The sequence below is a fragment of the Streptomyces sp. NPDC051104 genome, from assembly GCF_040682835.1.
In the GTDB taxonomy this organism is placed as follows: Bacteria; Actinomycetota; Actinomycetes; order Streptomycetales; family Streptomycetaceae; genus Streptomyces; species Streptomyces cynarae.
On the sequence record NZ_JBFBBS010000045.1, the window covers coordinates 1 to 44,924 of the forward strand.

Here is a 44,924-nt window from a genome sequence, read left to right on the forward strand (position 1 = left end):
TCGCTCTTGTAGGGCTGGCGGTCACTCACGAAGAACACTCCAGCACGACAGGGCTCCCCGATCAGCCCCGATACGCCTGAGCCACACGTTCCAGCGACGACAAACATGGCATCACGTCACATACCGCCCTCTGAGAGGTAGAAGCCTCTCCGGACGGTGGCACTGCCGTCCTTGTCAGTGCATCGCGGTGCGCGACGCCACCGGAGCATACGGAGGGCGGGGACTTCATTCCGCTGATCGAAGACCGCCCGCCCCGGTTGTCGACCTGTCTCACGCACCTCCTCCGGTACGGCGCTGTCCGTCCGCGACCGGCTCGGGGAGCTCTTGCGATGCTGCGCTCTTGCAGTGACCATCCCACCCGGCTGGGCCGGTGCCCAGTGACCGACCGCCGTTGTCGCTGGTGCGCTGCGCAAGCCCGCCGGCCTGTCGCCGCCGCCTCTGCAGCCCGCCCCACCCACGGCGTCCAGCCCTACCGGCCCGGCCGCCAGCGGCCGGGGTACCACGCGCACGCGCGGCTCGGAACCTCCGTGGCCCGAGCCCCGGTACCGGGCATGCGAGCCAGCCGGGAGCCGCCAACCGTGCCGCTGCACACTCCACCTGCGGCTGCTGGATCAGGCTGGCTTTGGGTGGCCGAAGAGGAGATCGTAGCCGGGTGGGAGCTGGAGCAGCATGCGATCGAGGAGGTCGTCCCCGGCGATCTCGGCGACCACACTGAGCACGGCACTGATGTCCCATGTTGCGGTCTGCTCGGTGGCTCCTTCGATCCAGGCTGCAGTCGCCCGGATGAACCGCTCCGGCGGGAGCGGCTCGTGGGCTTGCAGCGGGTTCAGCAGCACCCGGGCCGGCGTTTCCGGAAGCCGGTCAGCCAACTCGTCCCGCACCTGGCCGACCAGGTGGGCGCCCAGGAGTGCGAGCACGACGCGGGCGGACCGTTCGGCCTCCTGTGGTGAGGAGTATTCGCCGCGCTCCTGGACCGCGGCCAGAAAGGCGTCCCAGTCCATCGTCAATGTCCTCACCTCCCGATCGCTCCCGCCTGGAGGTTCGCCAAGCCGGTGACGCGGGGCACCAGCAGGGCGTGCCTCTGTTCATTGCGGACCGAACGTTCTTCTGCCGCAAGTGGTCTCGGCGCCAGGGCGTACAACGGTCCTGCCCTGAGCGTCGTCGCTGTGCGACTGCCGTCCCCGCGGCCTGCTGTTTGGCAGACCGCCCTGGTGATGTTGACGGCGGGCGATCTTCGGGCCACAGACTCATGTGCCGCCCCAGTCGCCGTCGGCAGCCGAATGCCTCGGATGCTGGGGCTGCGCATGAGTCGTGGTCGGCAGGCGGGTTGGGTAGTCGCAGCCGCCCGGCAGGCCGCCCAGGTCATAGTGACGGCGGCCGCCGGGCGATCTTCAGCCCCGTCCACCCTGAGCGACAGGCATCGTCCTCGCTGATGAAGGAGAGGGAGAGGATCACTATGGCCAGCAGCACGGAAACCGGCGAGGTCACCGGCACCAAGGACAAGGACTACAACCTCATCTGGTTCATCGAGGCATGCCTGAGCAGCGCCCTGCGCAAAGCAAACGGTCACGGTAGGTAGCCGCACGATGGCGGGGGCCGCTCGCGAGGTGAGCTGGTTTGACCTGTTCGGGTTCCCGGTGGTGCGGGGCTGGTGTGCCGTAACCGGCAATGGCCTACCGAGCTGCAGGATTCTCTTGCGAGCGGGCGGCCAGGCGAAGGCGGGTACGCCGTTGTCGTCGCTGAGCCCGCGGGGCCGCCCGCTTCATTGCACACGTTCTCCCAGCGGTGCGCCAGGTGCACGGCAGCGGCCGTCGTGGTGCCGGAATGCCGCCCATTTCAGGTCGTCGGGCCGCCGTCAGGCGGCGATCACACCGGCCGACAGGCCGGTGATTCTTCGGTTGCTGATGATTGCTGCACGAGTCTCGTCGTCGATGCTTCCGGTCGTCGCTCGCCGGTGCCCGCCTGGCTGATCTCGGCCGGCTGCCGCCCGCCCTTGGTCGACAGCCATCGCACCGGGATCGCTTATCTGTGCCGTTGGTACCGCCTGCGCACCGACGGCCCACGTGACCCAGGGCGAGTGAGGACGGGCTCGGCAGCACCGTTCGCGCTCGCCGGCGTCTTCCCGTCCGACAACGACACCTTCCCACCGCGCCCACAACACCTCCGGCGGCAGTACGTACGTGACCCGGCAGCCGATATAGCGCGAACGACGAGGACGAACGAAGTGCCGGGACCTGAGATCCTCACGGATCTCCCGCGACCGGTCGTGTCCCCACGGCGCGAGCACGCCCCTGCACGAGGGACACGTCAGTTCACCGGCCTTCAACTGGGCGTTGCACCCGAACAACGTCGGTGTCGACGACAAGCACTGGCTGCCTCCACCTCGTGCTCACCGTGTCGTCGTGCACGAGGCAGGATCAGACTGCCCACCGCGATCAGCAGTCGTGAGCGTCGCCAAGCCCCGGCTTGATGCTCATCCAGAGAGTCGTCCGACACCCCCGACCTCCGGGAGGAACTGGGCAGGGCAGTCGGTGGCGGCCTGGAGAGGGGGTGATACGCGCTCGCACCCGGTCGGCCATAGATGCGTGGAGAACGGGATAGGGGCCGTCTCGTTATGGGTCGGCCCACCCAAATCCGCATGGCGTCCGGTCCTGATCATCCGGCGATCGGCACGGCGTGGCCGGTGACCCGTACGCGAGCGTCGTCTGGGCCTACCTCGATGATCAGGTCGCTTGGCCGTCCCATGTCCTCGCCTTGACGGATGGCGATCACACCCGCTGGGGGCAACAGGCCGAGCGTACGCAAGTAGCCTCCGAACGCGGCTGCTGCTGCTCCGGTGGCTGGGTCTTCGACGACGCCGCCGACGGGGAACGGGTCACGCGCGTGGAAGCGGTCGTCGCGCTCCCGCCAGACCAGGTGCACCGTCGTCCAGCCGTAGACCTGCATGACACCAGCGAGGGCCTCGAAGTCGTAGTCGAGGTCGGTCAGTCGGTCACGGGAGCCGGCAGCGAGCACCAAGTGTTCGTTGCCGGCGAAGGCAACGTGCGGCGGAAGCGCCGGGTGGAGGTCGGCTCTTTCCCACCCCAGGGCTGACAGCGTGGCGTCCACCTCGGCGGCCTGTGCCGGACGGGACCAGGTGGGGACGCTGGTGAGTGTCGCCCGTACAGCACCATGCCCATCGGCCACGGTCTCTACCTTGATCTCGCCAGCAGGCGTTTCGAAGACCAGAGGACCGGGGCCTATGTGTTCGGCAAGCGCCACCGATGCGGCAACGGTGGCGTGCCCACAGAAGGCGACCTCGGCGAGGGGGCTGAAGTAGCGGAGCGTGAACCGACGGTGCTGCTCGTCGCGAGAGGTGACGAATGCTGTCTCGGAGTACCCGACCTCGGCGGCGATCGCCAGCATCTGCTGCTCGTCGAGTTGTGCGGCGTCGAGTACGACGCCGGCCGGATTTCCCCCGTCGGGGTGGGAGGTGAACGCGGCGTAGCGAAGGACATCGGTAACCGTTGAGCGAGTCATGCCCTTACACTCCCGCCCTTGCGGCATTAATGCAAACGATGATGATTAATGAAATCGATCGATGTTTGCGATGGCTTGCTAGGGTTCGGTCATGGATACCCGGCTGCTCCAGACCTTCACCGCACTCGCCAGGACAGGAAGCTTCACCGGGGCCGCTGCTGAGCTTCAGCTTGCGCAGTCCACGGTCACCGTGCAGATCAGAGCCCTTGAGAACACACTGCGCACCCGGCTCTTCGATCGACTGGCCAGAGGCGCGCTGCTCACCGAGGCCGGGCGACGGTTGCTTACCCTGGCCGAAGAAGTCCTGGAGGCCGAGTCACGGTTGTTCGCGGCGGCCGCCGAGGATGGTCCGGTCAACGGGACGGTAGTGGTGGGCGCGGGCGAGACATTGTGCTCTGCCCATCTGCCAGGCGTGATCGCCGCGCTGCGCCGCCTCCACCCCGATGTGGAAGTGCACCTTCAGGCGTGCAGCACCGCCGCCGCCGTTGAAGGACTGCGAGCAGGAAGACTGGACTGCGCTCTCCTGCTGGAGGAACAGGTGGACTACCCGGACGTCACGGCTGAGCGCATCACCAGCCAGCCCCTGGTCCTGCTTTGCGCCCCCGACCATCCTCTCGCCGGCCGCGAACAGCCGACGACCTGGGATGAACTGGCGCGGGAGAACTTCTTCCTCCACGAGGAAGGCTGTTCCTACAGCGACTGGCTCGCTGAACGTCTACAGGCGGTCGCTGGTGCCCAGCCCCGGCTGACGCGATTCGGCGGAATCGAAGCCACCCGCGCCTGTGTCACAGCCGGACTCGGCCTGACCGTCCTTCCCCATGCCAACGTAGCCGAATCACTACGCGATGGCCGCCTCACGGCAGTACCGGGCCCCTCACTCCCCAATGTCCCTGTCCACCTGGCACGCCACCGCCGCCGCCAGCCCTCCCGCGCAGCGCGCGCCGTCGCAGCCCAGGTTGTACGCCACTTCCATACGTAGCGGAGCGAGACGATCACCGTGCACAGCAACTCTCCGGCGGCTTCGACCACCCGACCAGGGCGACGGCAAGAGGCTGTGGAAGCTCGCCCCGCGCAGCGAGGCGATGTTGACTGGCCCGACGCGGGCGATCAGTGGGAGGTTGGAAGGTGGGGGATGCCCAGGCGGTTACTGCCGCTGCGGGCTTGCTGGCGAGGCCTTGGCCCCAGGCCGAGGTGGCGAAGCGGTAGAAGAGGTCGAGGACCTTCATGCTGTGCAGTTCCACGGGCTTTGATCGCGTAGAAGCCCCGTTGCAGGCGGGGCCGTGGCGTCGAACGGCCCAGTACCCGTATCCGCACCGCTGCCACTGGTCGTTCCAGCGGCGATGGAGTACCCCGGCCTCATCGAGCCGGGTGAGCGCGTCCGAGGGGTTGTGCAGGCAGGTTTCGGAGTCACGGTGGATCGCGAGGAGGGCAACTGATGGACTCGCGTCATGACGACACTGACGTCCCGCGTCCTGCACGAGCTTGAACCTGCTGAGCCAGGTCCCCAAGTCCGCCCAGCCCTGGGTGGCCACCCTGCTGCGAACGGTCTTCGAACAGCCCGACGCCGACGCCGTGACGGCTCAGATGCGGCACGTCCTGGACGCCTTGGAGGCGAAGGTCCCCAAAGCCGCCGCACACCTCACCGTCAGCACCGCGCACCGGGCCATCCGGGACACGGAGGGCAGCTCGGCGTGCGGCTGCTGGAGCGCACCACGCGCCAGGTCTCTCTGACCCCGCCGGAGAGGTCCTGCTCCGTGACGCACGGACCGCGCTCGACGCGGTCGCTGCGGCCACCCGGTGCGCCCGGCGGGGCGGTCAGCCCGAGCCCGTTCTGCGACTGGCACTGAAGGCCGACTACGACGGGGGACTGCTGCCACAGATTCTCGCCGAATACCAGCGTGAGGCGGCCGCGTTCCCGGTGGAACTCGTGCTGGGCGGACGGGGCGAGCAACTGCCGGCACTGCGCGACGGACGGGCGGACATCGCGCTACTGGCCACTCCCTTCGACGACGGGGATCGGGACATCGAACCGCTGCTGACCGAACCCCGCCTGATCGCCCTGGCAGCGGACGATCCGCTGGCACTCCGCCGGCACCTGCACCTGGCCGAGCTGGCCGGCAGAACGCTCCCCGACAAAACACCCGCCGACCGAGGCGGCTTTCACCGACCACCGCCCCGGCAGGCGTGTGCGACGGCGAGCGCCCTCAGAGCGAAGGCCACCGCTCACCGGCCGTCGCCGCCTTCGTCCGCACGGCCACCGCGGTCGCAGCGGCCACCGGCTCCATTACCGCCTCCGTGGTCGGCAGCGACCTGATCGTGGGCGGCGGCGCCACTGCCTGACCGCGGTCCCGGTCGCACGCTGGGCCCATGCCAAGGGCAGGCACGGGAACAGATGTCGCACGTGGGAGGTACATCAGGTCAGCGCCGCGAGCTCCGCGTTGGCACGTTCGGTGACCAGGGCGAGGACGCGGCCGGCGGCGGCGAGGTCCTCGGCGGGTATCCCGCCCCAGATGCGGGCCGAGATGGGGGCGGTCTCCGCGCCGGCGGCGGCGGTCAGCTCGCGCCCTGCGTCCGTGGGGTGAAGGTGCGTGCCGTCCGAGACGAGCAGCTGCTTGGCCAGCAGTTCGTCGAGCGTGGCGCGGATGTCGGCCGGATCGGCCTTGAGGGAGCCCCGGATCTGGGCGACGAGATCGTCCGGCGTCTGCGGGGCGTCGGCGGTGATGGCGGTGCGCAGGGCGATCTGTTGCTGGAACGTGATGCCGTGCCGGGCCAGGACGTGCTCCAGGACGCCGCGGGCGGCGTAGTGGGCCAGGCCGAGGGCGCGGGCGTCGGCGAGGGGTGCGGTGGTGGTCATGGTGTTGTCCCCTGAGTGTTCTCGTCGATCGGTACGGATGGAACGAGAGGTGCGTCGAGCAGGGTCGTCAGCTCGTCGGTGAACGCGCGCGCCCGCGGGGCGTCGAGGCCGCCGAGCGGCTCCAGCAACTGCTGAAGCAGTTCCTGGACCACCGTGATGGCCTGCCGCGTGACGGCCTGGCCCTGCTCGGTGAGGGAAAGCTGTACGGCGCGCGGGTCGCGCGGGTCGCGTGTGCGCTCGATCAGGCCGGCCGACTCCAGGGCGCGTGCCAGCTTCGAGACGTACAGCGCCTCCAGGCCGGTGTGGTCGGCGAGTCGGCGCTGACTGGGCCGCTCGCCGGCGCGTTGCATGCCGTGCAGCGACGCGACCAGCGAGTACTGCGCGTGGGTGAGGCCCAGCGGAGCCACCGCGCGATCGACCGCGACGCGCCACTTGTTGGCGAGCCGCCACACCAGGAAACCAGGCGTGGGACCCGGTGAACCCTTGCTCATGGCCAACACATTACATGGCTACTATAGCTATGGCTACTATTTTCGGGGCGGATGTGACGGCGTACCCGACTCAGCGCCGCGACGGACCGGCGGATCAACGCCTTCGGCGGGACCGCTGAACCGCCGATCCTCGCGCTGGATCCAGCCCTGAGCACCACTCAGCGCTACATGTCTGTTCGCCGTGGCTGTGCGAGAACGGGACCGTCAGTGTCCGCCTGGTCCATATCGGCGGCCGTCCCGGCTTCTTCCCCTCGGCAACAGCGGCTCCAGCAACGCCCATTGTTCGTCTGTCAGATCTCCACGCCCCGTGAACCAAGATCATCGCACTCGGCAGCTTCCGGCGTCCCACTGGCGGAACGTCCGTGTTCCGTAAGAGTTCGATGGTTCCGTGACGGCCAGGCGCCGAGTGGGATGGAGGGCATGAAACTGGGTCTCTTTCCGCCGGTGTTCAAGGGCAGACTGCACGATGCCCGCACGGCGACCTCCGTCGGCCGGTGGCTGGGGGTGGCGTTCGCCGTCTGCTTCGTCACCGGACTGGTCAGTCACTTCATGCAACACCCGCCGGCCTGGCTGGCCGACAGAGTCCCGAGCCGCCCGGCGTGGGGTTATCGGCTCACTCAGGGACTTCATGTCGCCTCCGGCATCGCGGCGATCCCGTTGCTGCTGGTGAAGCTGTGGACGGTGTATCCGCGGTTGTATGAATGGCCGCTGGTGCGGTCGGTCAAGCACGCCCTGGAGCGGCTGTCCGTCGGGGTGCTGGTGGCAGGCTCCGTCTTCGAGCTGGTGACCGGGCTGTTGAACACGGCCCAGTGGTACCCGTGGCCGTTCTCGTTCGTGCCCGTGCACTACGCGGTGGCCTGGCTGGTCATCGGGGCGCTGCTGCTGCACATCGCGGTCAAGGCGCCGGAGATCAAGGCGTACTGGGCCCGTCGGTCGCCCGGGACGCTTGCCCTGCCCGCGCAGGACGGCCCCGACCGGCGCTCGCTGTTGGCAGCGGTGGGCGCTGCTGTCGGGGCCGTCACACTGACCACCGTGGGCCAGTCCTTCACCCCGCTGAAGGACTTCCTTCTGTTCGCGCCCCGCCACCCGGACAAAGGCCCGCAGGCGCTGCCGGTCAACCGGACTGCCGACGCTGCGGGAGTCGGTGGGATCACTGCCGTGGAGTACCGCCTGGTGGTGGCCGGCCCGCAGTCGTACACCCTGACCCTGGACGAGTTGCGCGCCCTGCCACAGCACGAGGTTGAGCTGCCGATCGCATGTGTGGAGGGCTGGAGCAAGTCGGCGTGCTGGACCGGCGTACGGGTCAGGGATCTGCTGGAGCGTGCGGGGGCGCCGGAGCATGCGCGGGTGCGGGTGGTGTCGTTGCAGTTGAGGGGCAGTTACCGGGTGTCGGAGATGGGACCCGAGCACGCCCGCGATCCGCTGACCCTGCTGGCCCTGCGCCTGAACGGCGAGGAACTCGACCCGGACCACGGTTACCCGGCGCGGCTCATCGCCCCCAATCGGCCGGGCGTTCTGCAGACCAAGTGGGTCGGCCGACTGGAGGTGCCGGCATGAAGGCGCTGCGCGTGATGGCGGGTGCGGCGGGTGTGGCGCTCATGGGGGTCGGGGCGTTTCTGCTGGAGGACGTCCGCGACCTGGGGGATGTACTGGTGTGGCTGGGTTGGGCGGTCGTCCTGCACGATGTGGTGATCGCCCCGGTCGTGCTGCTGGTCGGGCTGCTGGTGGTGCGCGGCGGTGTGCGCGGTCCGGTCCGAGGAGCCCTACTGGTCGCGGGTGCGTTGACGACGGTGGCGTTGCCCGTGCTGCTACGGCCGGGCAAGACGGCCAACTCGTCGGTGCTGCCGTTGGACTATCCGCGCAACTGGCTGATCGCACTGGTGGCCGTGGCCACAGTGACGGCGCTCTGGCTGGCCGTGCGCGGGTTCGGGCGCGGCCGCCGACGCACTGATAGGTGACTTCCCTGGTCCGGTCGACGGACGAGCGGTCTTACGGGTGTCTTACGCGTAGCGGGCGAGCGCGACGGAGCACCGGGCGGCGGCCTAGCGTCACCGAATGCGAATCCTCCGCACTTGTCGCGTGACGGCCCTGGTGACCGCCGCTCCACTGTCGTTGGCCGCTGCCGGTCTGATGCATCCCCGGCATCTGACAGCGGCGACGGCAGGTCACTGGGTCGGACTCCACGTCGTCCTGCTGCCTGTCTTCCCTTTCCTCGTGCTCGGGTTGGTAGTCCCCTTGTGGGGCAGGCCGCGCCGTGATGCAGACGGGGCCTTGACGGTGGTCTCCTGGGCGGGATGTCTGTGTTTCGCCGCGTACTACTCGGGACTGGACGCGGTGGCCGGCATCTCCGCCGGCACTGCGGTGGACCACGGCGTCCACGGCGCCACCGGACGACTGTTCGCCACCGGGGACGATTTGGGCCGGACCGGTGTGTACGGGCTGGCCGTGGCCTCGCTCGCTGCGTGCGTGGTGCTCCGGCGGCGGCATGGTGTGCGGGTACTGCCGGGTTCCGTGGTCCTCTTCGCCGCCTGCTGCTCGTTCGTCGACAGCCACATCTTCTGGCCCAGGGGCGTGTTGACCATGCTCGCCTTCGCTGTGGCCTTCGCCCTCCTGACGGTGGCGGCGTCCCGGCCCGCCGAGGACGCGCGGGAGCCGGGAAGGCTTACGAACCCCTGACATCCTCGCACCGAGCGACCCGCCGCCAGGTGCGCCGCATTACGGTCGGTGACATGTTGATCCTGGTCACCGGCGGTGCGGGTTTCATCGGCTCGCACATCGTCACAGCCCTCATCGACGGGGGGCATGAGGTGCGCGTCCTCGACGCGCTGCTGCCCGCCGCCCACCGCACGGTCCCGCCGATCCCCGACGTGGTGGACTGGCGGCATGCCGACGTCCGTGACGGAGAGGCGGTGGCCGACGCCCTGCGGGGCGTCGACGCCGTCTGTCACCAGGCCGCGATGGTCGGTCTCGGCAAGGACTTCACCGACGCCCCGGACTACGTCGGCTGCAACGACCTCGGCACCGCCGTGCTCCTTGCCGGTATGGCCGAAGCCGACGTGCCCCGCATGGTGTTGGCCGGCTCCATGGTGGTGTACGGCGAGGGCCGGTACCAGTGCTCGCGGCACGGCGCCGTACGGCCCGGGCCGCGCCGGGTGGCGGACCTGGAAGCGGGAGGCTTCGAGCCCCCGTGTCCGCACTGCGGTGAGCCATTGGCCGCGGGCCTGGTGGGCGAGGACGCCCCGGCCGATCCACGCAACGTGTACGCGGCCACCAAGCTGGCGCAGGAGCACCTGGCCGCCGCGTGGGCGCGGGCGACCGGCGGGCGCGTCGCCGCCCTTCGCTACCACAACGTGTACGGCCCGGGCATGCCGCGGGACACTCCCTACGCGGGTGTCGCCTCCCTGTTCCGGTCAGCGCTCGCGCGCGGCGAGGCCCCGCGTGTCTTCGAGGACGGCGGGCAACGGCGGGACTTCGTCCATGTTCGGGACGTCGCCGGCGCCAACCTCGCGGCGCTGGACGGTGTGGACGGTCTGCCGGAGGGCGGCTTGCGGGCGTACAACGTCGGCAGTGGAGAGCCGCACACCGTGGGTGAGATGGCCGCAGCGCTGGCCGAGGCGCACGGCGGGCCGACACCGGTCGTCACGGGGGAGTACCGGCTCGGCGACGTCCGCCACATCACCGCCTCCTCGCAGCGGCTGCGCGACGAACTGGGCTGGAAGCCGCAGGTCGTCTTCGCGGAAGGCATGGCGGAATTCGCGGCGGCGCCCCTGCGGGCCGGGTGAGCTCGTCCGGTTCTCGGGTGACCGCGCCAGGAGGGCCTGGGCTTCTCCCGCCGGACCGTCCTGCTTCCTCGTCGTCCTCAGACCGCTGCGGGCAGGTGCACCTCGAACCGGCAGCCGCCCGGAACGTTGCGCACCGCCGCGCGTCCCCGGTGGGCCTCCACGATGCCGCGCACGATGGCCAGGCCGAGCCCCGCGCCGGCCGGCGGGGTGCGGGCGTCAGTGCCGCGCCAGCCGGTGTCGAAGACGCGGGGCAGGTCCTCCGGCGGGATGCCGCCGCAGCCGTCCGTCACCGACAGCACGACGCTGTCGGCCTCACGGCGGGCCGAGACGGCGACCGTGCCGTCGGCGGGCGTCCGGCGGATCGCGTTGACCAGCAGATTGGCAAGGACGCGGGACATCTCGCGGCCGTCGACTTCCACCGGCACGGGTTCCACCCCGTCGCCCACGAGCCGGACTCCGTGTTCCTTGGCCAGCGCGTCGACGCCGGCGATGGCGTCGCCGACGAGGTCGTAGACCGACATCCGGGCGGGGGACAGAGCGAGCACACCGGCCTGGATGCGGGAGAGTTCGAACAGGTCGCTGACCATGGCGCTCATACGGCCGACCTCCGCGCGGATGCGAGTGTGGTAGTCGCGGGGATCGTCGACCATGCCGTCCTCGAGGGCCTCGGTCATCGCCTGCAGACCGGCCAGCGGGGTGCGCAGGTCGTGGGAGATCCAGGCGACGAGTTCGCGCCGGGAGGCTTCCAGGGTCCGTTCCCGTTCCCGAGAGGCGGCGAGCTTGGCGCTGGTGGCAGCCAACTGGCGACCGAGGTGGGCGAGTTCTGCGGTGGGCGCCAGGGCGGGCGGGGTGAAACTGCCGTCGTCTCCGAGGGCGCGGGTGGCCTCCGCCAGCTCCCGACTGCCCTTCACGACGCTGCGGCCCAGGATGAGCGTCACGACGAGCGAGACGACCGCGGCCATGGCGCACACCATCGTCACCACCCACAGGTCGTGATCGGACAGGAACATCGCCCAGGACACCAGCATGGTTCCGGCGAGCATCGCCGCCACGGTGACGGCGGCGACCACGGCCAGGGAGACGGCGACGGACCGGTCGCGCAACGCCCGCAGGGCCGCCGCTCCCAGCAGTCCGGAGCCCCCCGCGCCGATCGCCGCGTACAGCGCGATGAGGAGCGTGTCACCGACCACGGCCGACCTCGGCTTCCTGTGACCGGGGAGGGTCGAAGCGGTAGCCGACGCCCCAGACCGTGCTGATGAGGCGGGGGTGGGCCGGGTCGTCCTCGATCTTCTCGCGCAGTCGCCGCACGTGCACGGTGACGGTGGACAGGTCGCCGAACTTCCAGCCCCAGACCCGCTGCATCAGCTGCTCCCGGCTCGTGGCCTGCCCGGGGTGCCGGATGAAGAACTCCAACAGGTCGAACTCGCGGATGGTCAGGGCCAGTTCGGATCCATTACGGGTGGCGCGCCGGGCCGTGGGGTCCAGGGCGAGTGGGCCGGCCCGCAGCCAAGGCTCCGCCGCCTCGGACCGGAGGGCCGTCGACGCACCGGCCCGGCGGAGCACGGACTCCACCCGCAACACCAGTTCCCGGGGGCTGAACGGTTTCGTCACGTAGTCGTCCGCGCCGACCTCCAGGCCGAGGATGCGGTCCTCCTCCTCACCTCGCGCGGTCAGCATGATCACCGGGAGGGGGCCGACCGTACGGATGCGGCGGCAGACCTCCAGGCCGTCCATGCCGGGCAGCATCAGGTCCAGCACCACCAGGTCGGGCTGGCGGGAGGCGGCCCGGGCCACGGCGGTCGGGCCGTCGGCGGCCACGTCGACGGCGAAGCCCGCCCGGTCCAGATATCCGGCGACGACCTCCGAGACGGTCGGGTCGTCGTCCACCACAAGTACGCGTTTCACCCGACCGAGTCTCGCACCGGGATTCCACCGCGGACCGACGCACCGAACGACGTCAGCGATCCGTAAGGAGACGACATCCCTTATGCGTGTTTTGCGTCCGTAGGGTGAGTGAGGTGATCGAGACATCCCCCTCTTCTGTGGACGTCGTGCTGCCCTGCCTCGACGAAGCCGAGGCCCTGCCGTGGGTGCTGGAGCGGATCCCGTCCGGCTGGCGCGCGATCGTCGTCGACAACGGCTCCACCGACGGTTCCCCGGACATCGCCCGCGATCTGGGTGCGTACGTGGTCAGCGAGCCGCGGCGCGGCTTCGGCGCCGCCTGCCACGCGGGCCTCACCGCCGCCACGGCCGACGTGGTCTGCTTCTGCGACTGCGACGCCTCCCTCGACCCCGGCCTGCTGCCGACCGTCGTCGGCCCTGTTCTCGACGGCGCAGCGGATCTGGTCCTGGGCCGTCGCCGCCCCACAGCCCGCGGTGCCTGGCCCGTACACGCCCGGCTGGCCAACCTGGAGCTGGCCCGTCTCGTCCGCCGCCGCACCGGCGTACGCCTGCACGACCTGGGCCCGATGCGTGCCGCCCGCCGGGAGGCGCTACTGGCCCTGGGCCTGACCGACAGGCGCTCCGGCTATCCGCTGCAGATGGTCGTCCGCGCCGCCGACGCCGGCTGGCGGGTGGCGGAGACCGACGTGCCCTACCGACCTCGTACTGGCCGTTCGAAGGTCACCGGCACCTGGCGCGGCACCTGGCAGGCCGTGCGCGACATGCGGGTCGTCCTGGCCGAACGGCCATCTGCGGCCCCGGCCGCCGGCGCCGGCCTTGCGGGAGGCGTCCGATGAAGGCCCGCACCACGACCGAGGGTTCGGTCACTCTGCTGGTCATTGCCAAGGAGCCGGTGCCCGGGCGCGTCAAGACCCGCCTCACCCCGCCCTACGCCCCGCGGGAGGCGGCTGCCCTGGCCGAGGCCGCTCTGACCGACACGCTCCACATGATGCTCCAGGTCCCCGCCCGGCGCCGGGTGCTGGTCCTCGACGGAGCTCCTGGTCCGTGGCTGCCACCCGGCTTCGAGGTCGTGCCCCAGGCGTCCGGCGACCTCGACGAGCGGATCGCCGCCGCCTTCACCGTGTGCGACGGTCCCTCGCTGCTGGTCGGCATGGACACTCCGCAACTCACTCCGCACCTGCTGGCCGGCATCGGCCGCGACGGGCACGACGCCTGGTTCGGCCCAGCCGCCGACGGCGGATTCTGGGCCCTGGGCTTCACCGACCCCGTCCGCGACGGTGCCCTCGTCCGGGGCGTCCCGATGTCCACCGACCGCACCGGGGCCGTCCAGCGCCGCAGGCTGACCGAGGCGGGACTGACGGTCGGTGACCTGCCACTGCTGCACGATGTGGACACCGCAGCCGACGCCGCCTCGGTGGCCGCCTGCTGCCCGCCCGGATCCCGGTTCGCCGCCACCCTGGCCTCGCTCGCGGAGAGCGTCCGGTGAGCGGCACCTCCCACGGAACGCGCACTGCCGGCACCGCGGGGACGGAACTGGTGGAGCGAAGCGCGTCAGAAGAGAACGTCCTGCACGTCACGCTGCCTCCCCAGCCCCAAGCCCACCTGCAGCGCGCTGATCGGCCGGCGTCCGTCGAGCCGGGGGAGCCCTGGACGGACGACCCCTACGGCCGTGCCCTGCGCGTCGGCCGCGGCCCGCTGTATCTGCGCCGCATATCACCGCCCGCCGAGGGGGCGGCCGAGCTGCTGCCTCTGGACGTGGAGGGCTTCTGCGCCGCGCCCGACGCCGCTGACACAGGCGTACTGCACCGTTGCACCGGACCCGTCCTGGACGTCGGCTGCGGGCCGGGACGTCTCGTGGCCGCCCTGGCCGCCCGAGGCATACCCGTGCTCGGAGTGGACATCAGTCCGGCCGCCGTCGCCCGGACCCGCCGCCGAGGCGGAACCGCCCTGCAGCGGTCCGTCTTCGACCGACTGCCGAGAGAGGGCCGCTGGGCGACGGCCTTGCTGATGGACGGCAACGTCGGCATCGGCGGCGACCCTGCGGCCCTGCTCGCCCGCCTGCGCCAACTGCTTCGCCCCGGCGGGTGCCTGCTGGCCGAAGTCGCCCCGCAGGACGTGGACGAACGTCTCACCGTCCGCGTCGAGGACGCCCACGGCCGACACGGACGCCCCTTTCCCTGGGCCCGCCTCGGCGCCACCGCCCTGCTGCACGCCGCCGACGCCACCGCGTGGATCCTCGCCAGCAGGTGGACAACCGGCAACCGCACCTTCCTGGAACTCCATCGCCCCGACCCGGGGCCCGACGTCCCACACGCCATGCTCCATGGAGGGCCGGACCGCCCATGACCGACACCGCCGCCCCGCACCGCCACGACCCCGGGCGCTCCGTTGCGCCCCCGCCCTCGCGTCCCACCGCACGAGCGACCCCACACAGGACCCGGATCCGAATCGCCGCCACCGCGATCCTGCTTGCCGCCCTGACCGCCATTGTCGTCGACACCCTCCGCGCAGGCGACAATCACAGCGCCCCCGGCCGCCTGCTCGGCGGATACGCCGTCGCCTGGGCCCTGTTCGCCGCAGCCGTATGGACTGTGCGCAAGGTCCCGGCCCGCGCCGCGACCGTCCTCGTCCTGACAGGTTCGGCCGCTCTCGCCCTGGCCGGGCTCACCGCGCAGCCGCGCACCAGCGACGACATGTACCGCTACGCCTGGGACGGTCGCGTCCAGGCAGCCGGAATCTCCCCGTATGCCTACCCACCGGCCGCACCTGAACTCGCCCGCCTGCGCGACCAGTGGCTGTTCCCCACACAAGAAGCCTGCACAGGATGGGGGCTCAGCCACACCAGCAGTGGCCTCTGCGTCCGCATCAACCGGCCCAGCGTCCCCACCATCTACCCGCCCGTCGCCGAGGGCTGGTACCTCGCCGTCCACGCGCTGTCCCCGCCGGACAGCCGCCACAAGCCGCTGCAGGCGTCAGGCGCCGTCCTGACCTTCGGCACGACCCTCGCCCTGCTCCGAGTCCTGCGCCGCCGCGCCGACCCGCAGGGGGCCCCGGCCCGGACCGCGCTGTGGGCCTGGTGTCCGGCCATCGCCCTGGAAGCGGTCAACAACGCCCACATCGACACCCTCGGCGCTCTCCTCGTCGTACTCGCGTTCGGCACCGCCACCACCGGGACCCGCCGGGGCGCGTTGCTCGGCGCGGCGATCGCCGTCAAACTCCTTCCCGTCCTCGCCCTGCCCGGCGCCTTGTCCGGGCAACGCAGCCCCGCCAGGGTGCTGCGCGTCGTCGCGGCCGCCGTCGCAGCCATCGGCCTCGCCTACCTGCCCTACGTCATCACCTCCGGCGCGGATGTTCTGGGCTACCTGCCCGGCTACCTCCATGAGGAGGGCTACGAGCCTGGCGACGTACGCCGCTTCGCCCTGCTGCGACTGCTGCTGCCGGACGCCGCCGCAGGAGTGACCGCAGCCGTACTTCTGGCGCTCATCGGCCTGTACGTGTGGTGGCACGGGGACCCTGCCCGCCCGTGGCGTGGCGCGTTGCTGCTCACCGGTACCGCCCTGCTCCTCTTCTCCCCGAGCTATCCCTGGTACTCCCTGCTCGTGATCGCTCTCGTGGCCATGGACGGCCGCTGGGAGTGGCTGGCGGTGACCCTCGCCGGCACCGCCCTCTACCTCGCCGGCCGGCTCCTGCCCGGATTCCCCCTCCAGGCATGGGCCTACGGCACCGCAGCAACCGTGATTGCCGCCGGCGCGTGCCTGCGCTCCGGCCACGCACGCCGAATCCTGCGGTCCCACGTCAGCAACCGGCGCTTCGGCGGCGAGTGGATCTGACGGTGCGACCGCGGCCGACACTCTCATCCGGGGCCTCCCGACCGGCAACCGGTGCAGGCCCCCGCGCCGGTCAGGAGTCGTCCGACTCCCGGGCGGAAACCGGCGGGCGGAAGCAGGCATACATGCAGCAGCACCCGTTCACTCCGGGCAGCAGCGAAAGCGTTCAGCCGGTATCTCACCGCCGCCCGGCAGCGGTTCCATGAAGGCAGCGCGCCCGGCGACACAGTTGGTTCCAGCACCCGCTGTGAGGGTGGCGATACCTCAGCATGCGCTGGCGGTCTGAGCACCCGGATGGCGGCACAAGCTGTGACCCGGGCATTCCGCCTGCGTTGTCCAGCCGTGCCGGGTCCCCGCTCCACTCCACCTGCCTCGGCCGCCCCCGGGACGATGGCATAGCGAGCGTTCACGCCATCGGCACCGCCGAGATCCGAACCACCCACCGACCGAGATGCCGCGGAGGGAAGCCAGCATGACGAGGGAGCCTTTGACCGACTGGTCGCAGGACCACCGAGAGCAGCACTTCCACAGTGTGATCGGCGGCGGCTGGCTTCGCATGCCCCCGCCCATGCTGGGGCTGCTGCTGGCGGCCCTCACCGGTAGGGGGAGGCCCTTGACGCGGGAGGAACTGCGCCCGTTCGTGCGCAACAGCGTCAACCCCTCCGGTGACTGGCAGGCCTCCTGCTGGGAGGACGGAGACGAGCGTGACGGTAAGGACTTGGCGGATCGACGGGCAGCTCAGGCGGCCACTTCGGCCCGCTATGCAGCTCACTACGGGTTGCCGTCGCTGTCCACGCTCAACGACATGCTGACCCTCATGATCGCCGCCGGGCTCGTTCACGAAATCCCCGACGCGGACGGTCAGACGCGCCTGTACCCCGCGTTTCCGCTGCCAGGCCCTCATGAGGTCTTCCCCCTGGACGACGAGGAGTTGCGCGCGCAGCAAGTGCTGCGCCGCCACCTTGCCTATGGGGGCGATTCCTCCCGGATCATCGCCTTGTTCGAACCAACCGGCCTGCGACACCAGGAGATCACTACAAATCTCGACCGCCTGGCACACGTGATCGACGGCCATTCGCACGATGCCCGCCAAGCGGTCCTTCTCCTCCTGGAGGGACCAGACTTCACGGCCACCACGGACATCTCTGAGATCCCCCCGCACAAGGTCTTCCAGCTGCGCTGCGACTGGGACACGTTCCACACGCACCGCATCCGACGCGGGCGGCAGGGACGGATCGCGGCCACGGTCCCCGCCGACGGGGATGACAGCACCTGAGAGAGGACGCCGCCGGGACCGGCTGTGAAGGACGAGGAGGGTGCGCTGCCCCGCCGCCGGGCCCGCCGAATCCGGCGTGCCACGGCACCTGTCTGAGCACGGAAACCGGCGACGGGCGGACGGTGCATATGTGGCGTCCCATGTTGCCCAGGCCGATGAAACCGATCCTCATAGCAGCCGTTCCACAGCCGTCCCGTCCTTGACCGGTATTTCATCGGCGGCCCCGGGAGGTCGGTGACGGTCAGCCGGGAGTGAGCTGCGCGGGTTGCCGTGATCGGCCGGACACATCATGGTTCTGCGCGCGCCTTCCACATATGTTGGCGACATGACACATCCAGCCACCACCGGCACTGCCTTGGTCACCGGAGCCTCCCGCGGCCTCGGGGCTGTGATCGCTCGACGCCTCGCAGCCGACGGACACCCGGTCGCCGTCGGCCACCGGGCAGGGGCCGAAGCGGCCCACCGGGTGGTGACGGACATACGTGCATCGGGTGGGACCGCGGAGGCGTTCGCCGCCGATGTGACGGACGAGACCGCCGTCAAGGATCTCATCGCGGACGTCACCGCCCGCCTCGGTGCCATCGCCACTCTCGTCATCAACGCCACCGGTCCGCAGCCCGCGCTGGACCCGGCGGCGGTGACCTGGGACGACCACCTCGCTCAGCTCACGTTTTTCATCAAGAGCCCCACACTGCTGATGCAGGCAGTACTGCCGGCCATGCGGGAGCGCGGTGTCGGCCGCATCATTCAGATCGGCTCCGACGTGCTGGAGCGCGCCCTGCCCGAGATGTCAGCGTACGTGGCTGCCAAGGCCGCCCAACACAGCCTGACCGAGTGCTGGGCCCGAGCGCTCGGCCCGTACGGGATCACGGTGAACACCGTTGCGCCGGGCTGGATCCCGGTCGAGCGGCATGCCGGAGCGAGTCCCGAGTCACTGGCCGCCTACGCGGCCGACGTGCCACTGGGACGCATGGGCCGACCAGAGGACGTCGCAGCTGCCGTGGCTTTCCTTGCCTCACCGGAAGCGGCCTTCGTCACGGGCGAGCGCATCAAGATCAACGGCGGTCACACACTCGGCTAGCTAGTTCTTCCCCGGCGCGCCCATCTTCCACAGCCGGGATCTGGTGCATTGGACGCAGATCGGCAACGCGCTGGACCGGCCGAGCCAACTGCGCCTGCCGCTGGACTCGCCTTCCTCAGGAGGGATTTACGCGCCGACCCTGCGCCACCATGACGGCCGGTTCTGACTGATCGTCACGAACGTCAGCGCTGACGGGAATCTGCTGTTCACGGCCACCGACCCGGCGGGTCCTGTCGGTCCGCGTCTTCGCCGCCGGCGTACTCCGCCGCTGGGGGATCGGCGCCGAGGAGCAGGACGTACTGATCGTCGACGAACTGGCCGCGAACGCGGCCCTGCATGGCCGCGCGGACATGACCCTGCTGCCGGCTCTCGAGGGCGACACGCTCCGCATCGCCATGACCGACTTCGGAGCGCGTGCTCAGGTGGAGAACGCCGACGTCGCCCCCGACGAGCATGGTCGGGGCATGGGGATCGTGCGACACCGGGTGGACCACGTCGGGATCCGCCCCGACCGGAACGGATGCCGCGTGTACGCCTGGCTGCGCGTCACGCCGTTCTCCGCCACTGCGGGGGAGCCGAGCCTGGCGGCGTAGGCACCGGACGGGACGACCGGCGCTCCGCGGCGCGGAACAAGCGCGCGGGCGCCATCCCACCCCGGCGTGTCGTGCGCGATGCGCCGACTCCGGAACACATGCGTGTTTCGTGCAGCGCGGCGCGCGCATCGTGCAGGACGACGCGCCGCCCTCCTTCGCACACTCGGTGACCCAAGGGCTCGACGCACACCGGATGACACGCGGAGGCAGAACTCAATGCGGACGTTCGTCTACACATCCCGTCCCTCGCGGGTCGTCTTCGGACCCGGCACGGTGGGCCGGCTCCGCGAGGAGGTCGAGCGGCTCGGCTGCTCCCGTGTCCTGCTCCTGTCCAGCCGGCCCCTGGCCCGGATCGCCACGCGGGTCCGCGAGGCGCTCACAGACCTCGTGGTGGCGGAGTTCGACGGCGCCGCCATGCACACCCCGGTCGAGGTGACCGAGGAGGCGCTCACCGTGCTCACGCACGCCTCGGCCGACGCGATCGTGGCCGTCGGCGGCGGCTCGACGACCGGCCTGTCCAAGGCGCTGGCCCTGCGCACGGACGTCCCGCAGGTGATCCTGCCGACCACCTACGCCGGTTCCGAGGTGACCCCGGTGCTCGGCGAAACCCGGGACGGGCGCAAGGTCACCCAGTCGTCCCCGGCGATCTTGCCCGAGACCGTCGTCTACGACGTCGACTTCACCCTCACGCTGCCGCTGCCCATGACGGTGACGAGCGGCGTCAACGCCCTTGCGCACGCCGTCGAGGCCCTCTACTCGGCCGAGGCCGACCCGGTGACGGACCGGCAGGCCCTCGACGCGATCGCGCGCATCGCCCGGGCGCTGCCCCGGCTGGCCGCCGATCCGGCCGACCCGGAGGCCCGGGCCGACCTGCTGCATGCCGCCTGGCTCGCCGGGACCTGCCTCGCCACGGTCGGCATGGGCCTGCACCACAAGCTGTGCCACACCCTCGGCGGCAGCTTCGGCCTGCCGCACGCCGAGACCCACACCGTCGTGCTGTCGCACGCCATGGCCTACAACGCGCCCGCGGTGCCCGAGGTGATGCGCCGCATTGCCGACGCCCTGGGCGTGCCGGACGCACCGAGCGGCGTGTACGACCTGATCGTCTCCCTGGGCGGGCCCACCTCGCTGCGCGACCTCGGCATGGCGGAGTCCGACCTGGCACGCGCGGCCGAACTGGCCGCCTCGACGCCGTACCCCAACCCGCGCGAGCTGACCGTCGAGGGCATCGGCGAGTTGCTGGCCGGCGCCTGGCAGGGACGCCGCCCCCAGGGCCCGCCCTCGACGGAGGCGAAGCTGGCCCGGCTCACCGAGGAGGTGGTGACCAGCTTCGCGCACGCCCCCGACCCCCGGGTCCGTACGCTGATGACCGACCTCGTCAGGCACCTGCACGCCTTCGTCGCGGCCAACGACGTCACCGACGCCGAATGGCAGTACGCCATCGACTTCCTCACCCGCACCGGACAGATCTGCAGCCCGACCCGCCAGGAGTTCGTGCTGCTGTCCGACACGCTCGGCGTCTCCAGCGCCGTGGACCTGCTCACCAACTCCCGCACGCCCGACACCACTCCGTCCGCGGTGCTCGGCCCCTTCTACGTGGAGGGCCCGCCCGAGACCGCGCTCGGCAGCGACATCTCCGGTGGCCTGCACGGCACCCCGCTGTGGGTGGACGTACGGGTCACGGACAGCGACGGCGAGCCGGTCAAGGACGCGGCGGTGGACGTGTGGCAGTCCAACGAGGACGGCTTCTACGACGTCCAGCTCCCGGATCTGGACGGACCGGTGCTGCGGGCCCGGCTGCGCAGCGACACCCAGGGACGGATCACCTTCTGGTCCATCCTGCCTTCGCACTACCCGATTCCCGAGGACGGACCGGTCGGGCAGATGCTCGACGCGGTCGGACGCCACCCGTACCGGGCGCCCCACCTCCACTTCATGTTCGACGCGCCCGGCCACCGCCGGCTCGTCACGCAGCTGTTCGTGGCCGGCGGAGCGTACCTGGACAGCGACACCGTCTTCGGCGTCAAGGACGAACTCGTCGTCGACTTCACACCGCAGTCCGGCCCCACCCCCGACGGCCGCCCGGTCCACGGCGAGTGGTGCCGGCTCGACTACACCTTCCGTCTCGCCCCGCTGGCCGGATGACCGAGGAGCGCCCATCCATGACGACCACCGACCCGCTCGACGCGTACGACACCGACGTCCTCGTCGTCGGCAGCGGCCCCGCAGGCGGTTCGGCCGCGCTGCTGCTGGCCACCTACGGCATCCGCACCGTGCTGGTGACGAAGTACGGGTGGCTCGCCAACACGCCGCGGGCGCACATCACCAACCAGCGCACCATGGAGGTCCTGCGCGACCTCGGCGTCGAGTCGGAGGCGCTGGCCCTCGGCAGCCCCTCCCACCTGATGGGGGACACCGTGCTGTGCACGGCGCTCACGGGCGACGAGATCGGCCGCATCCGCAGTTGGGGCACCGGCCCCGCGACGGCCACGGAGTACTCCGCCAAGAGCCCCTGCGAGATGATCGACCTGCCGCAGATCTATCTGGAGCCGATCCTGATCGACAACGCGGCGGCCCGCGGCGCCAAGGTCCGCTTCGACACCGAGTTCCTCAGCTTGGAACAGGACGAGGACGGGGTCACCGCCCTGCTGCGCGACCGGGTCCGAGGTGACGAGTTCACGGTGCGGGCCCGCTACCTGATCGGCGCCGACGGCGGGCGCAGCGCGGTCGCCGAGCAGCTCGGCCTGCCCTTCGCCGGTCGCATGGCCAAGGCCGGCAGCATGAACATCGTCTTCAAGGCCGACCTCACCCGGTACTGCGCGCACCGTCCGAGTGTCCTGTACTGGGTGCTGCAGCCCGGCGCGGACACCGGGGGCATCGGCATGGGTCTGGTCCGCATGGTCCGCCCGTGGAACGAGTGGCTGCTGGTGTGGGGTTACGACATAGAGCAGCCGCCGCCGCGGGTCGACGAGGAGGCCGCGCGGAAGATCGTCCGCGACCTCGTCGGCGATCCGGACCTGCCGGTGGAGATCACGTCGACCTCGCTGTGGACGGTCAACCACGCCTACGCCGAGGAGTACTCGTCCGGCAGGGTCTTCTGCGCCGGTGACGCTGTGCACCGTCATCCGCCGTCCAACGGACTGGGCTCCAACACCTCCGTCCAGGACGCGTACAACCTGGCCTGGAAGCTCGGGATGGTGATCCGCGGCGAGGCAGGACCCGCGCTGCTCGACAGCTACACGGCCGAACGCGCCCCAGTGGGACGGCAGATCGTCGAGCGGGCCAACCTCAGCCGCGACCAGTTCGGGCCGATCTTCGAGGTGCTCGGCGTCGGCGGCGGCGGCGACGCGGAGGCCATCGCCGAAGGCATCGCGGCGATACGGGCGCGGACATCCGAGGGCGCCAAGAGGAGACGGCAGCTCGAAGAGGCGATCCAGATGAAGAACTACGAGTTCAACGCGCACGGAGTGGAGATGAACCAGCGCTATGTCTCCACCGCGGTGCTCCCCGACCACAGCCGGGCCGAAACGTGGGCGGGCGACCGCGAGTTGGTGCACCAGCCGACGACCCGGCCGGGCGCCAAGCTGCCGCACGCCTGGCTGGTCGACGCACAGGGCGAGCGCGTCTCCACGCTGGACGTCGTCGGCCACGGTGTCTTCACCGTGCTGACCGGCCTGTCCGGCGGTGTCTGGGAGACCGCCGCGCGCGTCTGCCGCGACGCCCTCGGCGTACCACTGCGCGTGGTGCGCGTCGGTGACGACAACTGCCGTGACGCCTACGGCGAGTGGGCCCGCGTCAGCGAGATCGCCGAGGACGGTGTGCTGCTGGTGCGCCCGGACGGACACGTCGCCTGGCGCCGGGTCACCGCCGCCGAGACCGATGAGGCGGCGCGGGAGGAACTCCTCGGCGCGCTCCGCCACGTCCTGGCGCGTTAGGGGAGGACACGATGGACAAGCTCGTGGCCACGGCCGGTGAGGCCCTGGCGGACGTGACGGACGGACAGTCGTTCGCCGTCGGGGGCTTCGGACTGAGCGGTGTCCCGGAGGTCCTCATCGCTGCCCTGCACGCGACCGGGGCGACCGGCCTCGCGGTCGTGTCGAACAACTGCGGGGTCGACGGGCGGGGCCTCGGCGTCCTGCTGGCGGCGGGCCGCATCCGCCGGGTCACGGGCTCGTACATCGGTGACAACAAGGAGTTCGCCCGTCAGTACCTCGCCGGTGAACTGGAGGTCGAACTCACTCCTCAGGGCACCCTCGCCGAGCGGCTACGGGCGGGCGGCAGTGGTATCCCCGCCTTCTACACCCCGGCCGGTGTCGGCACACAGGTCGCGGAGGGCGGGCTGCCGTGGCGCTACGCCTCGGACGGATCGGTCGCCGTGGCCTCGCCGCCCAAGGAGGTGCGCGGCTTCGACGGCGTCGACCACGTCCTGGAGCACGCCATCACCACCGACTACGCGCTGGTCCGGGCCGCCCGCGGGGACCGGCACGGCAACCTCGTGTTCCACCGTGCGGCACGCAACTTCAACCCGCTGGCGGCGATGGCCGGCCGGATCACGGTGGCCGAGGTGGAGGAACTGGTCGAGCCGGGGCGGCTCGACCCCGACGAGGTGCACCTGCCGGGGGTCTTCGTGCAGCGCGTCGTGGCGCTGACGCCGCAGCAGGCGGCCGACAAGGGAATCGAGAAGAGAACGGTGCGCGAACGATGAGCTGGAGCAGGGACGAGATGGCGGCCCGCGCCGCCGGCGAGCTGCGGGACGGCGACTACGTCAACCTCGGCATCGGACTGCCCACGCGCGTCGCCGACTTCCTGCCCCCGGACGTCGACGTCGTCCTGCACTCGGAGAACGGGCTGCTCGGCGTCGGTCCCTATCCCTCGCCCCACGAGGTCGACGCCGACCTCATCAACGCGGGCAAGGAGACCGTCACCGTGCTCCCGGGCGCGTCGTTCTTCGACTCCTCGCTCTCCTTCGGCATGATCCGCGGCGGCCACATCGACACCGCCGTCCTGGGAGCGCTCCAGGTCTCCGCCCGTGGCGACCTGGCCAACTGGGCGGTGCCGGGAAAGATGATCAAGGGTATGGGCGGTGCGATGGACCTCGTCCACGGGGTCCGCCGGATCGTCGTGCTGATGGAGCACACGGCGAAGGACGGCACCTCCAAGATCGTGGAGGAGTGCACCCTGCCGCTCACGGGCCGCGGCTGCGTGGACCGGATCATCACGAACCTGTGCGTGCTCGACGTCACCCCGCACGGACTGGCCCTCGTGGAAACCGCACCGGGCGTGACGGCCGACGAGGTCGCCGCCCTGACGCCCTTGACCGTGCCCCCACCCAAGGCACCCTGACGCCCTTGACCGTCCCCACCACAGCCGCCCTGACGCCCCTGACCGCCCTCCTTGACCAGCCGGGAGTCCTCCATGTTCGAGCGACCGCGTGACGTGTACGTCGTCGACGCTGTCCGAACCCCCTTCGGACGCCACGGCGGTGCGCTGTCGGGCGTACGCCCCGACGACCTGGCCGCCGGTGTGCTGCGCGCCCTTCTCGACCGCAGCCCTGATCTGGACCCGGCGCGCATCGACGACGTGTTGCTCGGCAACGCAAATGGCGCGGGCGAGGAGAACCGCGACGTGGCCCGCATGGCCGTGCTGCTCGCCGGCCTCCCCGTCAGCGTGCCCGGCGCCACCGTCAACCGGCTGTGCGGATCCGGCATGGAAGCCGTCGTTCAGGCGGCCCGCGCCGTCGCACTCGGTGACGCCTCCGTCGTGGTGGCGGGCGGCGTCGAGTCCATGAGCCGCGCACCCTGGGTGCTGCCCAAACCGGATCGGGCCTTTCCCGCGAAGGACCAGCAGCTGTACTCGACGACGCTCGGCTGGCGGCTGGTCAACCCGCGGATGCCGCGGGAGTGGACCATCCCGCTGGGCGAGAGCGCCGAGCTGGTCGGCGCCAAGTACGCCGTCACCCGCGAGGCACAGGACGCGTTCGCGCTCGCCAGCCACCGCAACGCCGCGCGCGCCTGGCGCGAGGGCCTGTACGACGGGGAGGTCGTCCCGGTCGAGGACGTCAGCCTGCCGCGCGACGAGAACATCCGCGATGACACCTCCCTGGAGGCCCTCGCCAAGCTGAAGCCGGCGTTCCGCGGGGAGGGCACCATCACCGCCGGCAACGCCTCGCCGCTCAACGACGGGGCGGCCGCGTTGCTGCTCGCCGACGAGGAGGGGCTCGCGGCGATCGGACGCGAGCCGCTGGCGCGAGTGCGGACGGCGGCGGTGACGGGCATCGAGCCGCAGTACTTCGGGCTCGGGCCGGTCGACGCGATCCGCAAGGTGCTCGCCAAGGCGGACCTCGCCCCCGCCGACCTGCGCATCGTCGAGCTCAACGAGGCCTACGCGGCCCAGGCACTGGCCTGCCTGGCCGCCCTTCCCGAGCTGGACCCGCGCTTCGTCAACCCGCGCGGCGGTGCCATCGCCATCGGCCATCCGCTGGGCGCGTCGGGAGCGCGCATCACCGGAGCAGTCGCGCATCAGCTGGCCGCGGCGGGCACGGGCACGGGGCTGGCGGCGCTGTGCATCGGGGTGGGCCAGGCACTGGCGCTGGTGCTGGAACGCTGAGGGCCGCAGCCGCCGCGTTCAGCCCGAGCGGCGCAGCGCGGCGGGGGTGGTGCCGAGCCGGGCGCGCATCACCCGGGTGAGGTGCTCCTGGTGAGAGAACCCGCAGGCGACGGCCACCTCGGCGATCGGGTCGGTACCGGTGCGCAGCAGCCGGGACGCCCGCTCCAGACGCAGCGCGAGCAGGAACTGGTGCGGCGACTGTCCCGTGCTCGCCCGGAACTGCCGGGTGAACTGGCTGGGGCTCAGCGAGACCGCGTCGGCGAGGTCCGCGATCGGCAGCGGTTCGGCCAGCCGTTCCTCCATGAGCTCGCGGACGGCCGCGAGCCGGAGTGCGGACAGCCCGGACCGGCTGCCCGGCGGCACGGCGTCGCGGACGCCGTGCCGCCGGGCGAGCTGTACGGCGAGCATCCCGGTCAGGTGGTCGGTGTAGGTACGGGCCGACGGCTCCCACGAGCGCACCGCGCCCGCCAGCGCGAGCAGAAGCTGCTCGGCCAGAGGATCGGTGGTGCCGAGTTCCTCGGACAGCTCCACGGGCCGTCCGTCGTTCGCCTCGCACAGCGCGTCGTCGGTGAGGTAGGCGTGGACCGTGTCGAGCCTGCCGCCGAGTTCGACGGCGAGGGTACGGCCGGCCGGCTGCAGGAAGAGCCCACCGGCCGGGATCGTCCGCGACCGTGTGCCCGCCCCCCGTCCCCGCCGCACGGTGACGGGGCCGCTCAGGTGCAGGATCAGCAGATGCGTGGGCGCCGGATCGAAGGCGGCACGATAGGGCTGCTCCTCCTGGGTGGAGAGGTACAGCCGCTCCCACCCGAGCCCGGCGCTGCTGTGCCGCGACCGCACACCGGGTTGCCGCAGGATGCCGACCGTGTCGGCCAGACCCAGCTCCGCCATGATGCGACCTCCTCGTGGCACCGCATTGTAGTTGAATTCTAAATCATAACGGCGAGAGCAGAAGGGCGGCGCACGCTTGCAGCCCGGCGCCGGCCGCCACGACCGGGACGTCCCTGCGATGATGTCGGTCATGATGTCCGCGCTCCCGAGTGGTGGAGGACGAGCGGGCAGTGGCCGTCCTCCGTAGTCCGGACCGCGGCGTACGCACGGCCTCGGTCCGGCGGCCAGTCACTCGAATCCAAATGCCTGAGGAAGAGAACCGTGAGCTCCGACATGCAACACCGGGTCGCCATGCTTGTCTACGACGGGGTGAAACTCCTGGACGTCGCCGGTCCCGCCGACGTGTTCGCGGAAGCCAATCGACTCGGCGCCGGCTATCGGATCGCCCTGCTGTCGACGACCGGTGCCGACGTCACGTCGTCGGTCGGCATACGGATCACCGTCGACGGCGGCCCCGCCTCCGAGCCGGCCCCGGACACGTTCGTGGTGCCGGGCGGCGACATCTATCCCAGGACTCCCGTCACGCGCGATCTGGTGGAGGCCGCGAGGGACCTGGCGGCCCGCTCCGGCCGTGTCGCCTCTGTCTGCTCCGGGGCGTTCGTCCTCGGTGCCACCGGCCTGCTGGACGGAAAGCGTGCCACCACTCACTGGAAGGTCGCAGGCGAACTCGCCGCCCGGTGTCCGAAGACCCGTGTCGAGCCCGACGCCATCTACGTACGCGACGGCACCACGTACACCTCGGCGGGGGTCACCGCCGGCATCGACCTGGCGCTGGCTCTCGTGGAGGAGGACCACGGGTCCGAGCTCAGCCGGGACGTCGCCCGCGCCCTGGTGGTCTACCTGCAACGCGCGGGCGGTCAGTCGCAGTTCTCCGCTCCGCTGCAGGGCCCGCCGCCCCGGTCTCCCGCGGTGCGCGGAGTCGTCGACCTTGTCCAGGCGGATCCTGCGGGCAATCACTCCCTCGGTGAACTCGCCAAGCATCTCAATGTCAGCCCCCGCCATCTCACGCGGCTGTTCCGCGAGGAGCTGTCCACCACGCCGGCCCGGTACGTCGAGTCGATCCGGTTCGACCTCGCCAAAGCATTCCTCGATCAGGGGTACACCGCGACCCAGGCAGCCGCCTTGGCAGGATTCCCGAGCTACGAGAGTCTGCGCCGGGTCTTCGCACGAGAGTCGTCCATCAGTCCCGCTGCCTATCAGCGCCGCTTCAGCACGGCTCGCCGCGCGCAGGCGGGGACGTGACGACATGCTCCTCGGCACATCGAAGACGGCCCTGTTCTCCCGAAGCTGCCGCGAAGTGACAAGTAGCTCTCTGTAGCGGATCTGGGGTGTGCTTGTCAGCGTTTTTGATCTTCTGGGCTCCTCGAGGGCCGTGCTCGGCGAGGTTGGTCCGGCCATGACGACCGGAGGGAGACCGGGGTGCGGCAGGAGTGGGAGCCGGAGGATCTGACCGAGGTCTGGACGCTGCTGGAGGAGGACCAGGAGCGGCTGCGAAACAAGTCGGGGGCGAACCGGTTGGGGTTCGCGCTGTTGCTGAAGTTCCTCGAGGTGGAGGCCCGGTTCCCGGAGGATGCCGAGGAGATCCCGGTGCCGGCGGTGTCGTACGTCGCTCAGCAGGTGAAGGTGTCCGCGGAGGAGTGGGCCGCGTACGACTGGTCGGGGCGGGCGATCAAGCGGCATCGGATGGAGATCCGGGGCGCGTTCGGCTTCCGTGAGTGCACCGAGGAGGACCAGGCCCAGCTCGCCGAGTGGCTGGCGGTGGAGTTGTGCGGGGTGGAGCTGAACCGGGACCGGCTGGCGGGGGCAGTGGTGGCCCGCTGCCGCAAGGACCGGCTGGAGCCGCCGACGCCGGGGCGTATCGCCCGGCTGGTGGGCTCGGCGGTCAGCACCTTTCCCTACGAGGACCTGGCGGTGGTGCCCGCCGTGGTAGTGCGGTTCGCGGACGAGCACAGGCATGGGTCAGCTCGTCAGCCTCGATGGGCCACAAGATCGTCATGCAGGCCGATGCACCCGATCTTGCCGCTCTGGCGATGAGGCCATCGTCGTGATCGCGCGGTCCGAGAGTGCGCTGGAATAGACGACGCTGGTCGTGACGGAGCCGAGTCCGGCGATTCGGCCCGTCGTTGTTTCGAGGTGGCGCATGGAACGGGCGAGGACCTTGAGCACGAAGCAGTCTTCACCTGTGACGTGGTGGGCTTCCATGATCTCAGGCGTGGTCGCAACCAGATCGTGGAACGGCTTGTAGTTGCCCGTGGGGTAGCGGAGGCGGACGAAGGCCAGGATGCCGAGTCCAAGTCGTTGTGGGTCCACCACTGCCGAGTAGCCGCGGATCACACCGCTCTCTTCCAGCCGCCGCACCCGTTCGGTGACAGCACTGGCCGACATGGACACGGTCCGTGCCAGCTCGGCGTAACTGGCCCGCCCATCCCGCTGCAGGGCTTCCAGGATGCGCATGTCGGTCTCGTCAATGGAATCGGCGGCCATGGACAAGGAATACCATGGCATCCCCGGTCGCAGTCCGGAACGACCGGGGATCGTCTGTTCCAGCGTGTGGCTGCACTTCGTAGTGTTTCACCCATGAACAAGCCTGCTGCAAGCCCTGCACTGCATGTGCCGCCCGCGCCTCCCATCGAAGCCGCCGCCTTCTTTACCGCACGCCTCACCTTCCAGGCGGACGTCTCCGACGTCCGCGCCTCACTCGACTCCGGCGACCCGGGCTTCGTCCTGGTCGACTCACGTGGGAGCGCCGGCTGGCAGCAAGGTCATGTGCCGGGCGCGGTCCACCTGCCCACCGCCGACATCCCGACCCGGGCCGCAAGCCTGCTCGACCCGAAGGTCCCGGTCATTACCTACTGCTGGGGGCCTGGCTGCGACGGCGCCACCCGCGCGGCGCTCGCCCTCAGCCAGCTCGGCTACCGGGTCAAGGAGATGATCGGTGGTATCGAGTACTGGATCCGCGAGGGCTTCCCGGTTGCATCCCTGGCCGGTACCGAGCAGCGCGAGGCGGACCCGTTGACCGCTCCGATCGGCTCCATCACCTGCGCATGCTGACGCACACCACACGGCTGGACGGCACGGTCCGCCCAGCCGTGCTGGCCGACCTGCCTGCGGTGGCGAGACTGTGCGAGCCACCCCGCACAGCGGGGGAAGCTCACTGCGGGCGGCGCGGGTCTGAGTGCGTTGCCGCGAACCGGGCGCGGTAATGGCCGGGCGAGACACCGAGTCGGGCCACGAAGGCCCGTCGCAGCGTCTCGGGACTGCCGAACCCGGCGGCTCGGGCGCTCTCGGACACGCTGTGACCGGCGTCGAGCAGGGCCTTTGCATGATCCAGCCGCACGTGTTCGACGAACTTGGCCGGGGTCCTGCCGAGTTCGGTGTTGAACAGCCGGGTGAGATGTCGGGGACTGACACCGACGAGGGCCGCCAGCGAATCCGTGCTGTGCTCGAGCGCGGGCTGCGCCGAGATGAGGTCGGTGACTGCCCGCAGTGCGGGCGTGCGCGGCGCGCTCACCTTCAGCGGTGCAGAGAACTGGGACTGCCCTCCGGGGCGCTGCATGAACATGACCAGGCTTCGGGCGACGTCACGTGCCAGATCCGCACCGTGGTCACGCTCGACGAGGGAAAGCGCAAGGTCGATACCGGCGGTGACACCCGCCGAGGTGAAGATGTCGCGATCCTCGACGAAGAGGGAATCGGGCTCCACGTGAATGTCGGGGTAGGCGCGCGCGAGCAGCTGGGCGTGGCGCCAGTGAGTGGTCGCGCGGTGTCCCGAAAGCAGGCCTGCGGCAGCGAGGACGAACGAGCCGGTGCAAATGGAAACAAGCCTGCGTGTGCGGGCACGCAGCAGCCGGACGGCTTCTGTCAGGTCTGACGGGATCGGCTCAGTGACGAGCAGATCCCCACCCGAGACGACGAGTGTGTCGACGTCAACCTCCGCCGCAGCCGCGTCCGCGGGCAGGCGTGTACCGATCGACGTGCGTACCGGCTCGCCGGACGGCGAGGCGTAACGCAGCGAGTAACAGGCGCCGAGAGCATTCGCTTCAGCAAATACTTCCGCGGGGCCAGAGACGTCGAGCATCTTCATTCCGTCGAACACGAGGAAGGCGACACGATGGACGGTCATGCGGTTGTCGGCTCCTTTCCTTGATCAACACCGGGACGTCCCGGAGCGCGCGCAGAGTCCTTCGCCATGTGACTCCTCCCCCTCATGGATGAGGGGGGCTTCTCGCTATGCCGGTGCGGCTTCGCGACGGACCAGCCCGGCCCGTAGGACATTGACAGCGCCCACCGTGCCCGCGTGCGCGTTGTGGCCGCAGGCGACGCAGTGGAACTTCTCCTGTGCGGGCCGGTTCTCCTTGGCGGTGTGCCCGCATTCGTTCGAGGTGGAGCTACGGGAGTTCAACGGCGAAGCCGATCACGTACACCTGCTCGTGCACTACCCGCCCAAAGTCGCCCGAAGCTGATCAACAGCCTCAAGGGCGTCAGCTCCCGGTACCTCCGGGCCGAGTACACCGACCGGATCAACCACATCGGGACGGGGTCGGTGTTCTGGTCCCGCTCCTACTTCGCGGGTTCCTGCGGTGGTGCACCGCTGACCGTCATCCGGCAGTACATCGAGGGCCAGAAGCGGCCCGTCTGACCCTCACCACGCAGGCGGAGCGCACTCCGGCGCTGCGCGCCTCCGGGCCGAGGATGCGTTTCCCTCCCCGGCTGAAGCCGGGGATACCCACGCAAGATCAACGGATGGACCGGTTCAGCTCGCGGCGCAGCGGACCGCTCGGTGGGCCGACCCGGGCCAAGAGCACCGGGCCGGCCCGTTGCCCACCGCTGGTGAACCCGCGACGTCGCCAAGGTGATCGCGAACCAGGTCACTCGGGCCAGGCGTTTGTCCGTATGACAGTGACGAAGTCCCTGCGCTGGAAGGTGGGGTCGAAGTGTGCCAGGACGTCGTCGTTCATGGTGCCGAACGTGGTGTCGGGCCGGTCGGCCATGCCGTCGTAGAAGGCTTGGAGAATGCGGTTCTTGAAATCCGGTCGTGGATGGGCGGCGACGACCTCGGCACGTTGTACCGGGGTGATCTGCTCGAGGTCCAGGCCCAGGACGTCGGTTTCGACGCCGAGCGTCACCACGGCGACTTCGGGCGCGAGGTGGAGGGGAACCTCCGGCGTGGTGTGCAGCGCGATCGCAAGCCAGACGTTTCGTGCCTCCTCCTCGCTGCGGCCGTGGTCACGCAGGAAGCCGTACGCCGCCTCGGCGCCGTCGAGCTCGAAGCGGCGGTCCTTCGTGCGGTAGTCGGCCGTCAGCCCGAGATCGTGGAAGAGGCCGCCGACGTAGGCGAGCTCGGGGTCGACCTCGAGTCCCCGGGCAGCGGTCTTGAGCATTCCCCACAGGAACACCCTGCGGGAGTGGTGGAACAGCGTGTCGTCGGCCGACTGGCGTACCAGAGCGGTCGCCTCGCGGACCAGGGCGGTGTCCGGGACCGTGATCCCGGCAACGGTTTCGGGCATTGCGCCTCCTGAAGAGAAAGGTCGAGGAATGGGTCGCTCTGATTCATGTCCAGGGTCCCAAGTCGGTCTGGTAGCTGGAAGTGTCCAAACGGACGTGCATCCCACAGATCCGGACGCGAGGTCTGCGGGAGGCGACAGCCGACCGGCTGGCGACTTGGCCACGGAACGCACTTCCCGTGGCCAAGTAAGCGCAGAAACGTGATCTTGTCGGCCGCCTGTGCGCGGGGCGGCCATCACAGCAGAGCGGCCTGCGACTGGTCCGGCTGAGGAGCGCCTGGCGGCCGAGGGCACCTGCCGGGTCCCAGGACACGCTGGATGCCGCCGCGCTTCCACGTTCAGTCGCTGCCCGCGACGAGGAACCGTGCCCACGCCCCCGCTGCCCGCCTGTCCGGATTCGGGTGACTGATGGCCGGACCGAGGCAGCGCCGGACACCGGGTGGTTGGCAGTGTGGAAGACGGACGCACCGTCCATTCGTGGCTCACTGATATCGGAAGGCGCAGAGGTCATGAGCGAGATCATCGCGGGGGTAGAGATTCCTGAAACGGCGGCGGTCGCCGAAGCCACCCGCCTCATGCAGAAGATGACCAGCCCTCTCATCTACCATCACTCCCGGCGTGTTTTCGTCTTCGGCGTCATTCATGCTCGCAGGCTCGGTTTGGAGCCCGACCCGGAGCTTCTCTACCTGTCCGCCGTGTTTCATGACACCGGCCTCTTGACGCCGTTTTCCGACGTAGAGCAGCGCTTCGAGGTCGATGGAGCCGACCACGCACGTAAGTTCATGCTCGACCGCGGGTTCCCTGCCGAGGCCGCCGACGTGGTGTGGACGGCGATCGCGCTGCACACGACCCCGGGAATTCCCGGGCGGATGGGCCCGGAGATCGCGATCACGAATTTCGGGGTTCTGACCGACGTGCTCGGCTTCGGTCTGGACGAGCTGGATCGCAGCCAGGTGGACGAGATCATCGCCGTCCATCCGCGGGGCGACTTCAAGAACGAGTTTTTGCAGGCCTTCGTCGACGGGCTCAAGTACCGCCCGGAGACCACGAACGGAACCGTGAATTCGGATGTGCTGGAGCACTTCGTTCCCGGCTTCCGTCGCACAACCACGGTCGAGCGCATCATGGGCGCTCCCTGGCCGAGCTGATCAGGACGGCACAAAAGGCAACGTGATGAACCGTGTGAGTCGCCCTGGCGACGCGCGTCGTCTCGGGCGAGGTGCGGCCTTCGCCGTGCTGGCCTGCGCCAATGTGGTGATGATGGCCACGGCAAGCGCACCGTCACCGATCTACCCGCTGTACCGGGAGCGTTGGGGCCTGTCGGTCACGATGCTGACGGTGATCTTCGCAGTGTATGTCGTGGGTCTGCTCGGCGCGTTGCTGACGGTCGGATCGCTGAGCGACCACCTGGGTCGCCGCCCGGTGCTGGTCGCCGCCCTTTTGGTGGCGGCGGCCAGCACGGCGATCTTCTGGACGGCCGACGGCATGGTCTCCCTCGTGATCGCCCGGATGGTGCAGGGCATCGCCACGGGGACAGCCACGGGCGGTCTTGCCGCCGGACTGGTCGAGTTCTCACCCGAGCGACGTCCGCATCTGGGGCCTATGACGACAGGGGTCGGCACGAGTATCGGCATGGCCGCCGGTGCGGGAGTGGTGGGGTTGCTGGTTCAGTCGACTTCACGTCCCGATGCGTATGTCTTTCCCGTCCTTACGCTGACCTTCGTCGTTCTGGCCGCGGTCACCCTCACGATCCCTGAGACACTCGCCCCGCGAGCGGTTGGACTGGCGTCGTTGCGACCGAGAGTCCGGGTTCCCCGGGAAGCCCGGCCGGAGTTCCTCGGCTCCGTTCCCGCCCTCGTCGCGGGGTGGTCCGTCACGGGTCTGTTCCTCGCGCTCACTCCGTCCCTGGTGAGCAATGTCCTGCATGTGCGGTCCGGCGCTGCGGGCGGGCTCAGCATTGCGGCGCTGTTTGTGGCCAACAGCGTGGGCGGGTTGTGGTCCCTTCGGCATACGGCACGGGTCGCCACCTTGCTGGGGGCGGTTCTCCTGACTCTGGGTGCGTCCGGACTGGCGGTGGCCATCGCTGCTGCGTCGCCGGCCATATACGTGGGCGGATCGGTCGTCGCAGGGCTGGGCGTCGGCCTGACGTTCAACGGCAACCTCCGCGCCATCAGCGCGGTCACCACCGCGACGTCGCGGTCGGAGGTCTTCTCGGCCGTCTACGTGATCAGCTATGCGGCGCTGAGTCTTCCGTCCCTCGCGGCCGGGCTCGCGGCGCCCTCATGGGGACTGCAGACCACGGGCTACCTGTACGTCGGCTTCGTCGGGGCGCTGTCCTTGGGTGCGGCCCTCCACGCCGGACGATCACGCGCTCACAGGCTCACCGGCGATCCGATACGCACGGGCCGGGAAAGCGGACCTCACAGCGAACGGACCCGCTGCTGAGCGCGCCGCAGCGAGTGGGGTGCGGGGTGGGCTTGCCCAAGGGATGCTGGCTCCACCAGGAAACACCGCCCCACGCCGACACCATCCCCAAAGCAGCTTGATCACGGCTTACGGCTGCCGTGTCAGAGCGGGCCGGCTCGCTTCCGCGGAGCTGTCTTGGAAGATCCTGAGTACGCATAACTACGCTGGATCCGCAGACCGGAGGAGGTTGCGATCTGTATGGGTGACGGGCACGGGCCCGGGCGGTCCGAGCAGGAGGATCCGCTCGGAGTCCAATGGGAGAGGCACCGGCCCGCGGTGTTCGGTGTGGCCTACCGGCTGCTGGGGAGTGCGGCCGATGCCGAGGATGTGACCCAGGACGTGTGGCTGCGGGCGGCCGGAGCGGATCTGCAGGACATCGGTGATCTGCGGGCCTGGCTGGTGACAGTGGCCGCGCGACGGTCGTACGACATCCTCAAAAGTGCCCGTTCCCGCCGGGAGAACTATGTCGGGCCGTGGCTGCCGGAGCCGCTGCTGACAGGACCGGACGCATCGCAGCCGGTACTCGTCGACGAGTCCGTCAGTTCGGCGATGCTCCTGATCATGGAAGAGCTGAGCTCGCCGGAGCGGGTGGCCTTCGTCCTGCACGATGTCTTCGGTCTTGAGTTCGGCCGGATCGCCGAAGTGCTGGACGTTTCCACGCCGGGTGCCCGGCAGCTCGCCTCGCGGGCACGACGGCGGGTGGCCAAAGCGAAGCAGTCCACGCCGCAGGCGTCGAAGGCGGAGCGCGAACGCGTCCTCACGGTCTTCCGCGCCGCCTACGAGGCCGGGGACCTGGCCGGCCTGGTCAGGCTCCTGCACCCGGACGCCGTCTACGCCACCGACGGCGGTGGCAAGGTCTTGGCGGCACGCAAGCTCATCCACGGCGGCGAGCGCGTCGCCGAGGTCATGGTGCGTACGGGACGCCAGTGGCACCCGGACCGCATCGACTTCGCCGAGGTCGGCGGCGAGCTCGCCCTGGTGTTCCACCGGGAAGGCCGGGTCTACTCCGTCGACACGGTCCAGATCACAGAGGGTCTGATCACCGCGTACCGCAAGGTCATCAATCCCGACAAACTCGCTCGCGTCTGAGCTGTCACACCCGCAGGGGCTACCTCGTCTCCCTGATGAGAACGCAAAACGGGTGACGAAGGAATGCGCGCGAGCAGGTGAGACCGATCATGCACAACGGCATACATCTACCTGCAGCCGCTATGAGTCCTGCGCGCGAACCGAGTCCTGCGGGAACCGGCTGTGCGCTCGAGTTGCCGCTCCCAGTAAGGAACTGTATGCAAGCCATCACTGTGCGAGACCGTAACGCAGGTCTTGCCGGGATGTCCCTGACGGACATGCCCTACCCCCATGCGTCCGAGAACGACGTCGTCGTGCGGGTGCACGCCGCGGGCTTCACCCGAGGAGAGCTGGACTGGCCCGCCACGTGGACCGATCGCGCCGGCCGCGACCGGACGCCGAGCGTGCCCGGACACGAGCTGTCCGGTGTCGTCGTAGAGCTGGGGTACGGCACCACCGGCCTGAGCATCGGACAGCGGGTGTTCGGCCTGGCCGACTGGACCCGCAACGGCACCCTCGCCGAGTACATCGCGGTGGAGGCGCGCAACCTCGCCCCGCTGCCGGCGGACATCGACCACACCGTGGCCGCCGCGCTGCCGATCTCCGGGCTGACCGCCTGGCAGGGCCTGTTCGACCACGGCCGCCTCACCACAGGCCAGACCGTCCTGATCCACGGTGCCGCGGGCGGCGTCGGATCCATCGCGGTGCAGCTGGCCCGCGAGGCCGGCGCCCGCGTCATCGGCACCGGCCGGGCCGCCGACCGGGACAGGGCACTCGCACTCGGCGTCGACACCTTCATCGACCTGCGGACCGAGAAGCTGGAGGACGCCGGCGAGGCCGACGTCGTGTTCGACGTGATCGGCGGCGACATCCTCGACCGCTCGGCCGCCCTGGTCCGGGCCGGTGGCACGCTGGTCACCATCGTCATGCCGCCCAAGGTCCGGCCCAAGGACGGGCGGGCGGTCTTCTTCGTCGTCGAACCCGACCGCGCCCGGCTCGCCGATCTCGCCACGCGGCTGAGGGATGGCCGGCTCAAGCCGTTCGTCGGTGCTGTGCGGCCGCTCGCCGAGGCACCCGCCGCGTTCGCGCCCGGCAAGCGCACCCCAGGCAAGACGATCATCCGCATCACTCAAGACTGAACCAGGAGACCCATCGTGATCAAAATGCGAATCGTCGGCGGTTTGCTGGCCGTCGCCACGCTGGCTGCGGCCACAGCCTGCTCGACCTCGGACCAGCCCGCCCACGCCAGGGGAACGACCGCGGCCGCGGTCCCGGCCGCGGCATCGACGCCACCCCCCGAAACCTTCAAACCGCTGCTCCAGCAGGCCCTTCCGAATGTGAAAGGCAAGACGTTCACCACGGCGATCGTCGGCTTCCCGCCCAACGCACACGCGATGCCGCACCGGCACGGCCAGGCGTTCGTCTACGCCTACGTCCTCGACGGCACCGTGCGCAGCCAGCTCGAAGGCAAGCCCGTGACCACCTACCACCAGGGCGAGAACTGGGTCGAGCAGCCGGGCGCCCACCACGTCCTCACCGAGAACGCCAGCCGGACCAAGCCGGCCAAGCTCCTGGTCGTCTTCGTCGCCGACACCGGAGCCCAGCTCAAGGTCGACGACCCGAAGTCATGGCCCAGGGTACGCAGCGGGCGACAACACTCTGCACGAACTCTGCCCCTGCCAGAACACACACCATCCGACTACCAAGACGCGCCCGAAGGGCGCGGCGCAGACCGAACGAACGGATCCAAGGAACCATGACCGACTTCCAGCGCGTCAACATCGGCGAGCAGCACCCGGCCGCCTACAAGACCCTCATCGCCCTGTCGGCGGAGGTGGAGAAGGCCACCGCCGCAGCGGGCCTCGACCCTCTGCTGGTCGAGCTGTTGAGGATACGCACCTCCCAGATCAACGACTGCGCGTTCTGCCTGCGCATGCACACCCGCGACGCCCTCAAGAAGGGCGAAAACCCCGACCGGATCGCCGTGCTGCCCGCCTGGGCAGAGACCGGCTACTTCTCCGAGATCGACCGCGCCGCCCTCCGCCTGACCGAGGCGATCACACGCGTGCCGGACGGACACGTCAGCGACGAGGACTTCAACGCCGCCGCGGCCGTACTCACCGCAGACCAGGTTTCCGCCATCGCCTGGCTGGCAACTGTGATGAACGCCTTCAACCGCGTCGCGATCACCAGCCGGTACCCCGTCGGCAGCTGACCTCGACGGCAACACCGGCAGCGATACCGGCTGCCGAAGGAGAGCCACGCCGAACCGCTTGCCCGTACCCAGGCGGAAGGCACCGTACGGCTGACGTTGGATCAGAACAGGGCGGCCAGGCCGCGCCGGTCCTCATCCGTCAGCTTCTTCGCCCACTCTGTCTCGGCCAGGGAACCTGCTGGAGCAGCAGTGTGTTTGACGACTGGTCCCGGCGGCTGGTCTACCTCTGGGAGTTCGCCGGGCATTCTTTTCATCCTGTTCTCGCGGGCACTGAAGGAGTCGCCCCGTTGGTTCGAGAGCAAGGGCAGGATCGACCAGGCCGACGCGGTGCTGAACGAGATCGAGGCCCGGGCGGCGGCCGAGACCGGCCCGCTGCCCGAACCCGCGCCGCCCGTCCACCAACCGCGGCCGGTCCGTGCGGCGGAGCCGGCCGGCCCGGCGCTTCGCCGGCTCCGGGTTGTTCTCGAGGCCGCCGGGCTCGTTGGCCGAGACGCGGACCGGCGGACGCTCTCATCGGCAGGAGGGACCCCATGGCCGTCCCCAAGCGGAAGATGTCCCGCAGCAACAACCAGTGGATGGAGATCACCAACAACACCGCCGGGCCCTGAACCTGGACCGCTGGACGCTGTCGGACCGGGCGGGCCACATCTCAGGCCGACTGCGGGTCAGCGGATCCTCTGCGTCGTAGCGACCCGCGACGCGGCGGCCCCTCCCAGGCCGGCAACTGGGCGTCCTTTGTGGAGGGGCGCGTTGATGGCATGTTGTGCGGGCACTCGATGGGGGCTCCAGTCGGTCCCCAGGAGGCAGTCGCCATGGTCGTTCAGCATCCCGCCAAGGGGGGAAAGGGGCGGTTCGAGCGGTTCTCCGAGGCCGCGTCGAACTTCACCAGCTCGCTGGCGTTCTACGTCCTGTGCCTGGTACTGGTCGCGTTCTTCATCGCTGCGCACGCCGCCGAGCTGGCAGTTCCGTGGATGCTGCTGGCCGGAGACCTGATGACCTGTGTGACCCTGCTGCTGCTTGCCTTGCTCAAGAACGCCGAGCGGCGGGCCGAGCACGCCATCCAGCGGAAGCTGGACGCGATCGCCACCGCGCTCCTGGAGCAGGACGAGGGCGAGGCCCGCAAGGCGCAGGAGGATCTTCGCCGGGCCATCCGCATGGAAGAGGAAGTCTGACCCGGGTCGACGAATCCGGGCTCCGGATCGCGCCGGCAGCGGAGGTACGACGCCGACGGCCGAGTGCTGCACGCCACCGGCGGTGCAGGGCACTGCGGCATCCCCAGGCCGGCTGCCGAACCGGGCGACGTCGCCGGGGGAGAGTTCGCGGCGAGCGCGGTGGCGGCGCGCGGGACCCTGCGCTTTTCAGAGAAGGGCCCAGTGGGCGGCTGAAGAGGTCGTGCTCAGCTTGGCGGGTGCGCGAGCCACCAGGGCTGAGGAACCTCCTCAGCGTCAGGCGCACGCTGGGACGTTTCGCCGGTCGTCTTGCGCCCGTTCACCCGGCCCCGATCGGTGAGGAGGAGACCGTTGATCTCCGGTACGTCGTCAGCGGGCCGCGCGGTTACCTGAGGGTGCTCTTCGGTATGGTTCGCGCCAACCGGCCGTGGCGGTTGGTCCCGGGTCTCTCGAAGGCCCTGGCGGCCGCACTCGCCACGGGAGCAATTGCCACCGTGAACTCCACACTCTGGAGTCTGGCCGTGTCCCTGGACACGCCACGGCTCGTGATCGCCACGGTCGGTTCCGTCGTACTCATGATCGGCTGGCTGATCGTGGACGCGCACCTGTGGCATCGAACGGCAGAGGACTCGCCGGAGGCGAGGAAGAGGGCGGCTCTCTACAATGCGTCGACGGTCGTGACCGTGGGCATCGGCGTGCTCGTCTGCTACGCGGGTTTGCTGGTCATCAACTTGGTGTGGGCGCTCTTCATCCTCAACGACCGAGTCTTCGCCTCCATGACACGAGCCCCGCTGCACGCCACGGAATACTGGACGCTGGCCTGGTTCGTCGCTTCGGTCGCCACGGTGGGCGGCGCGCTGGGATCGGGTTTGGAGAGCGACGAGGCGATCCGGGCAGCCGCCTATTCCAAGCGCGAACAGGAACATCGCCGCATGCTCGAGAACGACCAGGACTGCTGGTGACCTGAGCCGGCAGGTTGGATGCGAAGAATGCGTTGATCGATCGGTGAAGGGTTGTTTCGCGTCGGAGGCCGATGGGGACTCGCACGGCATGCCGCCGGAGCGCCGGCGCTCCGCCTGGCGGGCCGACGGCGGAACCGCCGTTCCACCCGCTCCGGGCGAACGGCCCGCAGAGGCATGCCGGAGCCACGGACCCCGTCGCACCAACTCCCGGGAGTCTGGTGCTGCGGTCATGCCGCGGCGCCGAAGGAAGTCATCATGAAAGCAGCGGTATATGAAGGCCCGCGAACGGTCACGGTGAAGGACGTACCGGACGCGAAGATCGAGCACCCCTGCGACATCATCGTCAAGATCACCGCCACCAACATCTGCGGTTCGGACCTGCACATGTACGAGGGCCGCACCTCGTTCGAGCCTGGCCGTACCCTGGGACACGAGAACATGGGCCAGGTCGTGGAGGTCGGCTCGGCCGTCCGCAAGGTCCAGGTCGGCGAGTATGTGGTTCTGCCCTTCAATATCGCCTGTGGCTTCTGCAAGCAGTGCGAGCGGGGGCTGACCAACTACTGCCTGACCATGCAGCCGGAACCAGCCCTGGCCGGAGCCGCCTACGGATTCGCCGACATGGGCCCCTACCAGGGCGGCCAGGCGGAACTGCTGCGCGTGCCCTACGGCGACTTCAACGCGCTGCGTCTGGGCGAGGACGCCGCCGAGCGGCAGACCGACTATGTGATGCTCGCCGACATCTTCCCCACCGGCTATCACGCCACCGAGATGGCCCACGTCAAACCGGGCGACCAGACGATCGTCTTCGGGGCCGGTCCCGTCGGGCTGATGGCGGCCTACTCCGCCCTCCTCAAGGGCGCCGGCCGTGTGTGGGTGGCCGACTACCAGCCCGACCGGCTGCGCAAGGCGGAGGAGATCGGGGCCATTCCGATCAACACCGCCGAGCAGAATCCGGCGGAGGTCGTCAAGGAGGCCACCCTCGGTCTGGGCGCCGACAACGGCTGTGAGTGCGTCGGCTACCAGGCACACGACCCCAAGGGACACGAGGACGCCAGCCTCACGCTCAACGGCCTGATCGACTCGGTCAGGTTCACGGGCGACATCGGCGTGGTGGGCGTGTTCCTGCCCGAGGACCCCGGCGGTGCCGAGGCCCAGGGGGAGCTGGAGGCGCAGGGCAAGGTCCCGATCGACTTCGGCATGATGTGGTTCAAGGGCCAGCACATGGGCACCGGGCAGGCGCCGGTGAAGAAGTACAACCGGGCGCTGCGGGATCTGATCGCCGGCGGGAAGGCGAAGCCGAGCTTCGTCGTCTCCCACGAACTCAGCCTGGACGAGGCCCCCACCGCCTACGAGCACTTCGACGCCCGTGACGAGGGCTGGACCAAGGTGGTCCTGCATCCGAACGGACACGGCAACGGCCACAAGCGGTAAGGGACCCGAGGGCCGCCGTCCCGCCTGTTCCCCCCGGACCGGTCCGGCCGACGGGTGCTGATCGCCCCGGCTCCGGCCGGGGCTGGAGGGGCCGTCGTCACCTGCGCTCCCGTCACACATGGGCAGCGGCGGTCGGCGGCGTCCGGCTCGGTAGGACGGATGGCGGGCTCCGCCACCCAGCTTGACGCGCGTGGACTGGACAGGCCGAGACTGCACCCGCGCCTGAAAGCGGGCCGTGGAGTTCGGTGTTCACGCTTGTTATGGCGCGCGTCACGTCCACTCCGCAACCGAACGGCCGCGCCGCCGGTTCGATGACGGGACTTGCGGATTGGATGCGGACCACGCGGAAACTCCGGGCGTTGTCCGCCATGCGCCCTTCACCTTCCCCCTGAAGTGACTCGCCTTCCGTTCACCTACCTCACCGCACGTGGGGAGCACTCATGACAACAGACACCCGCTCCACCTCCCGCCTACGGCACGATCCGCTCGTGCGTGGCCTCGGCTGGGCCAGCGCGCTCCTGGGCGTGCCCCAGGTCGTCGCCTCAGCGGGCTTCGCCCGGGCCCTGGGCGTGGACGACACCTCCCGGCACCGCTCGGCCACGACCGCCGTCGGTGTGCGCGAGCTGGCGGCGGCGACCGGGCTGCTGGGACGGCCGCATCCCGTCTGGCTCTGGGGCCGCGTCGGTGGCGACCTCATGGATCTGACGATGCTGGCCCGGGCCCTGAAGAACCACGACGGGCGCGGCCTCGGCCGCACCGTTGCCGCGACCGCCGCGGTCACCGCCATCACCGCCACGGACGTCTACGCGGCCGTGACTCGCACCCGCAGGGGCATCCCCATGGAACTGACCGCGGCCACCACCGTCACCCAACCCCCGGACGAGGCATACGCCCTCTGGAGTGACCTGGAGCGACTGCCGGACTTCATGGCGCACCTGGACGAGGTGCGCGTCACCGGCCCGCGCACCAGTCACTGGCAAGCCAGCGCGCCGTTCGGCAAGGCGGTCGAATGGGACGCCGAGACCACCCAGGACGTCCCCGGCCAGCTGATCGCCTGGCGGTCGGTGGACGGTGCCGACATCGACACCTCCGGCGAGGCCCGCTTCGTGCCCGCCCCCGGCGGCCGGGGCACGGAGATCCGGGTGACCCTGCGCTACGAACTGCCCGGGGGAGTGTTGGGCAAGACCGCGGCGCGTTACTTCGGCGAGGAACCACACCAGCAGCTGGACGACGACCTGCGCCGCTTCAAGCAGATCACGGAGACCGGCGAGGTTGTCCGTTCCGAGGGCGCACCCGGCGGCAAGCGGGCCCGCGGGGAGTTCCCGCAGCGCCCGGCCCGACCGCTGACGGAGGACGAACTGAAGGAGGCCCTGGCATGAAGGCGAACTGCTGGACGGGACGCAACTCGGTCGAGGTGCAGGACGTCCCCGAACCGTCGATCCTGAACCGCCGCGACGCCATCGTGAAGATCACCTCGACGGCGATCTGCGGCTCGGACCTCCATCTGGTCGACGGTTACGTCCCCACCATGGAAAAGGGCGACATCTTGGGCCACGAGTTCATGGGAGAGGTCGTCGAGGTCGGCCCCGGCATCAGCGACGACAGCCTGAGCGTCGGCGACCGGGTCGTCGTGCCCTTCCCCATTGCCTGCGGCGCCTGCGCGGCCTGCCGCGCGGAGCTGTACTCGTGCTGCGAGAACAGCAACCCCAACGCCGGCGTCTCGGAGAAGTTCTTCGGCCACCCCACCGCCGGAATCTACGGCTACTCACACCTCACCGGCGGCTTCGCCGGCGGCCAGGCCGAGTACGCCCGCGTGGTGCTCGCCGACGCCAACGCCCTCAAGATCGAGTCGGACCTCACCGACGAGCAGGTGCTGTTCCTGTCCGACATCCTGCCGACCGGATACATGGGCGCCGACATGTGCGACATCCAAAAAGGTGACGTCGTCGCCGTCTGGGGCGCCGGTCCGGTCGGCCAGTTCGCCATGGACAGCGCCCGCGTCCTGGGCGCGGAAAAGGTCATCGCGATCGACAAGGAGACCTACCGGCTCGACATGGCCGCCGCGCAGGGCTACACCACCATCAACTTCGAGGACACCGACGTACGGTCGGCCCTGCTCGAACTCACCGGCGGCCGTGGCCCCGACAAGTGCATCGACGCGGTCGGCCTGGAGGCCACCCACGGTGCCTCCCACGTCCACCTCTACGACCGCGCCAAGCAGGCGGTCCGCTCCGAGACCGACCGGCCACACGCCCTGCGCCAGGCCATCCTGTCCTGCCGCAGCGGCGGCGTGGTGTCGGTCATCGGCGTCTACGGCGGGATGATCGACAAGTTCCCGGCGGGCGCCTGGATGAACAGGTCCCTGACCCTGCGCACCGGGCAGTGCCACGTGCAGAAGTACATGAAGCCGCTGCTGGGCCTGATCGAGCAGGGCAAGATCGACCCCACCCGGGTCATCACGCACCGGCTGTCCCTGACCGAGGCACCGACCGGCTACGACCTGTTCAAGAACAAGAAGGACCGCTGCGAGAAGGTCGTCCTCACGCCGTGAGGGACGCGCCGATGAACGGCGGCACCATGTCTCGCTGACGCCGACGAGCCGAGCCGGCCCTGCAGAGCGGGACGCAAACACCCGGAGACGTGGGCGGCCTTACGACAGCCTGCCTTCTGCATCACGCTTCGGTCGCCACCGTGGGCGAGTAATAGTCAATACCTGTGGGTCGGTTGAGGTGATTCAGGCTGCGTGAGCCTCGGGGCGCTCGACGAGATGGCCGCGTTCGAAGCGGGCTCCGGCGCGGACGAGGGCGACGAGGTGGGGCGCGTTCACGGCCCGCCAGCGGGCCTGGGCGGACTCGACGAGCTTGAAGACCATCGCGAGGGCGGCGGCCGCGCTGCCGGCTCCCCGGGTGGCCTTGGTCCGCAACCGGACCGTCGCGAACGTCGACTCGATGGGATTCGTCGTGCGCAGGTGGATCCAGTGCTCGGCGGGGAAGTCGTAGAACGCCAGCAGCTCCTCGACGTCGTCGGTGACCTTTTTCACCGCCTTGGGCCACTTCGCGCCGTAGGCGTGCTCGAAGGCGGTGACCGCCTTGAGCGCGTGGTCGCGGTCCTCAGCGTTGTAGATGTCCTGCAGGGCCTTGCGGGCGCCGGGCTGGGCCGATTTCGGCAGGGCATTGACGACATTGGCAGTTTTGTGAAGCCGTCAAGAATCAACCTGTTGCTTCCTGATCAGCGGCTCGTTGGCCTGGTATGGCGATCACGGAGGAGATGCTGTCCCAACTCGACTGCCG

44 protein-coding genes and 9 pseudogenes are annotated in these 44,924 nt (G+C 69.9%); 39 read left to right on the forward strand and 14 right to left on the reverse strand.

Going from position 1 to position 44,924, the window contains the following annotated elements; all coding sequences use genetic code 11:
• Positions 1-611: 611 nt before the first annotated feature.
• Positions 612-1,001, reverse strand: a complete 390-nt coding sequence (locus AB0N14_RS34160) for a DUF2267 domain-containing protein (RefSeq protein ID WP_366029587.1) — start codon at positions 999-1,001, stop codon at positions 612-614.
• Positions 1,002-1,456: 455 nt separating this feature from the next.
• Here AB0N14_RS34160 and AB0N14_RS34165 point away from each other — a divergent pair, with 455 nt between their 5' ends.
• Together AB0N14_RS34165 and AB0N14_RS34170 are read left to right on the forward strand one after the other, a co-directional pair.
• Positions 1,457-1,579: a hypothetical protein gene (locus AB0N14_RS34165; RefSeq protein WP_366029630.1), complete on the forward strand. Its 123-nt coding sequence runs from the start codon at positions 1,457-1,459 to the stop codon at positions 1,577-1,579.
• Between the two features lie 342 nt (positions 1,580-1,921).
• A pseudogene (locus tag AB0N14_RS34170) lies at positions 1,922-2,143 on the forward strand (FAD-dependent oxidoreductase); the annotation flags it as partial.
• Between the two features lie 512 nt (positions 2,144-2,655).
• Here the strand turns inward: AB0N14_RS34170 and AB0N14_RS34175 are convergent.
• Positions 2,656-3,546 (reverse strand): PhzF family phenazine biosynthesis isomerase, encoded by an 891-nt coding sequence (locus AB0N14_RS34175; protein ID WP_366029588.1) that lies wholly within the window; start codon positions 3,544-3,546, stop codon positions 2,656-2,658.
• A 64-nt stretch (positions 3,547-3,610) separates the two neighbouring features.
• Here AB0N14_RS34175 and AB0N14_RS34180 point away from each other — a divergent pair, with 64 nt between their 5' ends.
• Complete coding sequence (locus tag AB0N14_RS34180; protein WP_366029589.1) at positions 3,611-4,498, forward strand: LysR family transcriptional regulator; 888 nt, start codon at positions 3,611-3,613, stop codon at positions 4,496-4,498.
• 13 nt (positions 4,499-4,511) lie between these two features.
• On the opposite strand, the gene AB0N14_RS34185 is transcribed toward AB0N14_RS34180, so the two are convergent.
• Positions 4,512-5,051, reverse strand: coding sequence for a GNAT family N-acetyltransferase (locus tag AB0N14_RS34185; RefSeq protein ID WP_366029590.1), 540 nt, complete (start codon positions 5,049-5,051; stop codon positions 4,512-4,514).
• On the opposite strand from AB0N14_RS34185, the gene AB0N14_RS34190 reads away from it, so the two are divergent.
• The 3 genes and pseudogenes from AB0N14_RS34190 (at position 5,002) to AB0N14_RS34200 (ending at position 5,859) form a co-directional block, all read left to right on the forward strand.
• Positions 5,002-5,250 carry a transposase gene (locus tag AB0N14_RS34190; RefSeq protein WP_366029591.1) on the forward strand — a complete coding sequence of 83 codons (249 nt, stop codon included), beginning with the start codon at positions 5,002-5,004 and terminating at the stop codon, positions 5,248-5,250. The genes AB0N14_RS34185 and AB0N14_RS34190 overlap by 50 nt on opposite strands.
• Positions 5,251-5,389: 139 nt before the next feature.
• Positions 5,390-5,587: pseudogene (locus AB0N14_RS34195) on the forward strand (LysR substrate-binding domain-containing protein); the annotation flags it as partial.
• A gap of 116 nt (positions 5,588-5,703) precedes the next feature.
• Positions 5,704-5,859, forward strand: coding sequence for a hypothetical protein (locus tag AB0N14_RS34200; RefSeq protein ID WP_366029592.1), 156 nt, complete (start codon positions 5,704-5,706; stop codon positions 5,857-5,859).
• A 73-nt stretch (positions 5,860-5,932) separates the two neighbouring features.
• Here the strand turns inward: AB0N14_RS34200 and AB0N14_RS34205 are convergent, their stop codons facing one another.
• Both AB0N14_RS34205 and AB0N14_RS34210 read right to left on the reverse strand, forming a co-directional pair.
• Positions 5,933-6,373, reverse strand: coding sequence for a MarR family transcriptional regulator (locus AB0N14_RS34205; RefSeq protein ID WP_366029593.1), 441 nt, complete (start codon positions 6,371-6,373; stop codon positions 5,933-5,935).
• On the reverse strand, positions 6,370-6,864 hold the full coding sequence (locus tag AB0N14_RS34210) for a MarR family transcriptional regulator (protein WP_366029594.1): 495 nt from the start codon (positions 6,862-6,864) through the stop codon (positions 6,370-6,372). The genes AB0N14_RS34205 and AB0N14_RS34210 overlap by 4 nt, the downstream gene beginning before the upstream one ends.
• Positions 6,865-7,275: 411 nt before the next feature.
• Here AB0N14_RS34210 and AB0N14_RS34215 point away from each other — a divergent pair, with 411 nt between their 5' ends.
• From AB0N14_RS34215 to AB0N14_RS34230, 4 genes are all read left to right on the forward strand, one after another.
• A complete protein-coding gene (locus tag AB0N14_RS34215) occupies positions 7,276-8,421 on the forward strand; it encodes a molybdopterin-dependent oxidoreductase (RefSeq protein WP_366029595.1) in 1,146 nt (381 codons plus the stop codon).
• On the forward strand, positions 8,418-8,822 hold the full coding sequence (locus AB0N14_RS34220) for a hypothetical protein (protein ID WP_366029596.1): 405 nt from the start codon (positions 8,418-8,420) through the stop codon (positions 8,820-8,822). The genes AB0N14_RS34215 and AB0N14_RS34220 overlap by 4 nt, the downstream gene beginning before the upstream one ends.
• Positions 8,823-9,135: 313 nt before the next feature.
• Positions 9,136-9,540 carry a hypothetical protein gene (locus AB0N14_RS34225; RefSeq protein WP_366029597.1) on the forward strand — a complete coding sequence of 135 codons (405 nt, stop codon included), beginning with the start codon at positions 9,136-9,138 and terminating at the stop codon, positions 9,538-9,540.
• A gap of 53 nt (positions 9,541-9,593) precedes the next feature.
• Positions 9,594-10,646, forward strand: coding sequence for an NAD-dependent epimerase/dehydratase family protein (locus AB0N14_RS34230; protein ID WP_366029598.1), 1,053 nt, complete (start codon positions 9,594-9,596; stop codon positions 10,644-10,646).
• Between the two features lie 77 nt (positions 10,647-10,723).
• Here the strand turns inward: AB0N14_RS34230 and AB0N14_RS34235 are convergent, their stop codons facing one another.
• Entirely contained in the window at positions 10,724-11,836 is a 1,113-nt protein-coding gene (locus AB0N14_RS34235) for a HAMP domain-containing sensor histidine kinase (protein ID WP_366029599.1), read from the reverse strand.
• Positions 11,826-12,551, reverse strand: coding sequence for a response regulator transcription factor (locus AB0N14_RS34240; protein ID WP_366029600.1), 726 nt, complete (start codon positions 12,549-12,551; stop codon positions 11,826-11,828). The genes AB0N14_RS34235 and AB0N14_RS34240 overlap by 11 nt, the downstream gene beginning before the upstream one ends.
• 113 nt (positions 12,552-12,664) lie before the next feature.
• Between AB0N14_RS34240 and AB0N14_RS34245 the strand changes: the two genes are divergently transcribed.
• From AB0N14_RS34245 to AB0N14_RS34305, 13 genes and pseudogenes are all read left to right on the forward strand, one after another.
• Complete coding sequence (locus AB0N14_RS34245; RefSeq protein ID WP_366029601.1) at positions 12,665-13,384, forward strand: glycosyltransferase family 2 protein; 720 nt, start codon at positions 12,665-12,667, stop codon at positions 13,382-13,384.
• The gene (locus AB0N14_RS34250) at positions 13,381-14,034 is read left to right on the forward strand and encodes a DUF2064 domain-containing protein (RefSeq protein WP_366029602.1); all 654 of its coding nucleotides are present in this window, start codon (positions 13,381-13,383) and stop codon (positions 14,032-14,034) included. Before AB0N14_RS34245 ends, AB0N14_RS34250 begins: the two co-directional genes overlap by 4 nt.
• Positions 14,035-14,150: 116 nt before the next feature.
• A complete protein-coding gene (locus AB0N14_RS34255) occupies positions 14,151-14,894 on the forward strand; it encodes a class I SAM-dependent methyltransferase (protein ID WP_366029627.1) in 744 nt (247 codons plus the stop codon).
• Entirely contained in the window at positions 14,891-16,378 is a 1,488-nt protein-coding gene (locus AB0N14_RS34260; RefSeq protein ID WP_366029603.1) for a glycosyltransferase 87 family protein, read from the forward strand. The genes AB0N14_RS34255 and AB0N14_RS34260 overlap by 4 nt, the downstream gene beginning before the upstream one ends.
• A 469-nt stretch (positions 16,379-16,847) precedes the next feature.
• The gene (locus AB0N14_RS34265; protein WP_366029604.1) at positions 16,848-17,651 is read left to right on the forward strand and encodes a DUF6042 family protein; all 804 of its coding nucleotides are present in this window, start codon (positions 16,848-16,850) and stop codon (positions 17,649-17,651) included.
• A gap of 325 nt (positions 17,652-17,976) precedes the next feature.
• Positions 17,977-18,732, forward strand: a complete 756-nt coding sequence (locus AB0N14_RS34270; protein WP_366029605.1) for an SDR family oxidoreductase — start codon at positions 17,977-17,979, stop codon at positions 18,730-18,732.
• Positions 18,733-18,736: 4 nt separating this feature from the next.
• Positions 18,737-18,964: pseudogene (locus tag AB0N14_RS34275) on the forward strand (family 43 glycosylhydrolase); the annotation flags it as partial.
• A gap of 43 nt (positions 18,965-19,007) precedes the next feature.
• On the forward strand, positions 19,008-19,325 hold the full coding sequence (locus AB0N14_RS34280; protein WP_366029628.1) for an ATP-binding protein: 318 nt from the start codon (positions 19,008-19,010) through the stop codon (positions 19,323-19,325).
• 216 nt (positions 19,326-19,541) lie between these two features.
• Positions 19,542-21,470, forward strand: coding sequence for a maleylacetate reductase and hydroxyquinol 1,2-dioxygenase domain-containing protein (locus AB0N14_RS34285; protein ID WP_366029606.1), 1,929 nt, complete (start codon positions 19,542-19,544; stop codon positions 21,468-21,470).
• A 17-nt stretch (positions 21,471-21,487) separates the two neighbouring features.
• Positions 21,488-23,260, forward strand: coding sequence for an FAD-dependent monooxygenase (locus AB0N14_RS34290; protein WP_366029607.1), 1,773 nt, complete (start codon positions 21,488-21,490; stop codon positions 23,258-23,260).
• 11 nt (positions 23,261-23,271) lie between these two features.
• Positions 23,272-24,030, forward strand: coding sequence for a CoA transferase subunit A (locus AB0N14_RS34295; RefSeq protein WP_366029608.1), 759 nt, complete (start codon positions 23,272-23,274; stop codon positions 24,028-24,030).
• Entirely contained in the window at positions 24,027-24,668 is a 642-nt protein-coding gene (locus AB0N14_RS34300) for a CoA transferase subunit B (RefSeq protein ID WP_366029609.1), read from the forward strand. The genes AB0N14_RS34295 and AB0N14_RS34300 overlap by 4 nt, the downstream gene beginning before the upstream one ends.
• Positions 24,669-24,740: 72 nt before the next feature.
• Positions 24,741-25,931 (forward strand): acetyl-CoA C-acyltransferase, encoded by a 1,191-nt coding sequence (locus AB0N14_RS34305; RefSeq protein ID WP_366029610.1) that lies wholly within the window; start codon positions 24,741-24,743, stop codon positions 25,929-25,931.
• A gap of 18 nt (positions 25,932-25,949) precedes the next feature.
• On the opposite strand, the gene AB0N14_RS34310 is transcribed toward AB0N14_RS34305, so the two are convergent.
• Positions 25,950-26,819, reverse strand: a complete 870-nt coding sequence (locus tag AB0N14_RS34310) for a helix-turn-helix domain-containing protein (protein ID WP_366029611.1) — start codon at positions 26,817-26,819, stop codon at positions 25,950-25,952.
• Positions 26,820-27,080: 261 nt separating this feature from the next.
• On the opposite strand from AB0N14_RS34310, the gene AB0N14_RS34315 reads away from it, so the two are divergent.
• The gene (locus tag AB0N14_RS34315) at positions 27,081-28,061 is read left to right on the forward strand and encodes a GlxA family transcriptional regulator (RefSeq protein ID WP_366029612.1); all 981 of its coding nucleotides are present in this window, start codon (positions 27,081-27,083) and stop codon (positions 28,059-28,061) included.
• Positions 28,062-28,238: 177 nt separating this feature from the next.
• On the forward strand, positions 28,239-28,853 hold the full coding sequence (locus AB0N14_RS34320) for a DUF4158 domain-containing protein (RefSeq protein WP_366029613.1): 615 nt from the start codon (positions 28,239-28,241) through the stop codon (positions 28,851-28,853).
• Here the strand turns inward: AB0N14_RS34320 and AB0N14_RS34325 are convergent.
• On the reverse strand, positions 28,812-29,303 hold the full coding sequence (locus AB0N14_RS34325; protein WP_366029614.1) for an Lrp/AsnC family transcriptional regulator: 492 nt from the start codon (positions 29,301-29,303) through the stop codon (positions 28,812-28,814). The two genes, AB0N14_RS34320 and AB0N14_RS34325, sit on opposite strands and share 42 nt — an antisense overlap.
• 93 nt (positions 29,304-29,396) lie before the next feature.
• Between AB0N14_RS34325 and AB0N14_RS34330 the strand changes: the two genes are divergently transcribed.
• The gene (locus tag AB0N14_RS34330; protein WP_366029615.1) at positions 29,397-29,870 is read left to right on the forward strand and encodes a rhodanese-like domain-containing protein; all 474 of its coding nucleotides are present in this window, start codon (positions 29,397-29,399) and stop codon (positions 29,868-29,870) included.
• Between the two features lie 100 nt (positions 29,871-29,970).
• On the opposite strand, the gene AB0N14_RS34335 is transcribed toward AB0N14_RS34330, so the two are convergent.
• Both AB0N14_RS34335 and AB0N14_RS34340 read right to left on the reverse strand, forming a co-directional pair.
• The gene (locus tag AB0N14_RS34335; protein WP_366029616.1) at positions 29,971-30,942 is read right to left on the reverse strand and encodes a GlxA family transcriptional regulator; all 972 of its coding nucleotides are present in this window, start codon (positions 30,940-30,942) and stop codon (positions 29,971-29,973) included.
• Positions 30,943-31,047: 105 nt separating this feature from the next.
• Positions 31,048-31,224 (reverse strand): annotated as a pseudogene (locus AB0N14_RS34340) (zinc ribbon domain-containing protein); the annotation flags it as partial.
• Positions 31,225-31,249: 25 nt separating this feature from the next.
• Here AB0N14_RS34340 and AB0N14_RS34345 point away from each other — a divergent pair.
• Positions 31,250-31,458 (forward strand): annotated as a pseudogene (locus tag AB0N14_RS34345) (transposase).
• Between the two features lie 229 nt (positions 31,459-31,687).
• On the opposite strand, the gene AB0N14_RS34350 reads toward AB0N14_RS34345, so the two are convergent.
• Positions 31,688-32,326 carry an HD domain-containing protein gene (locus tag AB0N14_RS34350; protein WP_366029617.1) on the reverse strand — a complete coding sequence of 213 codons (639 nt, stop codon included), beginning with the start codon at positions 32,324-32,326 and terminating at the stop codon, positions 31,688-31,690.
• 506 nt (positions 32,327-32,832) lie between these two features.
• Here AB0N14_RS34350 and AB0N14_RS34355 point away from each other — a divergent pair.
• The 7 genes and pseudogenes from AB0N14_RS34355 to AB0N14_RS34385 form a co-directional block, all read left to right on the forward strand.
• Entirely contained in the window at positions 32,833-33,471 is a 639-nt protein-coding gene (locus AB0N14_RS34355) for an HD domain-containing protein (protein WP_366029618.1), read from the forward strand.
• A 25-nt stretch (positions 33,472-33,496) separates the two neighbouring features.
• Complete coding sequence (locus tag AB0N14_RS34360; protein WP_366029629.1) at positions 33,497-34,768, forward strand: MFS transporter; 1,272 nt, start codon at positions 33,497-33,499, stop codon at positions 34,766-34,768.
• Positions 34,769-34,987: 219 nt separating this feature from the next.
• Positions 34,988-35,878: an RNA polymerase sigma factor SigJ gene (gene sigJ, locus AB0N14_RS34365; protein WP_366029619.1), complete on the forward strand. Its 891-nt coding sequence runs from the start codon at positions 34,988-34,990 to the stop codon at positions 35,876-35,878.
• 197 nt (positions 35,879-36,075) lie between these two features.
• Entirely contained in the window at positions 36,076-36,996 is a 921-nt protein-coding gene (locus AB0N14_RS34370; protein WP_366029620.1) for an NADP-dependent oxidoreductase, read from the forward strand.
• A 24-nt stretch (positions 36,997-37,020) separates the two neighbouring features.
• Positions 37,021-37,617, forward strand: a complete 597-nt coding sequence (locus tag AB0N14_RS34375; protein ID WP_366029621.1) for a cupin domain-containing protein — start codon at positions 37,021-37,023, stop codon at positions 37,615-37,617.
• Entirely contained in the window at positions 37,614-38,072 is a 459-nt protein-coding gene (locus AB0N14_RS34380; RefSeq protein WP_366029622.1) for a carboxymuconolactone decarboxylase family protein, read from the forward strand. Before AB0N14_RS34375 ends, AB0N14_RS34380 begins: the two co-directional genes overlap by 4 nt.
• Positions 38,073-38,272: 200 nt before the next feature.
• Positions 38,273-38,468, forward strand: a pseudogene (locus tag AB0N14_RS34385) (MFS transporter); the annotation flags it as partial.
• Between the two features lie 18 nt (positions 38,469-38,486).
• Here the strand turns inward: AB0N14_RS34385 and AB0N14_RS34390 are convergent.
• Positions 38,487-38,582: pseudogene (locus tag AB0N14_RS34390) on the reverse strand (sugar isomerase); the annotation flags it as partial.
• Between the two features lie 302 nt (positions 38,583-38,884).
• Here AB0N14_RS34390 and AB0N14_RS34395 point away from each other — a divergent pair.
• The 5 genes and pseudogenes from AB0N14_RS34395 to AB0N14_RS34415 all read left to right on the forward strand — a co-directional run bounded on the left by AB0N14_RS34395 (position 38,885) and on the right by AB0N14_RS34415 (position 44,185).
• A complete protein-coding gene (locus AB0N14_RS34395) occupies positions 38,885-39,244 on the forward strand; it encodes a low affinity iron permease family protein (RefSeq protein ID WP_366029623.1) in 360 nt (119 codons plus the stop codon).
• A 187-nt stretch (positions 39,245-39,431) separates the two neighbouring features.
• Positions 39,432-40,203, forward strand: a pseudogene (locus AB0N14_RS34400) (hypothetical protein); the annotation flags it as partial.
• Positions 40,204-40,458: 255 nt separating this feature from the next.
• Positions 40,459-41,634, forward strand: a complete 1,176-nt coding sequence (locus AB0N14_RS34405; RefSeq protein ID WP_366029624.1) for a glutathione-independent formaldehyde dehydrogenase — start codon at positions 40,459-40,461, stop codon at positions 41,632-41,634.
• 440 nt (positions 41,635-42,074) lie between these two features.
• On the forward strand, positions 42,075-43,013 hold the full coding sequence (locus tag AB0N14_RS34410) for an SRPBCC family protein (protein ID WP_366029625.1): 939 nt from the start codon (positions 42,075-42,077) through the stop codon (positions 43,011-43,013).
• Entirely contained in the window at positions 43,010-44,185 is a 1,176-nt protein-coding gene (locus AB0N14_RS34415) for a zinc-dependent alcohol dehydrogenase (RefSeq protein WP_366029626.1), read from the forward strand. Before AB0N14_RS34410 ends, AB0N14_RS34415 begins: the two co-directional genes overlap by 4 nt.
• Before the next feature lie 155 nt (positions 44,186-44,340).
• Here the strand turns inward: AB0N14_RS34415 and AB0N14_RS34420 are convergent.
• A pseudogene (locus AB0N14_RS34420) lies at positions 44,341-44,830 on the reverse strand (transposase); the annotation flags it as partial.
• Positions 44,831-44,924 lie beyond the last annotated feature (94 nt).

Bases quoted from the DNA above. Each gene is read 5' to 3' on its own strand.
- AB0N14_RS34270 (WP_366029605.1), top strand. From the start codon at position 17,977: ATGACACATCCAGCCACCACCGGCACTGCCTTGGTCACCGGAGCCTCC.
- AB0N14_RS34180 (WP_366029589.1), top strand. From the start codon at position 3,611: ATGGATACCCGGCTGCTCCAGACCTTCACCGCACTCGCCAGGACAGGA.
- AB0N14_RS34295 (WP_366029608.1), top strand. From the start codon at position 23,272: ATGGACAAGCTCGTGGCCACGGCCGGTGAGGCCCTGGCGGACGTGACG.
- AB0N14_RS34325 (WP_366029614.1), bottom strand. From the start codon at position 29,303: ATGGCCGCCGATTCCATTGACGAGACCGACATGCGCATCCTGGAAGCC.
- AB0N14_RS34210 (WP_366029594.1), bottom strand. From the start codon at position 6,864: ATGAGCAAGGGTTCACCGGGTCCCACGCCTGGTTTCCTGGTGTGGCGG.
- AB0N14_RS34305 (WP_366029610.1), top strand. From the start codon at position 24,741: ATGTTCGAGCGACCGCGTGACGTGTACGTCGTCGACGCTGTCCGAACC.
- AB0N14_RS34300 (WP_366029609.1), top strand. From the start codon at position 24,027: ATGAGCTGGAGCAGGGACGAGATGGCGGCCCGCGCCGCCGGCGAGCTG.
- AB0N14_RS34310 (WP_366029611.1), bottom strand. From the start codon at position 26,819: ATGGCGGAGCTGGGTCTGGCCGACACGGTCGGCATCCTGCGGCAACCC.
- AB0N14_RS34175 (WP_366029588.1), bottom strand. From the start codon at position 3,546: ATGCCGCAAGGGCGGGAGTGTAAGGGCATGACTCGCTCAACGGTTACC.
- AB0N14_RS34355 (WP_366029618.1), top strand. From the start codon at position 32,833: ATGAGCGAGATCATCGCGGGGGTAGAGATTCCTGAAACGGCGGCGGTC.
- AB0N14_RS34415 (WP_366029626.1), top strand. From the start codon at position 43,010: ATGAAGGCGAACTGCTGGACGGGACGCAACTCGGTCGAGGTGCAGGAC.
- AB0N14_RS34330 (WP_366029615.1), top strand. From the start codon at position 29,397: ATGAACAAGCCTGCTGCAAGCCCTGCACTGCATGTGCCGCCCGCGCCT.
- AB0N14_RS34260 (WP_366029603.1), top strand. From the start codon at position 14,891: ATGACCGACACCGCCGCCCCGCACCGCCACGACCCCGGGCGCTCCGTT.
- AB0N14_RS34160 (WP_366029587.1), bottom strand. From the start codon at position 1,001: ATGGACTGGGACGCCTTTCTGGCCGCGGTCCAGGAGCGCGGCGAATAC.
- AB0N14_RS34165 (WP_366029630.1), top strand. From the start codon at position 1,457: ATGGCCAGCAGCACGGAAACCGGCGAGGTCACCGGCACCAAGGACAAG.
- AB0N14_RS34395 (WP_366029623.1), top strand. From the start codon at position 38,885: ATGGTCGTTCAGCATCCCGCCAAGGGGGGAAAGGGGCGGTTCGAGCGG.
- AB0N14_RS34350 (WP_366029617.1), bottom strand. From the start codon at position 32,326: ATGCCCGAAACCGTTGCCGGGATCACGGTCCCGGACACCGCCCTGGTC.
- AB0N14_RS34250 (WP_366029602.1), top strand. From the start codon at position 13,381: ATGAAGGCCCGCACCACGACCGAGGGTTCGGTCACTCTGCTGGTCATT.
- AB0N14_RS34290 (WP_366029607.1), top strand. From the start codon at position 21,488: ATGACGACCACCGACCCGCTCGACGCGTACGACACCGACGTCCTCGTC.
- AB0N14_RS34265 (WP_366029604.1), top strand. From the start codon at position 16,848: ATGACGAGGGAGCCTTTGACCGACTGGTCGCAGGACCACCGAGAGCAG.
- AB0N14_RS34380 (WP_366029622.1), top strand. From the start codon at position 37,614: ATGACCGACTTCCAGCGCGTCAACATCGGCGAGCAGCACCCGGCCGCC.
- AB0N14_RS34205 (WP_366029593.1), bottom strand. From the start codon at position 6,373: ATGACCACCACCGCACCCCTCGCCGACGCCCGCGCCCTCGGCCTGGCC.
- AB0N14_RS34215 (WP_366029595.1), top strand. From the start codon at position 7,276: ATGGAGGGCATGAAACTGGGTCTCTTTCCGCCGGTGTTCAAGGGCAGA.
- AB0N14_RS34405 (WP_366029624.1), top strand. From the start codon at position 40,459: ATGAAAGCAGCGGTATATGAAGGCCCGCGAACGGTCACGGTGAAGGAC.
- AB0N14_RS34410 (WP_366029625.1), top strand. From the start codon at position 42,075: ATGACAACAGACACCCGCTCCACCTCCCGCCTACGGCACGATCCGCTC.
- AB0N14_RS34220 (WP_366029596.1), top strand. From the start codon at position 8,418: ATGAAGGCGCTGCGCGTGATGGCGGGTGCGGCGGGTGTGGCGCTCATG.
- AB0N14_RS34335 (WP_366029616.1), bottom strand. From the start codon at position 30,942: ATGACCGTCCATCGTGTCGCCTTCCTCGTGTTCGACGGAATGAAGATG.
- AB0N14_RS34370 (WP_366029620.1), top strand. From the start codon at position 36,076: ATGCAAGCCATCACTGTGCGAGACCGTAACGCAGGTCTTGCCGGGATG.
- AB0N14_RS34285 (WP_366029606.1), top strand. From the start codon at position 19,542: ATGCGGACGTTCGTCTACACATCCCGTCCCTCGCGGGTCGTCTTCGGA.
- AB0N14_RS34230 (WP_366029598.1), top strand. From the start codon at position 9,594: ATGTTGATCCTGGTCACCGGCGGTGCGGGTTTCATCGGCTCGCACATC.
- AB0N14_RS34360 (WP_366029629.1), top strand. From the start codon at position 33,497: ATGAACCGTGTGAGTCGCCCTGGCGACGCGCGTCGTCTCGGGCGAGGT.
- AB0N14_RS34375 (WP_366029621.1), top strand. From the start codon at position 37,021: ATGCGAATCGTCGGCGGTTTGCTGGCCGTCGCCACGCTGGCTGCGGCC.
- sigJ (WP_366029619.1), top strand. From the start codon at position 34,988: ATGGGTGACGGGCACGGGCCCGGGCGGTCCGAGCAGGAGGATCCGCTC.